This is a genomic window from Pseudomonas sp. AD21 (assembly GCF_002878485.1).
Taxonomy (GTDB): Bacteria; Pseudomonadota; Gammaproteobacteria; order Pseudomonadales; family Pseudomonadaceae; genus Aquipseudomonas.
This window is the reverse complement of record NZ_NQYG01000010.1, coordinates 57,672-115,342: the sequence shown is the minus strand read 5'-3', so window position 1 is coordinate 115,342 and position 57,671 is coordinate 57,672. Positions and strand designations below refer to the sequence as shown.

Below are 57,671 nucleotides of genomic sequence, written 5' to 3'. Positions count from 1 at the left end.
GTCGGTGTGGCGTACCTCGCCCACCGGCGCATCGCCCCGCTGCCCGCGTTGGGTATCGTCGCCATTTACCTGCTGGCGATGGGCATTTTCAGCCGCGCCCCGGGCTGGCTGTTGCTGGTGTTCTGGGTCGTGCTTGCGCTGGTTGCCGCGCCGTTGCTACTGCCTGACTTGCGCCGCAAACACTTCACCGCGCCGCTGTTCAACTGGTTCCAGAAAACCCTGCCGCCGATGTCGCAGACCGAACGCGACGCGATCGATGCCGGCACCGTGTGGTGGGACGGCGAGCTGTTCAGCGGCCGTCCGGACTGGGACAAACTGCTGTCCTATCCCAAGGCGCAACTGAGCGAGGAAGAACAGGCGTTCATCGACGGTCCGACCGAAGAGCTCTGCGCGATGGTCACTGACTGGCAGATCGGCCAGTCGATGGACCTGCCGCCCGAAGCCTGGAGCCACATCAAGGAACACGGCTTCTTCGCCCTGATCATTCCCAAGGAGTTCGGCGGCAAGGGCTTTTCCGCCTATGCCCACTCGCAAGTGGCGATGAAGCTCGCCACCCGCAGCGGCGACCTCGCCTCGACGGTGATGGTGCCCAACTCCCTCGGCCCGGCCGAACTGCTGCTGCATTACGGCACCGATGAACAACGCAATCACTACCTGCCGCGACTGGCCCGTGGCGACGACATTCCGTGCTTCGCCCTCACCGGCCCGCTGGCCGGCTCCGACGCCGGCGCCATGCCCGACACCGGGATCATCTGCAAAGGCGAATGGGAAGGTCAGGAAGTCATCGGCCTGCGCCTGAACTGGGAAAAACGCTATATCACCCTCGGTCCGGTAGCGACCCTGCTCGGCCTCGCCTTCAAGGCCTACGACCCGGACCACTTGCTGGGCGACAAGGACGACCTCGGGATCAGCCTGGCGCTGATCCCCACCGATACCCCGGGCGTGGAAATCGGCCGTCGTCACCTGCCGCTGGGCGCAGCGTTCATGAACGGCCCGAATTCGGGCAAAGACGTGTTCATCCCGCTGGACTTCCTCATCGGTGGCCAGGAAATGCTCGGCAAGGGCTGGATGATGCTGATGAACTGCCTGTCGGTCGGGCGCTCGATTTCGCTGCCGGCCGTCGGCACTGGCGCGGCCAAGTTCACCAGTCTGGTGACCGGTCAGTACGCGCAGATTCGTGAACAGTTCAACGTGCCGCTCTCGGCCTTCGAAGGCATTCAGGAAGCGATGGCGCGCATCGGCGGCAACGCCTGGATGATGGACGCGGCGCGCATGCTCACCGCCAACGCGGTGGATCTGGGCGAAAAACCGTCAGTGCTGTCGGCGATCCTCAAGTACCACCTGACCGAACGCGGCCGCGAGTGCATCAGCCACGCCATGGACGTACACGGCGGCAAGGCCATCATCATGGGCCCGAACAACTACCTCGGGCGCAGCTGGAATGGCGCGCCGATCTTCATCACTGTGGAGGGCGCGAACATCCTTTCGCGAAACCTGATGATCTTCGGTCAGGGCGCCATTCGCTGCCATCCGTTCGTGCTCAAGGAAATGGCCCTTGCCGGCCGCGAGGACAAGGATCAGGCGTTGAAAGAGTTCGACGGCCTGCTGCTCAAGCACATCGGTTTTGCCGTCGGCAACGCGGCCAGTACCCTGGTGCTGAACCTGGGTTTCGGCCACTTCGAGCATGCCCCCGGCGACAAGATCAGTCAGGGCTACTTCCGCGCCCTCAACCGTCAGGCGGCAGCATTCGCGATGCTGGCCGACTTCAGCATGATGCTGCTGGGCGGCGAACTGAAACGCCGCGAACGCCTGTCGGCGCGCCTCGGCGATGTGTTGAGCAACCTGTATCTGGCCTCCGCTGCGCTCAAGCGTTACCACGACCTGGATTCGCCGGCGCATATGGAACCGCTGTTCCGCTGGGCCATGGAAGAAAGCCTCGGCCAGTCGGAACGGGCACTGGATGAGATGTTGAGCAACTTCCCGAACAAAGTGTTCGGCTGCCTGTTGCGGGTCATCGTGTTCCCGTTCGGCCGTCGCCACAAAGGTCCTTCCGACAAACTTGGCGCCGAAGTGGCCGCAGTGATCGGCCGTGCCAAAGGCGATCCGACCCTCGAAGAGCTGCTCGCCGGCTGCTATCGCCCGCAGTCCGCCGACGATGCCGTCGGTGCCCTGCAACACGCCAGCGATCTGCTGAATGCCGCCCAACCGCTGCATAAAAAGCTGCACATGTCGCTGAAGAGCGGTCAGGTCAAACCGGTCGCTGGCGAACACGCGATCGATGCGGCGCTGGAGGCCGGAGTGTTGCAGCCGCAGGAAGCACAGACCCTGCGCGATGCAGAAGCAGCACGACGCAAGGTGATCGACGTCGATGACTTCGACAAGGAAGAGCTGAAACAGGCAGAGGGAAAAGTCCGCTGATCCCGACAACCATGTCCAAGCGAGCGCAGGAGCTTTATACTCCCGCGCCCGTTTTGCTCTTGAGGACTTATCTCGTGTCCAACGTCGTTGCCGATCATCTTGTGTTACTCGACCACCTGCGCAGTATTCTGGTCGCCGTAGGTGAGGCCGAACAGGTTCCCGAAGAGAGCCATGCCTTGTTCCTGGAGCGCTTCGACGAACTGCTGGCATCCCTGCCGATCGATCCGATCGAAAGCCAGTATCTGGGCCAGGACATCCTGACCCAAGTGATCACCCGCTATCCGCAAATCGCCCATCTGATCCCACGGGATCTGCTGTGGTTCTTCGCGGGTGACTGCCTGCACTACCTGTCCGATGAAGAAATCGACCTGTATCAGGCGCTGGAAGAACGTCGCTACGACGCCGAACAGAATGATGAACCGTTCGACTGGAATCAGGAAAAACAGCTGTTGGCGATGTCTGCACAAGACAGCAAGCACTGATTTTCTCCTGGTAATGAAAAGGCCCGCATGGTGATCCATGCGGGCCTTTTTATTGTGCTGCTATTACAGCAATCCTTCGCTTTCAGGCAGCTCGTACGCCATCGCCAGGTTGTTTGGCGCCCCCGCCCTGCCCGGCTTGCTCAACGTCGGCTCCTTCTCCAGGCACTCCACCAGATAATCGATGAACACCCGCAACTTCGGTGGCAGATAGCGCGTTGGTGAGTGCAGCAACCACAGTCCACCGTGGTACGAAGCCAGGAACGTCCACTCCGGCAACACTTGCACAATCAGCTTCTGCTCAAGCGCATAACGCGCGGTGAAATACGGCAGGCTGCCGATGCCGATGTGCTGCAATACCGCCCCCAACCGCACGCCGGTATGGTTGGCGGCATAGCGGCCACGCACGCCGACGGTCACTGCTTTACTGCCCTTCTTGAATTTCCAGCGCGCATCGCTTGGGGTTTCACCCAGATAAATGCAGCTGTGATTGAGCAAGTCATGCGGATGCGTCGGTGTGCCGTGTTCGGCCAGGTATTGCGGCGTAGCGCAGAGCAAATGATCGATGGTCAGCAACTGACGCCCGACCAGTCCGGCTGGCGGACTGTCAGTGATACGAATCGCCAGATCAACATGATCGTCGATCAGATCAACCTGCCGGTCTTCCAACAGCAACTCGACATCGACCTTGGGATAACGCCGCAGAAACTCGGGCATGTGTGGATGAATCACAAAACGCCCGACCGCTTTCGGCACGCTGACCCGCACCAGCCCTTCCGCCTCATGGGTGAACTGGCCGCTGATCTCCATCACTGACTTGGCAGCGCTGACCATCTCCTGACAGCGCTTGAACACTTCTTCACCACCGTCACTCAGGCGTAGTTTGCGTGTGGTGCGCTGCAGCAAACGCGTAGCCAGCGCCTTTTCCAGGCGAGAAATGCTACGACTGATCGCTGACGGCGAAGAACCCAGCTGGCGGGCGGCCTCGGAAAAGCTGCCGGTCTCCACGACCTTCACGAAAATCGCCATTTCACCGAGCAGTGGCAGCGGGAGATTGATGCTCACAGCGCACAAGTCCTTTGATGTTTGAACGGATTATCACGTTATTGCACGATTCATATAATAAAAAAAGAAACTTTAATAAGGGCATGGAATATGACGCTTCGCCTCTTTTTCCATAGTGATGACCTCAAGGCTAATGTGGAAGTCCTCGACTGCACGCCCCACGAGAACGAATTTGCCGTGGTGTTGCGCGCCACTCTGTTTCATCCGCAAGGCGGAGGTCAGCCCTGCGACACCGGCTGGATCGGCGAAAGCCAAGTGCTGCGCGTGGTGCAGGAACCAGACCGGATCGTCCATTACGTCGACTGTCCGGTAAAACTCGGCATGACCTGTATTCACGTCGATGAACAGCGTCGCAGCTTCAACACTCGCATGCATTCGGCTGGGCATCTGATCGGGCACTTCGTACAGGCCATGGGCTGGACACCGATCAAGGCACACCACTGGCCTGACGAAGGCCGGGTGCAGTTCAAACCAGGTGATGCCGCGCAGGAAGTCGATGCGCCGACCGTTCAATACGGTATCGGTCAGTGGATCGAACACGATCTGCCGCGCCTGACCTCGCTGCGCGAGGGCGCGCGGGAAATCGGCTTTGGCGAGCTGCCAGCCTATGGCTGTGGTGGCACCCATGTACGCAGCCTGAAGGATTTGGGCACAGTCACGATCGCGTCACTTTCGCAGAAGAAAGGCACGTTATCCGTCCACTACAGCGTGGATTGAGCATTTCGGACGTTGCCCTAGCGCAACGTCCGACGCCGGGGGAACCGCACTCGCAGGTTCCGTTGACTATCGATAGATGGACCTAAAAACAATGATGCTAGACGTCGAGCGTCTCGATGAGACGTGCATAAAAAAACTGGCCAACGAAGATGTCCTCGCCATCCGCGTCAAAGGCTTTTTGCCCGAACCGCTGGCGATCCAGATTGGCGACAAAATTCTTGCTCCGGGATTCGAAGGTTATATCAACGCGCCGAGCATCGGCCGCATCGGTATGGCGTTTTACGAGGCGGAAAACCAGCCGCTGCTGATCGAGGATTATTTCGAGCGTGCCACCAGCAACATCGCCGAACTGCGCAACCGTTGTGCGCCCTACTCCTCACCGATCGACACCCTGCGCTGCATGCTCGACGAATCATGGCCGGCCGGCGCCCATCTGGAAAACCTCTATGGCCGCAAGATGTATGTCGGCCTGTCGCGGGTAGTCAAACCCGGCGTGTGCTTCCTGGCCCATCACGACATTTTTGCCAAGGATGCGCCGGACAGCTTTCAGGCCCGCAGCCTGTAGGCGCAGTTCGCCTGCAACGTGTACCTGAACATGCCGACCGAGGGCGGTGCGCTGCAGGTGTGGGACGACGACATTACCCCGGATCAGTTCGACGAGATGCGCGGCGACAGTTACGGCATCGACCCGGCACTGCTCGGCCCGCCGACCCTTGAAGTGCGGCCGGAGCCAGGCGATTTCATCATGTTCAATTCGCGTTGCATGCACTCGGTGACCCCGGGTGTGGCAGATCCGCGACTGAGCCTTTCCTTCTTTGTCGGCTATCGCGGCAATGCTTCACCCCTGACCTTCTGGAGCTGAGATGTTATCGAACTACCTGGGCGAGTTTCTGGCGCTGGCCACCATCCACTTTCTGGCCGTGGTCGCTCCCGGCCCGGATTTCGCCGTCACCATCCGCCAAAGCGTACGCTTCGGTCGACTGGTAGGCATTTGCACCGCACTGGGCATCGGAGCGGGTATTTCCGTGCATGTGTTGTATACCCTGCTTGGGGTCGGCGCCTTGATGCACACCACGCCATGGTTGCTGACGGTGGCCAAGGTCGTCGGTGGCGCCTACATCTTTTATCTCGGCATCTGCCTGATTCGCAGCAAGCCGAAAACCACGCTTGAGGGCGAGCAGAGCACGGAGGAGCCGCTGGTCGAGCAGTCGCTGTTCAAGGCGTTCAGCACCGGTTTTCTGACCAATGCCACGAACCCCAAGGCCACGCTGTTTTTCCTGGCGATCTTCACCACGATCATCAGCGCCAGCACGCCGCTGAACATTCAGGCGCTGTACGGGGTGTGGATGTGCTTCGTCAATGCGCTGTGGTTCGTGATCGTCGCGCTGTTTTTTTCCAGCAGCCGGGTGCGGAACCTGTTTATGCGCATGGGCCATTGGTTTGAACGCAGCATGGGGGTGATCCTGATTCTGTTCGCCGGACGACTGGTCTTGTCGATGTAAAACTGCCTTATAGAACAAGGCCCGAACGGTCATCCCGCTCGGGCCTTTTTCGTTTGTGCGTCGCTTTTGCATTTCTGTGCGACGCATCCCACTTCCCGGGCTCCCCTTCAACACCCTCACGGTGTTAGTTTGGAAAAGATTTGTTTCATCTTTGAAACACACCTCAATCAACTGCCTGCAAAGGAATGCCCACTGCAATGAATTTTTCTCTCAAGCGCCTGGCGGCGACCAGCCTGATCCTGGCCAGCTTTTCTGCGTTCACCCTGCCCGCACAGGCCAACATCACCCCGCAACAGAGCGCAGCCATTCTCAAGAGCTTCGATGATGCGAGCGTCACCGATTTCCGCCAGTTTCTGGGTGCCGTAGGCAAGAGCGACCTGGGTAAAACCGACAACCTCGGCCCGGCGATCAATGCCTTTCTCGACAACAAGACCCCGAGCGCTGAACAGCAGAACGAGATCTACCGCCTGCTGGGCATCTACACCCGCGTGAAATACGGCAAGGCTGCACTGGAAACCCTGCGCGAACTGGTGGAAATCCCGACCTTCCAGAAAGAAGGTGTGGCCCAGCACGACAATCCCGAGTTCATCAAGATCGCCGAAAAGATCAAGAACCTGGCCGAATCGTTCAACCTGAAGTTCCGCAACGTCGACAACCGCGTCTATGAAATCTCCCTGGACGGCAGCGGCGACGAAGTCGTGGGTATTCACGCGCATGCCGACGTGGTGCCGGTCACCCCGGAAAACTGGGTACTGAAAGACGGCACCAAACTCGATCCGTTCAAAGTCACGCTGATCGGCGACCGCATGTACGGTCGCGGCACCGAAGACGACAAGAACGGCATCGTCGTCGCCATGTACGCGATGAAAGTGATCACGGAAGAGAAGCTGCCACTGGCACGCAATTTCAAACTGCTGGTGGACACCACTGAAGAAACCACCGGCGACGCGATCCCGTACTACTTCGAACACAACCCGACGCCGAACTACAACATGGCGCTGGACGGCGGCTACCCGGTGGTCATCGCCGAAAAAGGCTACGGCACGGTCATGGCCAACTTCCCGCTGCGCAAAGGTGAAGGCAGCGGCGCGGAAATCATCTCGATGACCGGCGGCCTGGCGACCAACCAGATTCCATCGGTTTCGGTTGCCACTCTCGTCACCGACAAGCCTGAGCAACTGGCCGCAAGCCTGCAGAAAGCCGGCAGCGAATATGCCAAAAAACACGGCGGCGACTTCGAAATCGCGGCCAAGGTTGACGACAAAGACGTCAAATTGAGCGTCACCGGTGTGTCCGCGCACTCCTCCGAACCCGAGTCCGGCGTCAACCCGGTCGCACGCATGCTCGACTTCATCAACAGCCTCGACGGCAAGGTGGCGCTCAAGCACAACCAGATCACCGATGCTGCACGTTATGCGTCCACCAACTGGGGCCTGGATTATCTGGGCAAAAAACTCGGTGTCGGCTTCTCTGATTCGTTCATGGGCCCGCTGACCACTTCGCTGACCTACGTGGGCGTCGACGACAAAGCCTTCAAGCTGGCGGTCAACCTGCGCGTGCCGAAGGGCAAGTCCCCGGAAGTCCTGAAGAAGGAAATCGCTGACAAGCTCGCAGCCTGGAGCAAGAAATCCCATGTAGCCGTGGACTTCACCTACTCGATCGCCGAACCGATGTACCGCAATCCGGAAGGCGAATGGGTCAAAGCGCTGCTGGCGGTGGCCAGTGAGAACCTGGGCATGAAGCACGAGTTCGGCACCTCGGCCGGCGCGACCTCGGTGCATGAACTGCCGAACGGCGTGCAATTCGGCCTGGCCCGACCTGAAGTCAAATACACCGGTCACACCGACGGCGAGTTCAAGACGGTTGACCAGTTCCTGCTGGACCTGCAGATCGTCACTGAAATGATGGGACGTGTCGGCCAACTGCCGAAACTCTGATGAATACGTGAAAACAAAAAAGGACCCGAAGGTCCTTTTTTGTTGCGCGACAACTTGCGCACAAACAAAAACGCCGATCATCACTGATCGGCGTTTTTGTAAAATTGGAGCGGGAAACGAGACTCGAACTCGCGACCCCGACCTTGGCAAGGTCGTGCTCTACCAACTGAGCTATTCCCGCTTGGTGTGGCGCATTCTATAGATTTCAGAAGCCCCGTCAACCCTTTGATTCAAAAAAGTTTTATTTCTTTTCAACGTCGGTTTTCAGATGCGGCCAGGCAGCGCGCAGGTATTGAACCATCGACCACAATGTCAGGCCTGCCGAGACCAGCAACAAGGCGTAACCCAGCAAGACCCAAAAGCTGAAGTCGCGCGGGTTGGCCAGCAGGATCACCAGCGCCAGCATCTGGGCGGCGGTTTTCCACTTGCCGAGATTGGACACCGCCACGTGGGCGCGAGCACCGAGTTCGGCCATCCATTCACGCAAGGCCGATACCACGATCTCACGGCCAATAATGACTGCGGCGGGAAGTGTCAGCCACAAGTTGCCGTGTTCCTGCACCAGTAGCACCAACGCCACTGCCACCATCAATTTGTCGGCGACAGGATCAAGGAAGGCGCCAAACGGCGTACTTTGCTCCAGGCGACGAGCCAGATAACCATCCAGCCAGTCAGTGGCCGCCGCAAAGGCGAATACCGAGGCGGAGGCCATGTAACTCCACTGGTAAGGCAGGTAAAACAGCAAAATGAAGATCGGGATGAGCAGGACGCGTAGAACGGTAATCAGATTAGGGATATTCATCGGCACAACTGGCTACGAGGTGAGTTGGCATTCTACTCGCTATGCAGGTTTGCATAAATCGACTCTGCGAGCTTTTTACTGATCCCCGGTGCTTTGGCGATCTCTTCGATGCTTGCACGAGACAGCTCCTGCAATCCACCAAAATGTTTCAACAGGTCCCGACGTCGGGTCGGCCCCACGCCCGCAACGCCTTCCAGCGTTGAGGTGCGGCGGGTTTTACCGCGCCTTGCGCGGTGTCCGGTAATCGCGAAGCGGTGGGCTTCGTCGCGAATCTGCTGGATCAGATGCAGCGCCGGCGAGTCGCCGCGAAGCGTGAACTCGTGCGCAGCATCATTAAGATACAAAGTTTCGAATCCGGCCTTGCGCGTTGCGCCCTTGGCCACACCCAAGAGAATGAGATCAGGCACCGCCAGTTCGTTCAGCACGTCACGCGCCATCGACAGCTGCCCCTTGCCGCCGTCCACTAACAGGATGTCCGGCAACTTGCCCTCCCCGTCCTTCAGTTTACTGAAACGGCGGGTCAATGCCTGGTGCATGGCGGCATAGTCATCGCCTGCAGTGACGCCTTCAATATTGTAGCGACGGTAATCGGACTTGATTGCGCCTTCCGGACCGAACACGACACAGGACGCAACGGTTGCTTCACCACTGGAATGACTGATGTCATAGCATTCCAGGCGCTGTGGTGGTTCATCCAGGTTCAGCACTTCGGCGAGCGCATCGAAGCGCGCAGCCGTGTGTTGGCGGTTGGCCAGACGTGCGCCCAGCGCCTGCTCGGCATTGGTGACCGCCAATTGTTGCCAGCGTGCCCGCGTGCCACGCACGCGATGACTGATGGTCAGTTCTCGACCGCGCAACTCGTGAATGGCTTCGATCAGCGCCGTTGCGTCCTCTGGAACCACGTTGACGATCAACTCGCTCGGCAAGTCGCGCTCCGGACTGCTGATGAAGTACTGACCAAGGAACGCGGCCATGACTTCAGCAACCTCTTCTTCAATACCCACCTGCGGAAAAAAGTTCTTGCTGCCCAGCACCCGCCCGCCACGCACACTGATCAAATGAACGCAGGCGCCGCCCGGGTTGACGAAGGCGGCAATGACGTCGATGTCACCCGTGCCGCCTTCCATGCTTTGCTGATCCTGAACCCGGCGCAGCAAGGCAATCTGGTCACGCAACTCTGCGGCGCGCTCGAATTCGAGATTGATCGCCGCTTCTTCCATCGCCGTAGAGAGCTCATTGGTCAGTGCGTGACTGCGGCCCTCAAGAAACATCACCGAATGGCGAACATCCTCGGCGTAGATTTCAGGTTCGACCAGACCGACACAGGGCGCCTTGCAACGTTTGATCTGATATTGCAGGCACGGGCGCGTGCGGTTCTTGTAGTAACTGTCTTCGCACTGACGGACAAAAAAGGTTTTTTGCAACAGGCTGAGGCTTTCGCGGATGGCCCCGGCGCTCGGGTACGGGCCGAAATACTTGCCCTTGGCCTTCTTTGCGCCGCGATGGATGCTCAGCCGCGGAAATTGGCCGTCGGAGAGAAACACATAGGGATAGGACTTATCGTCGCGCAACAGAATGTTGTACGGCGGGCGCCACTCCTTGATCAGGGTCTGTTCAAGCAGCAACGCTTCGGTTTCGTTGGCCGTGATCGTCGTTTCGACCTGCGCGATACGCCCGACCAACGCTGCAGTTTTCGGCGCCAGCCCGGTCTTGCGGAAATAGCTGGCAAGGCGCTTCTTGAGGTTCTTGGCCTTGCCGACGTAAAGCAGACGCGCCTCGCTGTCGAACATGCGATAGACGCCGGGACGCCCACTGACAGTCGCCAGAAAGGCGCCGGAATCGAATGTTTCAGTCATGATCAGGCGCTGGCATCAACCATGCCGTGGCGCACAGCCAACAACGTCAGTTCGACATCGCTGCTGATCGACAGCTTTTCGAAGATCCGGTAGCGGTAAGTGTTCACCGTTTTCGGCGACAGGCAGAGCTTGTCGGAGATAATCTGCACCTTCTGGCAGCCGACAATCATCAATGCGATCTGGATTTCCCGTTCGGACAAGGCATCGAAAGGCGAATCATTGGTGGGCTGGAACGACTTGATTGCCAGTTGCTGGGCAATCTGCGGACTGATGTAACGCTGCCCGGCAAATACCAGCCGAATGGCCTGGACCATTTCCGGTAAACCCGCGCCCTTGGTCAGGTAGCCGGCAGCACCGGCCTGCAACAGACGTGTCGGGAACGGATCTTCCTCGCACACTGTGACGGCGACGACCTTGATGTCCGGATGACTGCGCAACAGCTTGCGCGTGGCCTCAAGACCACCGATACCGGGCATCTTGACGTCCATCAGGACCACATCCGGTTTCAACTCACGGGCCTTGATCAGGGATTCTTCCCCGGATTCGGCCTGGCCAACCACCTGCAAGCCATCGATATCGGCCAGCATACGTGTAATGCCTGTACGAACGAGATCATGGTCATCGACCACTAGCACCCTAATCAAGCAGACACCTCGCGAATTGGTCTTATTGGGATGCCCGACACCTTAGCAAAAAGTGCCGGACAGACCTAGCGGCAAGCAGCATTTAAAAAGTTTCAATTCATCATCGAGGGCTTGCCAGCCGTGGGTTTCAGAGCACAGATGTACCGAAATCGAGCTGCATCCTCAGGAAACACTCGTCCTCGCCGCACACCTTCAAGCCTTTTCTCTTATACAGACTTTGCGCCGGATTATTTTTGAATACGGTCAGACGCAACGCCGGGAGTCCTTCAGTACAGGCCATAGCGATAACCTGATCAAGCGCCCACGATCCTGCACCCTGCCCGCGAAAGGCTTCAGTCACTTGCAGCTCGCGTATGTACAGTGCCCGGCGATCCCGACTGAGGCTGAAGAATCCCACGGCGACTTCAGCACGAATGATCAACCAGTTGTCACGCCCGGACCAGGCGACATCGAATGCTTCGTCCTGCCAAAGCAGGTCGTGATCAATGTAATAACGCAGCATGTTCCGACACGCCAGGTCACGGGCAAATGCCAAGTCATTCGGTTGTGCGCGACGCAAACTGTAGCTCATTGCGCCACCATCACTGGAACCACCCACCCCTGCCAGCCATCGGCATCACGCCGGGCGACCACCAACAACTCACCAGGCCCGGGTGCGGCAACGATCAACGTCCCGCTTTCAGACCAGAACGCGCTGCGCCCTGCCGACTGCCAGCCACCCGTGAGCCCGGCATGATTGGTCATCAGCACCGCCATCGCGTGGTGTCCGGCGTAACCCTGTAGCATCGCGCTATCCACGCCATAGCCACTGTCCCCAATCAGCACACCTGCCGCGTACAGGTCAGCACCAAGACCGGCAGCCGTTGCCGCGTGGCTGGCGTGAGAAAAATCCGCGCAGACAGCCAATGCCACGGTATCGCTGCCTATCCGCAAGGTCGAGCCACCAGACCCGGGGGCAAAGAAACGCTCTTCGCCAGCGTGCAGATGCTGTTTGCTGTAAATCTCAAGAGAGCCGTCCTTGCTTAACGTCAAAGCACCGATCAACACCTGCGAACTGCCCTTCAGACGAATCGGCATGCCGACGACAGTACTGATGCCCAGTTCTCGGGCGCAATCACGCAAGGGTTGCAGCACCGAGTCCTGCGGATCGATCGCCATGTCTGCGGCCATCTGGTTTTCGTAGCCAGTCAGGGACAGTTCCGGGAACACCAGAAGCTCTACGCCCTGCTCCGCCGCTGCAGCCATCAAGCGCAAATGACCGGCGATGTTCGCGGCCAGATCACCGGCGACGGAAAATGATTGGGCTGCTGCGACAGTGAGCATCGACATGAATCATCCTTGGGTTTGTGACAAAACATCCAGTGTGTCACAACGCCTGCGGCACTCAAGCGATAGGTAACGCGTTGAATGAGCGATAGCAATTTCTGATTGCTCAGGCGTACGGGCCTCTAGTAAGCTCGGCGCATTCATCGGAGACAAACCATGTTCAACGCCCTCTCACAGCTTCGTTCCGCCAGCGCACTGCGCTCGGTTGCGGCTGCCCGGGTGAACGACGTTTGCGCTCCAGCCAGCTTTTATTTTGGGTATTGGTTTAGCCACTGGCGCGCCTGATACCCACACGGCGCCCATGTAAACGGGTCGCCTACCAGAGAATTCTCAACCCCCGGTCGGCCTCCCGACCGGGGGTTTTGTTTTTTCCGGCCCCAACTTTTTTCAGCAACACACCAGACACTTTGAGGAATCACGACATGAACTACGCCACTTATTACCGTTACGACAGTTTTACCGCCTGGCGATTTAGCAGCCTCCGCTCGGGACAGCCTGCCGCCTCCGATCGGTCACCCACAGGTGGCAAGCACACACACGCAGCCAATACGGCCAATTGTCGAACACCCCAGTAGGGCCGAGTGAGCGGGAAGACCCGCCGCCAGCCCAGGAATCCCGAATATGAACTCGTCTGCTTCTGCTCTGCCACTGTCCGCGGTCAACTCTGCCAACGAAGCGCTGACCCTGCGCCTGCCCAGCTCGTTGCAGCTCAAGCAGCAATTGCCACTGAGCAATGCTCTCGCCCGGCAAGTCGCCGCCCACCGCCAGGCGATCCGCGCAATCCTCAACGGCGAAGACCATCGCCTGCTGGTCGTCGTCGGCCCTTGTTCGATTCACGACCCGCGCTCCGCGCTCGAATACGCCGAAAAACTCTCCCGCCTGGCACAAGATATCAGTGACGAAATGCTGCTGGTCATGCGTGCCTATGTCGAAAAACCACGCACCACGGTTGGCTGGAAAGGCCTGGCCTATGACCCACACCTGGACGGCAGCGATGACATGGCCGCCGGCCTGATCCTGTCGCGCGAACTGATGCTCGAGATGGTCCGTCTGGGACTGCCCATCGCCACCGAACTGCTGCAGCCAATGGCTGCCGGCTACTTCGATGACCTGCTTGGCTGGGTTGCCATCGGCGCACGCACGACCGAATCGCAGATCCATCGCGAAATGGCCAGCGGCCTGAGCATGCCCGTTGGTTTCAAGAACGGCACTGACGGTGGTGTGACCGTAGCCGTCGACGCCATGCGTTCGGCAGCACACCCGCATCGGCATTTCGGCGTCGACAGCCAAGGGCACCCGGCGATCATCCAGACCCCGGGCAACCCCGACACTCACATAGTGCTGCGCGGCGGTCATCACGGTCCGAACTACGATCGCGGCAGCGTGGCACGGGTACATGCCGACTTGAGCCGCCTGAAGATTCCGAGCCGGATCATGGTCGACTGCAGCCACGCCAACAGCGGCAAGGATCCACTGCGCCAGCCCGAAATATTCAACGACGTGCTCGAGCAACGCTTGCAAGGTGATCGCTCCTTGGTTGGCATGATGATCGAGTCCCATCTGTTCGAGGGCTGCCAGACTTTGAGCGCTGCTCTGCGCTATGGCGTATCGGTCACCGACGGTTGCCTGGGATTCAGCGCAACGGAACAGTTGCTGTCGAGCGCAGCCGAACGTCTTCGGGCCCGTCCTCAGGCCTGAACCTCAGAACAACCTTTGCGGGCGAAGCAGAATCCCGCAAAGGTTGAACCATTGTTCAGAACACCAACACAGGGTTACGCCCGCACCCGGATGCGGGTTACACCAGACGCCTGGCTGACATTATCCAGGCGCTCCACCGAATACGACACCTGCACCACGGTTTCCCGGTGCTCTCGCCAGAAGCGGTAAGGCACGATAAATACCAGTGGCTGGCCGGCGATCTCCCGAGTGATATCGCGGTCATCACGATGACTGAAATACTCACCATTGCACTTGAGATACACCAACTCCCCTTCCTCTGCCTGCGCATTACCGATCACCACGGTAACGCCGTCCACAGCATCTGCTGCGTCCAGCTCACCGTCTTGCGCTTCCAGAACTTGCGGCGCCGCAAGATCGCCTCGAATCAGCGGCGCGATCAAAATTCGGGAGTTTACGGAGCGCCTCACCTGCGCGTCTCCTGATTCGACCCGGTAGCTGACACTTGCTTCCAGTGTGGAGTGAGGCGCGAAGCGATCTGCGCTTATCCAGAAAGACAGCGCTGCGCCAACGGCAAAATGCTCCACCGTTAACGCATCGTCGAACGCTGGCCCCTCGGCAGAGCCTTGCCAGGACAGAATGACCCGATCACCAGCAGCCATCCGCGCATAAGGTCGCACAGTGACGCTGGTGCCCTGTGGAACACGGGCCGGATCAAGCGTGCCACCCACCGAATCTTCGATGATCGGTGCAAGCAGCTCCGGTTCCGGATCGCCCACATCCAGTTGCAAACGAGCAGATGACACCGGCTCGGGCAGCGCGACGCTGTACAGCGTCCAGTAAACCTGCAGCGAACCGCACTCCAGCGTTGCGACGTGTACGCCCTTTATGACAAACACGATTTCCTGCCCCACCAATTCTTCGCTTACTGAGCGAAAAACTTCATGTCGGTAGATCACCCCTTCGGCATCGAGACCTTCCCAGCGCAGCACCAGCTTGTCGCCGCACAGCATGTTCGGATAAGGCGCAACCCTGACAACAGCCTCGCTCAGGGATGGATCGAGCATCCCACCCTCCAGCACCTCAAGCATCGGCGCGGCCAGACACCGGACTGAAGATGGTATGGGGGCGCACGCTGGTCGATAGCTGAATTCGAGGTTCTCACCGTCCACCCTCAAACTCAGTTGGGGCCCTGCGTCAGAGCCAATCGACATCGAAGAAGTATTTGCCGCGAGTATTGAAGAACAGTCGGTAGTGGCTTCGTACATAAACATTCGTGGCTCCATTCCTTGGATAAAACGCCGCCATCACGGCAGCGTCGAACGAAAGCCATTGAATACCTTCCAGTGAATGAATGAAGTCAGCCCAAAGCATTACAAGCCTGAGGTAAACACACCACGGGGCGTAGGCATCCGGCAGCGTTTGCGTGGAAACAGGACAAAAGATTGCCAAATGTTCCGACTCCCCCCTCAAGCAGAATCGAAAGTTCGTACAGTTTTTAGTCCAGATTCCTGGCAATTCCGAGGACTTTTCAGACATCGCCGCCCCGCAGGCCTGTTTTACAGTGGCACGCATCAACCACTGACAAGCATCTGCAAAAGAGGCAGGAACATGCAACGGAATGCGACAACACGCTACCCCATCCTTTTGGTCCATGGCCTGTTCGGATTTGACCGTATCGGTCGCTTCGAGCTTTTTCATGATGTCAAACAAGCACTGCGGGAGGCCGGCGGCCAAGTATTTGTGCCACAGCTGTCTGCGACCCATGACAACGAAGTACGCGGCCAGCAATTAATGCTGCAGATCGAGCGGGTGCTGCAAGGCACCGGCGCCGGCGCCGGCAAGGTCAACCTGATCGGGCATAGTCAGGGTGCGCTGGCCTGCCGTTACGCCGCTGCACTGATGCCAAAGAACGTGGCCTCTGTGACGTCCGTCAGTGGCCCCAATCACGGTTCGGAACTGGCTGACGCATTGCGTATGGCTTTGATACCGGGGCGCCTGCCGGAGCAGGTGGCAGAGCAAATCGCGACCCGGATCGCCGACTTCCTCTCGCTGCTCAGCGGTCAGCCGGCGCTACCGCGCAATGCCGTCGCGGCACTCAACGCCCTGACGACTGCGGGTGTCGGCGAATTCAACAGCAAGTACCCGCAAGGCTTGCCCGCGATCTGGGGTGGTCACGGCGCGGAACGGGTCAATGACGTCCGCTACTACTCCTGGAGCGGCACGCTGCAAGACGATTGGCTGCAGACACTCGACCCGGTGCATGCCATCTGCCGGGCAATGTCGGAACATTTTGTCGTGGATGCCGGGCAGAACGATGGTTTCGTCGGTCGCTACAGCTCGCATCTGGGGACGGTCATCCGCTCCGACTACCCCTTCGACCACCTCGCCAGCCTGCGCCGCCCCGACGGGCCGCGAAAACCGGGCCTTGATCCCGTCGAACTCTATGTAGAGCACGCCATACGCCTGAAGGCTGCGCAGCTGTAAGCACGAACCAATGTACCAAGTGGAACTTTGCCGAGAAATCGCTTACTGAATCCGGTAGGCTCCACATTTTACTGAAATAGATTGGAGAGTTTCCCCATGGCTAAAGCCACTGCCCGCCACATCCTGGTTTCCAGCGAAGACAAGTGCAACGAACTCAAGGCCCAGATCGAAGGCGGCGCTGATTTCGCCGAAGTCGCCAAGGCCAACTCCACCTGCCCGTCCAGCCGTCAGGGCGGCGACCTGGGTTCGTTCGGTCCTGGCCAGATGGTCAAGGAATTCGACACCGTGGTATTCAGCGCGCCAATCAACGTCGTGCAAGGCCCGGTGAAGACCCAGTTCGGTTATCACCTGCTCGAAGTCACCAGCCGCCAGGACTGATCCGTCGCCTGATTGCTGCCCCAACGGCCCGCCTTCTGGTGGGCCGTTGTGTTTCGGTTACAGGATACGGCTGGCGGCTGACGCGCCGCTCGCGTACAAATTGCGCTTATCGATCACCCGGCTTTAAGGCTGACAATGCGACTGGCTTTCCCTTCTCTGCTGTTCACTGCCGTGGCCCTGCTGTTGGGCGCCGCTGGTGTGGACGCCACCCCGCAACACGCGTTGACCGTCTATGGCGAACCTGCCAAATACCCGGCCGGCTTCAGCCACTTCGACTACACCAATCCGCAGGCGCCCAAGGGCGGCACAATGCGCCGTTCGGCGATAGAAATCGGTCATTTCGATCACATCCTGCCTTATATAGACAAAGGCATCGGCGTCACCCAGATTGACGGCATGCTCTATTCACCGCTGGCCCAGCGTTCAATGGACGAGCCTTACACCGTCTACGGACTGGTGGCGCAAAAGATGGAGCGCTCGGAGGATGGCCTGTCCCTGCGCTTCTTCATCAATCCCAAGGCGCGCTTCGCCGATGGCACACCGATCACCGCCGAAGACGTGCGCTACACCTATGACTTGTTGATGACACAGGGCAGCCTGCGCTATCGCACGCAGTTCGCCGACGTCAAAGGCGTTGAAGTGGAAGCGCCGCTGACCGTGCGTTTCGACTTCAAAAGCAACGAGAACCGCACGTTGCCGCTGGACATCGCCACCCTGCCGGTGTTTCCCGAGCGCTGGTGGAAAACCCGCGACTTTGCCGGTGGCGGTGGCTATGAACCGCCACTGGGCAGTGGTCCCTATCGGGTCGGCAAGGTCGATTCCGGCCGCAGCATCACCTTTGAACGCAACCCCGACTGGTGGGGCAAGGACCTGCCGGTCAGTCGCGGCCTGTACAACTTCGATCACTTCAGCATCGAGTATTTCGGCGACACCGATGTCGCACGCCAGGTGCTGCGCGGCGGCGCCTATGACTACAACCGCGAGTTCTCCGCGACTGGCTACTCGATCGGCTACGACAGCCCCGCGCTGAGCGACGGCCGTTTGCAGAAGGCCCACCTCGCCACCGAAGCCCCGCAATCGGCCCAGGGTTTCGTGTTCAATCTGCAAAAGCCGATGTTCCAGGATCGCCGGGTGCGCCAGGCGCTGGCGATGCTCTGGGATTTCGAGTGGAGCAACCGGCAGATGATGCGCAATATGTACATCCGCCAGCAGAGCTACTTCTCCAATTCCGCGCTGGCTGCCCGCGAGTTGCCGGATGCGGCGGAACTGAAGATCCTCGAACCGCTGCGCGGGCAGATTCCCGATGAAGTCTTCAGCCAGGTCTTCGAAGCGCCGAAAACCGATGGCAGCGGCTTGATCCGCGACAAACAGTTGCAAGCGCTGCAGTTGCTGGAACAGGCCGGCTGGAAACCTGATGGCGACCAACTGGTCAACGCCGAAGGCGAGCCATTGAGTTTCACCTTTCTGGTCAGCCAGAACGGCATGGACCGTTTGCTCCTGCCTTATAAGCGCACGCTGAAGCAGATCGGCATCGACCTCAACATCCGTCGCATCGACTCCTCGCAATACGTCAATCGCCTGATGAGCCGCGACTACGACATGATCGTCACTGGCTATCCGGTCACCACCTCTCCGGGTGGCGAGTTGCTCAATTACTTCGGTTCGATTTCAGCCAACGACCCCGGCGCCAACAACTACATGGTGCTGAAGAACCCGGCGGTCGACAGCTTGATCAACGGCTTGATCCGCGCCTCGACGCAGAGCGACATGTTGCACTACGCCCATGCGCTGGACCGGGTGCTGCAATGGAACTATTACTGGATCCCCAACTATTACCCGCCGGGCACCTCCACCGTCTGGTGGAACCGCTTCGGCATGCCGGCTATACAGGCCAGCAATGACGAAGCCATCGAGAGCTGGTGGGAGATCAGCAGCACGCCGCTGACCAACCAGCAGATGACCGCCGAGAAGATCGGCCGTGGCAGACCCGGAGGACCGCACTGATGTGGGCATACATTCTGCGGCGCCTGCTGCTGATCATTCCGACGCTGGTGATCATTCTGCTGGTCAATTTCGTGATCATTCAGGCGGCGCCCGGCGGCCCGGTCGAACAGGCCATCGCCCATTTGCAGGGAATTGGCGGCGCCAGTGTCGGTGGCGGTGCCAGCGAGACCATGAGCAGCACCTCACGCGCCAGCCGAGGCCTCGATCCGCAACTGATCAAGGACATCGAAAAGCAGTACGGTTTCGACAAACCGGCGCATGAACGCCTGTGGCTGATGCTCAAGAACTATGCGCGGCTGGACTTCGGCAAAAGCTTTTTCCGCGGTGCCACGGTCACCGACCTGATCCTCGAAAAAATGCCGGTGACCATCTCCCTGGGACTGTGGGCGACGCTGATTACCTACCTGGTGTCGATCCCGCTGGGCATTCGCAAGGCGGTACATCACGGCAGCCATTTCGACATCTGGAGCAGCACCGCGATCATCATCGGCTACGCAATGCCGGCGTTTCTGTTTGCGATGTTTCTGATCGTGGTGTTTGCCGGTGGCACCTCACTGAACTGGTTCCCGGTGCGCGGGCTGGTCTCCGACAACTTCGAATCGCTGTCGACCCTGGGCAAGATCGCCGATTACTTCTGGCACCTGGTGCTGCCGGTGACCGCGCTGGTGATCGGCGGTTTCGCCACGCTGACGATCCTCACCAAGAACTCGTTCCTCAATGAAATCACCCGCCAGTATGTGGTCACCGCCCGCGCCAAAGGCCTGAGCGAACGCCGCGTGCTCTACGGCCACGTGTTCCGCAACGCGATGCTGCTGGTGGTCTCGGGGATTCCGCAGGCGTTCATCAGCGTGTTCTTTGCCGGCTCGCTGCTGATCGAAGTGATCTTCTCCCTCGACGGTCTCGGCCGCATGAGTTACGAGGCGGCGGTGTCCCGTGACTACCCGGTGGTGTTCGGCTCACTGTTCATCTTCACCCTGTTCGGCCTCTTGATAAAACTGATCGGCGACCTGTGCTACACCCTGGTCGATCCGCGTATCGACTTCGCCGCGAGGAACGCCTGATGTTCAAGCTCTCGCCTCTGGGCCGTCGCCGTTTCGCGCGATTCAAGAAAAACCGCCGTGGCTGGTGGTCGCTATGGCTGTTCATCGGACTGTTCATCGTGACGCTGGGCGGCGAACTGATCGCCAACGACAAACCGCTGGTCGTCAGCTATCAGGGCCAGTTCTACTTCCCGGTATTCAAGCGTTACACCGAGCAGGAGTTTGGCGGGCAACTGCCGTTCCAGGCCGATTACCGTAGCGACTATGTGCAGAACCTGATCCGCAAGGACGGTGGCTGGCTGGTATTTCCGCCGATTCCGTTCAGCGATGACACGCCTAACTACGACCTCAATCAGCCCGCGCCGAGCCCACCTTCGAAGGTCAACTGGCTGGGCACTGACGATCAGGCACGCGACGTGTTGGCGCGGGTGATTTTCGGTGCTCGGGTGTCGATCCTGTTTGCCCTGATGCTGACCGCCATCAGCGCGCTGATCGGCATTGCTGCCGGCGCCCTGCAAGGCTACTACGGCGGCTGGGTCGACCTGCTCGGGCAACGTCTGCTGGAGGTCTGGACCGGGTTGCCGGTGCTGTACCTGCTGATCATCCTGTCCGGTTTCGTCGAACCGAACTTCTGGTGGCTGCTGGGCATCATGGCGCTGTTTTCGTGGCTGGCGCTGGTGGATGTGGTGCGCGCCGAGTTCCTGCGCGGGCGCAACCTGGAATACGTAAAAGCCGCTCGCGCCCTCGGCCTGAGCGACAGCAAGGTGATTTTCCGGCACATCCTGCCCAATGCGATGAACGCGACGCTGAGTTACCTGCCGTTCATTCTGACCGGGGCGATTTCCACCCTCACTGCCCTCGACTTCCTCGGTTTTGGCATGCCGGCCGGCAGCGCCTCGCTGGGCGAGCTGATCGGTCAGGGCAAGCAGAACCTGCAAGCTCCGTGGCTCGGGCTGACGGCGTTTTTCACCCTGGCGCTGATTCTGTCCTTGCTGGTGTTCATTGGCGAAGCGTTACGCGACGCGTTCGATCCACGATCCTGAAGTGCAACCATGACTGATAATCTGATCGAAATCCGTGACCTGAATGTCGCCTTCCATGGCCAGCCAGCGGTGCGCAACCTGTGCCTGGACATCCGTCCCGGTGAATGCCTGGCGCTGGTCGGCGAGTCGGGTTCGGGCAAGTCGGTAACCGCGCATTCGATCCTGCAATTGCTCCCCGAAGGCGATGCGCAAACCATTGGCAGCATTCGCTATCGTGGCCAGGAACTGGTCGGTGCCGATCCGAAGGTGCTGCGCGAACTGCGCGGCAACCGTATCGCGATGATCTTCCAGGAGCCGATGACCTCGCTCAATCCCCTGCACACCATTGAAAAGCAGATCGGCGAAACCCTGCTGGTGCATCGGGGCCTGGGCGGTAAAGCGGCGCAACAGCGGATTCTCGAACTGCTGGAACTGGTGGGCATTCAGAAACCCAAGGAGCGCCTCAAGGCCTATCCGCATCAACTGTCCGGCGGTCAGCGGCAACGGGTGATGATTGCCATGGCCCTGGCCTGCGAGCCGGAACTGCTGATTGCCGACGAGCCGACCACCGCGCTCGATGTGACGGTGCAGCGCAAGATCCTGCTGCTGCTCAAATCCTTGCAACAACGCCTGGGTATGTCGCTGCTGCTGATCAGCCACGACCTCAATCTGGTGCGCAGCATTGCGCAACGGGTGTGCGTGATGAAGTCTGGCGAGATCGTCGAGCAGGCGCCGTGCGAAACCCTGTTTACCGAACCGAAGCACCCGTACAGCTGCGTGCTGCTCAACGCCGAACCGGAGGGCGAAGCATTGCCCCGGGACGAGCGCGAGAACGTACTGGAAGTCGATGATCTGCGGGTCGAGTTCGTCGTCGGTGGCGGGCTGTTCCAGCGCAAGCAATACCTGCGCGCGGTGGACGGCATCAGCCTGAATATCCAGCGTGGTAAAACCCTGGGCATTGTCGGCGAATCCGGTTCGGGCAAGTCAACCCTGGGCCAGGCCATTCTGCGGCTGCTTGATTCCGCGGGCAGCATCCGTTTCCAGGGCGCAGCCCTCGACGGTCTCGATCAGAAACAGTTGCGACCGTGGCGCCGGCAGATGCAGGTGGTGTTTCAGGACCCGTTCGGCAGCCTCAGCCCACGTATGTCAGTGGCGCAAATCATCAGCGAAGGACTGGAGGTGCATTGTCAGTCCAGCGCCGAGGAATGCGACGCACAGGTAATCCGCGTGCTCAAGGAAGTCGGCCTCGACCCACAAAGCCGCCATCGCTACCCGCACGAGTTTTCCGGCGGCCAGCGCCAGCGCATCGCCATCGCCCGCGCACTGGTGCTGAAACCGGCGTTGATTCTGCTCGACGAGCCGACTTCGGCCCTCGACCGGACCGTGCAGAAACAGGTGGTCGCCCTGCTCCGCGACCTTCAGGAAAAACACGGCTTGACCTATTTGTTCATCAGCCACGACCTGGCGGTGGTGCGGGCGCTGGCGCATGACATGATCGTGATCAAGGATGGCAAAGTGGTCGAGCGCGGTGCCAGCCATGATGTGTTCGATTCGCCGCAGCATCCGTACACCAAGGAGCTGTTGGCGGCGGCGCATCCGGGGTAGGCATAATCGGCGCTTGCCTTGATACCGAGTCGCGGCCTTCGCGAGCAAGCCCGCTCCCACATGGGAATGCATTTCAAATGTGGGGGCGGGCTTGCTCGCGAAGAGGCCCTTACCAACCACCCAAGTTCCGGATCAACCCGCCCATGAACACCACCGAAAGCCTCAAGGACTACCAACGCGTTCGCACGCTGGCGATCCGCTCGCTGTTCGAGATCATCGAGCAGTCCAGCGAAGGCACGGTGATTGTCGATCGTGATGCCAACATCGTCTGGATGAACGAGCGCTATGCCCGGCGCTTTGGTCTTGAGTCGGCGAAAAAAGCCATCGGCCAACCCTGCGAAAGCGTGATCCCCGGCAGTTTGCTGCGCGAAGTGGTGCGCACCGGCCGGCCGATCCTGCTGGACATGCAGGACACACCCAAAGAGCCGCTGGTGGTGATGCCCCTGCCGATCCACGACGATGCCGGCGCGGTGATCGGGGCAATCGGTTTTGCCCTGTTCGATGAGTTGCGCACGCTGTCGCCGATGCTCAAGCGCTACCTGAGCATGCAGGAGGAGCTGGCTTCGACCCGTTCCCTGCTGCGGGCCCGGCAGACCAAATACAACTTCGCCCATTTCATTGGCACCAGCACCGCCAGTCTCGAAGTCAAACGCCGCGCCCGACGCAGCGCCAGCGCCGAGTCAGCGGTGTTGCTGCTCGGCGAAACCGGCACTGGCAAGGAGTTGCTGGCCCAGGCGATTCACAGTGCCTCGCCACGCGCGCACAAAGCCTTCGTCAGCATCAACAGCGCGGCGATTCCCGAAGCGTTGCTGGAAGCCGAGTTTTTCGGCACCGCGCCCGGCGCGTTTACCGGCGCCGACCGCAAGGGTCGTACCGGCAAGTTGCAGATCGCCCAGGGCGGTACGCTGTTTCTCGATGAGATCGGCGACATGCCGCTGCCGTTGCAAAGCAAACTGCTGCGGGTGCTGCAGGAAAAGGAATTCGAACCGGTCGGCTCCAACGACGTGATCCAGAGCGATGTGCGGGTGATCGCAGCAACTTCGACCGACCTGCAAGCCGCGATCAAGCGCGGCGAGTTCCGCGCCGACTTGTATTACCGCCTCAACGTGCTGCCGATCCATGTTCCGCCGCTGCGCGAGCGTCTTGACGATCTGCCGGCGCTGAGCGAAGCGATCCTTGAAGAGTTGCGCAGTCAGCATGAACTGAGCCGCGCGGCGCTGGACCTGCTCGGCCAGCATGCGTGGCCGGGGAACATCCGTGAGTTGCGTAATGTGCTGGAGCGCGCGGCGCTGCTCAGTGATGACCTGAGCCTGAGCGCAGAGGATATTCGCGCCGCCATCGGCACCTTTACCCCGGTTGAACGCCCGTCGGTGCCGGCGCCTCAGCCTTTGGCAGACGAGACATTCGCCCAGGCGCGCCTGCGTTTTGATCGCCAATTGATCGAGTCCGCCCTCGCGCAATGTGCAGGCAAGGTGCCAGAGGCGGCTGCTCGCCTGGGGCTGGGGCGGTCGACGCTGTACAAGAAGATGCTGGCCTTGGGCATTACCGAGTCTCAATAAAGAGATATTAGTCTCCATAAAAGGATAACAGCCAAAGCTTCGCGAGCAAGCCCGCTCCCACAGAGAAATGCATTCCGAGTGTGGGAGCGGGCTTGCTCGCGAAGACGTCAGTACATTCAAAAATATCTCAGAAAAGAGACAAAACTTCTAAACCGCGCTCACAAGAAAAATAAAACCTTTAAATTTCAATAACTTGAATATCTGGCACAGATCTCGCTAAAGCCCTCCCCACACCCGCTTCACCCACAACAATAACAATCCCTGGAGACACACCATGAGTGTGATCATTGCCTTGGCCGCCCTCGCGCTGCTGATGCTCGCCGCCTACCGTGGCTACAGCGTTATCCTCTTCGCCCCGATCGCCGCCCTCGGCGCTGTCCTGCTCACCGATCCGTCCGCCGTCGCCCCTGCCTTCACCGGTGTGTTCATGGAGAAAATGGTCGGTTTCATCAAACTGTATTTCCCGGTATTCCTGCTCGGCGCGGTGTTCGGCAAACTGATCGAGTTGTCGGGGTTCTCCCGTTCGATCGTTGCCGCCGCCATTCGCCTGCTCGGCACCCAGCAGGCGATGCTGGTGATTGTGCTGGTCTGCGCCCTCCTCACCTATGGCGGCGTGTCGCTGTTCGTCGTGGTGTTTGCGGTTTATCCGTTCGCGGCGGAGATGTTCCGCCAGAGCAATATCCCCAAACGCCTGATCCCGGCGACCATCGCCCTCGGCGCGTTCTCGTTCACCATGGACGCCCTGCCCGGCACTCCACAGATCCAGAACATCATCCCCAGCACCTTCTTCAACACCACCGCTTGGGCCGCGCCGTGGCTGGGCGTGATCGGCACGATTTTCGTATTCTGCGCCGGCATGCTGTTCCTCCAGCGCCAACGCAACAAGGCGCAGCGCGCCGGCGAAGGCTATGGCACCGAGTTGCGTAACGAACCGGAAACGGCCGAAGACCTGAAGTTGCCGAACCCGTGGATCGCCCTGTCGCCGCTGCTGGCGGTGGGCATCATGAACCTGCTGTTCACCCAGTGGATTCCGCAGTGGTACGGCAAGACTCACAGCCTCGCGCTGCCGGGCATGGCCACGCCGGTGACCACGGAAATCGCCAAACTCACCGCGATCTGGGCGGTGCAAGCGGCGTTGCTGATCGGCATCCTGCTGGTGCTGGCGTTCGGCTTCAAGGCGATCCGCAGCAAACTCGGGGAGGGCAGCAAGAGTGCGGTCAGCGGCGCGCTACTGGCGGCGATGAACACCGCTTCGGAATACGGTTTCGGCGCGGTGATTGCCTCGTTGCCGGGCTTCCTGGTGCTGGCCGACTGGCTCAAGCAAATCCCCAATCCGCTGGTCAACGAAGCGATCACCGTGACCCTGCTGGCGGGCATCACCGGCTCGGCGTCGGGCGGCATGAGCATTGCGCTGGCGGCGATGTCCGAGCAGTTCATCGCCGCGGCGCATGCGGCGAACATACCGCTGGAAGTGCTGCACCGCGTTGCCGCCATGGCCAGCGGCGGCATGGACACTCTGCCGCACAACGGCGCGGTGATCACCTTGCTGGCGGTCACCGGTCTGACCCACCGCGAAGCCTATAAAGACATTTTCTGTATTACGCTGATCAAGACCCTGGCGGTCTTTGTAGTGATCGGCACTTTCTACGCCACTGGCATTGTGTGAGGTATTCATGACCACTCTTTCGGGCAAGACCGCACTGGTTACCGGCTCCACCAGCGGCATCGGTCTGGGCATCGCCCTGAGCCTGGCCAAGGCCGGCGCCAACCTGATTCTCAACGGTTTCGGCGATGCATCGAGCGTCATCGCCGAAGTCGGCCAGTTCGGCGGCAAGGTCGGGCATCACCCGGCCGACGTCAGCGATCCGGTGCAGATTGCCGAGATGATCGCTTACGCCGAACGCGAATTCGGCGGCGTCGACATTCTGGTCAACAACGCCGGGATCCAGCATGTGGCGGCCGTGGAGGAATTTCCGGTGGAGCGCTGGGATTCGATTATCGCGATCAACCTGTCGTCGGTGTTCCACAGCACCCGTCTGAGCCTGCCGGGGATGCGCGCCAAAGGCTGGGGGCGGATCGTCAACATTGCTTCGGTGCACGGCCAGGTCGGTTCGACCGGCAAGGCTGCGTATGTCGCGGCCAAACACGGGGTGATCGGTCTGACCAAAGTGGTTGGCCTGGAGACGGCGACCAGCAACGTCACTTGCAACGCGATCTGCCCGGGCTGGGTGCTGACGCCGCTGGTGCAAAAACAGATCGACGACCGTGCGGCCAAGGGTGTCGACCCGCAGCAGGCGCAGCATGATCTGCTGGCCGAGAAACAGCCGTCACTGGAATTCGTCACGCCACAGCATCTGGGGGAACTAGTGCTGTTCTTGTGCAGCGAGGCTGGCAGCCAGGTGCGGGGCGCCGCGTGGAATATTGATGGGGGTTGGTTGGCGCAGTAATGCTGCGCCCTTGTAGGAGCGAGCCTGCTCGCGATAGCGGACTGACATTCAACATTGATGTTGGCTGATACACCGTCATCGCGAGCAGGCTCACTCCTACAAAAGATGGATGTACCACGCGGGCTTGTATGTATGAATCAGATAACAAGAGGCAAACCAATGTCCGACATCCTCTGGCAACCCGATGCCGAGCGTATCGCCCAATCGCGCATGGATCAGTTGCGGCGCGACATCAATCAGCGTCATGGCCTGGCCCTGAGCAGCTACAACGACCTGCACCGCTGGAGCGTCGAACAACGCGAAGCGTTCTGGCAGGCGATCGTCGACTTTTTCGACATCCGCTTTCACACCCAGCCCGACGCCGTCCTGCGTGAGGGCGCGCAGATGCCCAGCGCCGAGTGGTTTCCCGGCGCGACCCTGAACTTTGCCGAACACTTGCTGCGCCGCCGTGACGATGCCGTGGCGGTGATTGCCGTGGCGGAAAACGGTCAGCGCGAACAGCTGACATGGGCCGAGCTGGCCGAGCACGTCGCCGGTTTTCAAGCCAGTCTGCAAGCCGCAGGTATAGGCCTCGGCGACCGCGTGGCGGCGTGTATGCCCAATACCTGGCAGACCCTTGTGGCAATGCTCGCGACCACCAGCCTCGGCGCGATCTGGTCGTGCTCGTCGCCGGACTTCGGCACCCACGGGGTGATCGACCGTTTCGGCCAGATCGAGCCCAAGGTGCTGGTCACCTGCGCCGGTTACCGTTACGCCGGCAAAGACATCGACCAGACCACCAAGGTCAATCAAATCCTCGCGCAGCTACCGTCGCTGCAACAACTGATCATCGTGCCCTACGCCCGCGAACAGGCCCGCGCCGGGGATTACCGCACTCACGCCAACGTGACGTTGTGGGACGACTTCTACCAGCCCGGCGGCGAACCGCGTTTCGTCCCGGTGCCGTTCAAGCACCCGCTCTACGTGCTGTATTCCAGCGGCACCACCGGCGTGCCCAAATGCATCGTGCACAGCACCGGTGGCGTGCTGTTGCAGCATGCCAAGGAGCACGGCCTGCACGTCGATCTCGGCCCCGGTGACCGACTGTTCTACTACACCACTTGCGGCTGGATGATGTGGAACTGGCTGGTCTCGGCCCTCGCGGTCGGCAGCGCGGTGGTGCTGTATGACGGCTCACCGTTTCATCCGGATAACCAACGCCTGCTCGACCTGATCGACGATGAGCGCATCAGCGTGTTCGGCACCAGCCCCAAGTTTCTGGCGACGCTGGAGAGCAGCGGCGTCAAGCCTGCGCAAAGCCATGACCTGCGCAGTCTGAAGACCTTGCTCTGCACCGGTTCGGCGCTGTCACCGCAGAGCTACGACTTCGTCTACCGCGACTTCAAGCGCGACGTGTGCCTGGCGTCGATGTCGGGCGGCACCGATGTGGTGTCGTGTTTCGTCAACGGTAACCCGATGTCGGCCGTGCGCCGTGGCGAAATCATGGGCAAAAGCCTGGGCATGGCGGTTGAAGTGTGGAACGACGCGGGCGTCGCCGTCATTGGCGAGAAAGGTGAACTGGTCTGCACCCGGCATTTCCCGGCGATGCCCGTCGGGCTTTGGCACGATGACGATGGCGAAAAGCTGCGCAAATCCTATTTCAGCCTGTTCCCCGGCGTCTGGGCCCAGGGCGATTACGCCGAGCAATTGCCCCACGGCGGGATGCTGATTCACGGCCGCTCCGACGCCGTACTCAACCCCGGTGGCGTGCGCATCGGCACGGCGGAAATCTATCGTCAGGTCGAGAAAGTCCCGCAGGTGCTGGACAGCGTAGCCATCGGGCAGCAATGGCAGGACGATGTGCGCGTGGTGCTGTTTGTGCGCCTGCAGGATGGCGTGGCGCTGGATGACAACCTGCAACAACAGATCCGCCAGGTGATCCGCGCCAACACCACACCGCGCCATGTGCCGGCGAAGATCGTGACCGTCACCGACATCCCGCGCACCATCAGCGGCAAAGTGGTCGAACTCGCCGTGCGCAATGTGGTGCACGGTGAGCCGGTGAAAAACACCGATGCGCTGGCCAATCCCGAGGCATTGGAGCAGTTTCGCAATCGCCCGGAGCTATCGGATTAGCACGCCATCCCCTTGTGGGGGCGGGCTTGCTCGCGAAGGCGGAGTGTCAGTCGACATCATCGTTTACTGATACACCGCTTTCGCGAGCAAGCCCGCTCCCACAAGGGTGAGGTGTCAATCCATCAAGCCCCATTCGCCCGATGCCGGTGGTGCCGGCGTCGGCGCCGCCTCGGCATGCAGCTTCAGGCGCAGGCGCAGATTGTTTTGTGAGTCGGCATGCTTGAGCGCCTCGTCTTCGCTGATTACACCCTCCACCACCAGCGCGTACAGCGCCGCATCGAAGGTCTGCATCCCGACTTCGGCCGATTTGTCCATGATGCCCTTGAGTTCGCCCAACTCGTTGCGGCGGATCAGGTCGGCGATGGTCGGCGTGCCCAACATCACCTCGACCGCCGCCCGCCGCTGCCCGTCGAGGGTGCGCACCAGCCGTTGCGAGACAAACGCCTTGAGATTGTTGCCCAGCGCATGCAGCAACTGCGGGCGGCGTTCTTCGGGGAACAGATTGACGATACGGTCCAGCGCCTGATTGGCGTTGTGCGCGTGCAGTGTCGACAGCACCAGATGCCCGGTGTCGGCAAACGTCAGGGCATGTTCCATGGTTTCGCGGTCACGGATTTCGCCGATCAGCACCACATCCGGAGCTTGGCGCAGGGTGTTTTTCAGCGCGGCCTGGAAACTGCGGGTATCGACCCCGACTTCGCGCTGGTTGATGATCGAGCGCTTGTGCCGATGGATATACTCCACCGGGTCTTCGATGGTGATGATGTGCCCGCTGCTGTGCCGGTTGCGGTGATCGATCAGCGCGGCCAACGAGGTGGATTTGCCGGAGTCGGTGGCACCGACGAACAGGATCAACCCCTGCTTGAGCATCACCGTTTCCAGCAGCACCGGAGGTAACTTGAGGTCTTCGAAGCGCGGGATATCAAGCTTGACGTTGCGGATCACGATTGACACGTCGTTGCGTTGTTTGAAGATGTTCAGGCGAAAACGCCCGACACCGGTGCGCGAAATCGCCAGGTTCATTTCCAGTTCCCGATCGAACTCGCGCCGCTGCTCGGCGTCCATCAGGGAGTTGGCGATGGCCTGGACCTCACCCGGTTTGAACGGCCGCTCGCTGAACGGCGTCAGCACCCCGTCGATGCGCGCACTGGGCGGCGCGCCAGTGGAGAGGAACAGGTCGGAGCCGTGCTGGCTCGACAGGCGGATCAACAGTGCATCGATTTCCATGGCAAAAAGCACCCGCGCAGCATTCAATGAACAGAAATGACCCAGTGTCGTGACGTAATGGGTCATACAGCGTCTACCGCAAGTGCAAGAATAGTAGACGCCGACGCACTGACCGACGCTCAGGATAGACGTGATGAACCCAGCTCCCTCCCCCGACGACGCCCAAGCCTTGATCGCCCGCACCGACTGGACTCGTACGCCGTTGGGCGCTGCCGGCACCTGGCCACAAAGCCTGCGCACCGCGGTGGACATCGTGATTCACTCGCCGATGCCGATGCTGCTGTTGTGGGGCACGCAGCTCACGCAGATCTACAACAACGGCTTTGCGATGCTGGCTGGCAGCAAGCATCCACACGCTTTCGGACAGCCGGCGCATCTTATATGGCCGGAACTTCAAGACTTTACCGACCCGATTTATCGAGCCGTCCTACAAGGCCAGGTGCGCACCTACAGCGAACGGCGATTTACCCTGCAACGCGAAGGGAAGGAATCCGACTTCTGGCTGGACCTGACCTACAGCCCGATCCGTGACGAGAATGCGCAAGTCGCCGGCATTCTGGTGACCGCCATTGAAACCAACGAACGCCGACGCATCGCCCTCGAACTGCAACGCCGTTCCGAAGAAAGCCTCAAGGCCCAGCGCGACACCGAAGAACGCCTGCAACTGGCGCTGGCCGCCACCGATGCGGTCGGCACCTGGGACTGGAATATCGGCGAAGATCGCTTCATTGCCGACGCCCATTTCGCGCAACTGCACGGCATCGACCCGGCGCTGGCCAGCCAGTTGCCGATCAGTGATTACCTGCAAGGCGTGCATCCCGAAGACCGCGCCCTGATCGCCCGCAGCATCAAGCACTGCATCACCCATGGCACCGAATACGCCGAGGAATATCGCCTGCTGCGCGCCGACGGCGAACTGCGCTGGGTGTTTGCCCGGGGTCGTTGTTACAAGGATCACCACGGTCGCCCGGTACGGTTCCTCGGCGCCGCGCTGGACCTGACCGAGCGTAAACACACCGAGCAGGCACTGCGCCAGAGCCAGACCGAGTTGCAACTGATCATCAACGCGATGCCGATCCTCATCAGTTATGTCGACCATGAGGAGCGTTTCCGCCTGAACAATGCCGCTTATCTGGACTGGTACGGCCTCACCCCGCAGGAGTTGTACGGCCGCACCATTCGCGACGTGATCGGCGAAGAAGCCTACTTTCTGCGCGCGCCGTACATCGCCGAAGCGCTGGCCGGGCGGTCCTGCTCGTTCAGCCTGTATACCCCGCACCGCGACGGTAGCAACCGCCATGCATTGATGAATTACCTGCCGCGCCACGGTGCCGATGGCGCGGTCAATGGTTTCTATATTTTCGTGATCGACGAGACCGAACGTAAAAAGACCGAAGAAGCCCTGCGCAATCTGAATGAAACCCTGGAGGAGCGGGTCAGCGCCCGCACCGAACAACTGGCCCAGGCCAATCAGCGTCTGCAGAACGAAATGTTCGAACGCGAACGCGCCGAAGATGCGTTGCGCCATGCGCAAAAAATGGAAGCGGTCGGCCAGCTCACTGGCGGTATCGCCCACGACTTCAACAACATGCTCACCGGAATCATCGGCAGCCTCGACCTGATGCAACGCTACATCGCCGATGGTCGCTCACATGAAATCGGACGATTTACCGAAGCGGCCGTGTCGTCAGCCAACCGGGCGGCGGCACTGACCCATCGCCTGCTGGCATTCTCGCGTCGGCAGTCGCTGGATCGCAAGACCCTCGACGTCAACGAGCTGATTCATTCGCTGGAAGACTTGATCCGCCGCACCAAGGGCGATCCGATCGACCTTACGCTGCGCCTCGCCGAGGATGTCTGGGCGATCAGCACCGACGTCAGCCAGCTGGAAAATGCCCTGCTCAACCTGGTGATCAACGCTCGCGACGCCATGCCCAATGGCGGCGAACTGCTGATCGAAACCGCCAACGTCTACCTCGACGGCAGCGACATCACCACCCTCGAACCGGTCAAGGCCGGCGACTATCTGATGTTGGCGGTCAGCGACAACGGCACCGGCATGACCCCGTCGGTGCGCGCCAAGGCCTTCGATCCGTTCTTCACCACCAAGCCGATCGGCCAGGGCACCGGGCTGGGGCTGTCGATGATTTATGGTTTCGCCCAACAGTCGGGCGGCCATGTCAGCCTCGACAGCCTGCCCGATCAGGGCACGTGCGTGCGCCTGTACCTGCCGCGCCTGAATCTGCTGGAACCCGAGCAGCCAATCGTGGAAACCCTCAGCACCGCGCCGGCTGCCAGGTCCGGGGAAACCGTAGTGGTGGTCGAAGATGACCCGGCGGTGCGCATGCTGGTCCTCGACCTGCTCAAGGAACTCGGTTACCTCGCCCACGAAGCCGCCGACGCCAGTGCCGCTCTGCCATTGCTGGAATCGGATCTGCGCGTGGACCTGCTGGTGACCGACGTCGGCCTGCCGGGGATGAACGGCCGCCAATTGGCGGAAATCGCCCGTCAGCATCGCCCGGGCCTGAAAGTGCTGTTCATGACCGGTTATGCGCAGAAAGCCACCGAGCGCCAGGGGTTTCTGGAGGATGGCATGGACATGGTCGCCAAACCGTTTTCGCTTGACGTGCTGGCGAACAAGATCCGCACGATGATCCACCAAACGCCGTCACTTGAGGCATAATCCCGCGCCCCGCCGTCACCCCGTTACAGGTATCGCACGATGAAAGCCCAAGCCCGCCACATTCTGGTGAAAACCGCCGAAGAGGCCGAACAACTCAAACAACGCATCGCCAAGGGCGAAGCGTTCGATGTGCTGGCGAAGAAATATTCGACCTGCCCGTCCGGCAAGCGCGGCGGCGATCTGGGTGAAGTGCGGCCGGGGCAGATGGTCGGCGCGATTGATGCGGTGATCTTCAAGAAACCGTTGCGCACGGTGCATGGGCCGATCAAGAGCAAGTTCGGCTATCACCTGGTGCAGGTGTTTTTCCGCGATTGAGTGTTTGGCCTTAGGGCCTCTTCGCGAGCAGGCTCGCTCCCACAGTTTGGGATGCGTCATTGTGGGAGCGGGCTTGCTCGCGAACCGATTGCGCAGCAAACGGCCATTCGCCGCTTACTTGGGGATCAACGCCCCAGGCACCTGAATCACCCGACTCGCCAGCCAATGCCCCGCCTCGGCCGCCTCGACCGGACTGCCCCCCAGCAAGCGGCTCGCCAGGTACGCCGCACTGAACGAATCCCCCGCCGCCGTGGTGTCCACAACCTTGTCGACCTTCTGCGCCGGCACCTCGAACGCCTCGCCATCGCAGCGAATCAGACACGCCTCGGCGCCGCGCTTGAGCACCACCTCCGGCGTACCGATCTCTGCGTAGGCCTCAAACACCGCCGCACAGTCGGCAAAATGGAACAGCGCCTGCTCGTCGTCCACCGTCAGCAAGGCCAGATCGACATGCGGCAACACGCTGCGATACGCCGCTCGCGCGTCTTCCTGTGACGCCCACAAACGCGGTCGATAGTTGTTGTCAAAGACGATCCGCGCATCGCGCTGCCGGGCTTCGATCAGGGTCTGGATCAAGCGCTCGCGGCCCTTGGCGCCCAGCACCGCGAGGGTGATACCGCTGAAATACAACACGTCGTAATCCGCCAGCGCTGCCAGAATCGGCTCCGCCGCCGGGGTGGTGAAGCAATCGCGCACGGCGGCTTCATTGCGCCAGTAGAGGAAACGGCGCTCGCCGTTGGCGTCGGTCTGGATGCAGTACAGGCCGGGCAAACGACCGGACAGACGCTGCACGAGTTCCAGGCCAATGCCTTCCTCGACCCAACTCTGGCACATGGCGTCGCTGAAACTGTCATCGCCCAGCGCAGTGACGTAGTCGACCTGCGCCTTATCGCCGAGCGCGCGGGACAGGTACACCGCCGTGTTCAAGGTGTCGCCGCCGAAGCTTTGCTGCAGGCTGCCGTCGGCACGGTGCTGGAGTTCGATCATGCACTCGCCGATCAGGGCGATGCGCGGGATGTTCGGACCCAGGGGGCTGAGGGTGGTCATCGGGTGGGTCTCTGCTGATTCGATAGTGTTTGATGCGGCCCCATCGCGAGCAGGCTCACTCCTACAGGGGAGCGCATTCCAACTGTAGGAATGAGCCTGCTCGCGATTGGCCGCACCTCGGTGTCGGACCTTAGAAGCAAGTTTCCATGCTCTCGACCACCGCCAATTGCTCATCCACCAGCAACCCTACCCGCCACTTGTCGAACGTCAGGCACGGATGCGAAGTGCCGAAGGAAATAATGTCGCCCACCCGCAGCTCAACCCCCGGCGCCACGGTCATGAACGCGTGCTGGTCCATCACCGCCGTGACCTTGCACGCGCCAACGTCATCGCCCACCGCTGGCACCACACCGGCCTTGTAGCGCAGCAACGGCACCGGCAGTCCGGCGTCGAATGCCACATCGCGTTTGCCGAGGGCGATCACCGCAAAGCCCGGCTCTGGCATCGATTGCACATGGGCCCAGACTTCCAGCGCCGGGCGCAGGCCTTCATGCAGATCGCTGCGACGATCGAGCACGCAGCACTGCGCTTCCTTGTAGATGCCATGGTCGTGGGCCACATAACTGCCCGGACGCAGCACGCTGAGGAAACGTCCGCCCGCATTCTGCGCTTCGAACGACTCGGCGATCAGGTCGTACCACGCCGAACCCGAGGCGGTGATGATCGGCTTGGCAATGGCAAACGCGCCGCTGTCCTGCAGTTGCACCGCCAGGCGCACCAGCGACCCGGCAAATTCGCGAATGCCGCTGACCGCGTGATCGCCGTGGATCACCCCTTCGTAACCTTCGATGCCGGTCAGGGCCAGTGCCGGTTGCGCATTGATCGCCCTGGCCAGTTCGATAACTTCCTGCTCGCTGCGGCAACCGCAGCGGCCGCCGACCACGCCGTACTCGATCATCACGTTCAGCTTGACCCCGCGCGAGGCGAAGTAGGTGCCGAGATCGGCGACGTTGTCCGGGTGATCGACCATGCAGTGGAAGTCGAATGCAGGGTCTGCCAGCAGATCGGCAATCAGCGCCATGTTCGGCGTGCCGACCAGTTGGTTGGCCATCAGCACCCGCCGTACGCCGTGGGCATAGGCTGCGCGGGTCTGCGTCGCGCTGGCCAGAGTGATGCCCCACGCACCGGCGTCGAGCTGACGCTGGAACAGGGCTGGGGTCATGCTGGTCTTGCCGTGGGGCGCAAGTTCTGCCCCGCTGTCACTGACGAACTTCTGCATCCAGCGAATGTTGTGCTCCAGCGCCTCACGGTGCAGCACCAGCGCCGGAAGGCTGACGTCACGCGCCAGATGCGCACCGATGGCGGCATCGCCCTTTTCCACAGCAGAATTGATCGCAGTCGTCATGGTCGAACTCCTCACTGTCGCGGCCGGCAGGCAGCCGCGGTTATTCGTTGATACGCCGGGCGAGGCTGTTGGCGCTCTCGATCAGAACCCGGCGATAGTCGTTGTAATTGTTCTTCGCATCGGCCCGTGGGGCGACGATGCACAGGGTGCAAATGGCGATGCCGCTGGGGTCTTTGACCGGGGCGGCGAAGCAATGGGTGAAGGTGTCGGCAACGCTGTCGAAGGAGAAGAAACCGTCGATGCCAGCCTGACGGATCTCCGCCAGAAAGCGTTCCAGCGGCAGGCGTTCGCCGTCGGGCAGGATGTAGTCGTCTTCGTCGATCAGGTCGATGATCTGCTGATCACTCAGGTGCGCCAGCAGCAAGCGCCCGGACGCGGTCCACGGGATCGGCGCGTTCTCGCCAATATCGGAAGAAATACGAAAATGCCGCTCGCCTTCCTTCATCAACGCCACCGTGTACTTGCGCCCGTTGAGCAGGCACATCTGCGCGGTCTCCCGGGTCTGGCTGACGATTTCCTGCAAGGCGTGATCGGCCTCGCGACTGAGGTCGAAATGGCGCAGATGCGCCTGCCCGAGGAAATACAACTGGCGACCGAGATAGACGTGACCGTCCTTGCCCACCGGCTCCAGAATCCGCCGTTCGAGCAACGATGCAACCAGCTCGTAGACCGTGGATTTCGGTCCGCCGATGCCATTGGCAATGTCGTTCGGACGCAGCGGCTGGCCGATTTCCTTGAGGAAATCGAGGATATCGAACGCCCGGTCCAGACCACGGGCCCGGCGCTTGATGGTGTCTTCGGTCATTTCAGTGGTTCCCATTCAAAGTCGCCGGGAGTTTACCGCTAATGATCGTTCCCATGCTCCGCGTGGGAATGCAGCCCGGGACGCTCTGCGTCCCTTGGAACGCGGAGCGTTCCGAGAGGCATTCCCACGCAGAGCGTGGGAACGATCGAGTGCAGTTCAAGCCTTTTTCTTGTACGCGATACAGTCGATCTCGACCTTGCAGTCGACCATCATGCTCGCCTGCACACAGGCCCGTGCCGGGGCGTGCTCAGGTTTGAAGTATTCGCCGAAAACCTTGTTGAAACTGCTGAAATCCCGCGGATCGTCCAGCCATACACCGGCACGCACCACATCCTCCAGGCCATAACCGGCTTCTTCGAGAATCGCGATCAGGTTCTTCATGGTCTGGTGGGTCTGTTCGACGATGCCACCAACGATAATCTCGCCATCCACTGCCGGCACCTGGCCGGACACGTGCAGCCAGCCATCCGCTTCAACGGCGCGGGCGAATGGACGTGGCTGGCCGCCGGCGGCGGTGCTGCCAGTGCCGTAACGCGTAATGCTCATGGGTACTTCTCCTGATGACAAAAGCAAAGATTAAAACCGCGTGCTCTTGAGAAACTCAGCCAGGCGCGGTGATTGCGGGCGTTCGAACAGCTCCTTGGGAGGCCCCTGCTCTTCGATCCGCCCCTGATTCATGAAAACAATCTTGTCCGAGACCTCGAAGGCGAATCGCATCTCGTGGGTCACCAACAGCATGGTCATGCCGTCTTCGGCCAGCCCCTTGATCACGTTGAGCACTTCGCCGACCAGCTCCGGGTCCAGCGCCGAGGTGACCTCATCGAAGAGCATCAGGCTCGGGTTCATCGCAATCGCCCGGGCAATCGCCACGCGCTGTTGCTGACCACCGGACAACTGACCGGGAAAGTGATTGCGCCGTTCCAGCAGGCCGACCCGCTCCAGCCATTTTTCGGCCAGCACCACGGCTTCGTCCTTATGCATCTTCTTCACCTTGAGCAGGCCCAGGGTGACGTTCTGCAACGCCGTCAGGTGCGGAAACAGATTGAATTGCTGGAAGGCCATGCCGGTCATGGCGCGATGGCGGGCGATGACTTTTTCCGCGTGGCGCACGCGTTTGCCGCCGACCTCGTCATAACCGATGGGCTCGCCGTCGAGCAGGATCTGCCCGCCCTGGAACTCTTCGAGCATGTTCACGCAGCGCAGCAGCGTGGTCTTGCCCGAACCACTGGAACCGATCAACGTGACGACGTTGCCGCGCTGCATGCTCAGGTCGACGCCCTTGAGCACTTCGACCGCGCCGTACTGTTTGTGCAGGCCACGGATGTCCAGCAGTGGCTGGCCGTTTGCAACGTTGGAAACTTGAGCTTGAGTCATGGCAGGGCCACCCGCTTTTCAATGTGCCGGCCGAGTAATTCGATGCCGTAGTTGATGACAAAAAACAGAAAACCGGCGAACAGGTAGAACTCCAGGGTCATGAAGGTCCGGGCGATGATCTGCTGCGTGCTGAGCAGCAGTTCGGCCACGCCGATCACCGAGAGCAAGGTCGAGGCCTTGACGATTTCGGTGGACGAGTTGACCCAGGTCGGCAGGATCTGCCGCAACGCCTGGGGCAGCAGCACGTAACCGAGGGACTGATAGAACGTCAGGCCGATCGCCTTGCTCGCCTCCATCTGCCCGCGCGGCAGTGCCTGCAAGGCGCCGCGCACAATCTCGGCAACGTGCGAGCCGCAGAACAGCGTCAGGCCCAACGCACCGGCCTGAAACGCGCTGATCTGCCAGCCCAGCGCCGGCGCCATATAGAAGCAGGCCAGCACCAGCACAAACACTGGCGTGCCGCGAATCAGATCGACGTAAAAGCGGAACGGCGCGCGCATCCAGAACTTGCCGTAAGTCAGCACCAGACCGGTGACGACACCCAGCAGCGTGCCAAACAGAATCGCCAGCGCCGACACCTGCACACTGGTCAGAAACCCTTGCAGCAACGTCTCGCGTGCCACCCACAACTCATGCAACCAACTGGGGGATTGGTACATCGCAGCCTCCTATCGGCGGATCGCCAGACGCTGCTCGAGGTACCGCAGCAGCATGGCAATGAGGTAACAGGCCGCGACATACAACGCCGTGGTCACCAGCCAGGTTTCAATCACCCGGTAGCTCTCGACGTTGATCTTGCGCGCGTAATAGGTCAGCTCCGGCACCGCGATCGCAGCGGCCAACGAGGTGTCCTTGAACAGCGAAATGAAGTTGTTCGACAACGCCGGCAACACGTTGCGCAACATCACCGGCACCGTGACGTAGGCCTTGACCTGCCATTCACCGAGGCCGATCGCCAGCCCGGCTTCACGCTGGCCCTTGGGGATGCTCAGCAAGCCACCACGGAACACTTCGGTCAGATAGGCCCCGGCATACAGCGACAGCGTGATGATGAACGACGGGATCTTGTCCAGGCGGATGCCCAGGCTTGGCAAGGCAAAGTAGATCAACAGAATCAACACCAGAATCGGCGTGTTACGCACCACCGTGACGTACACCGAGGCCAGCACCCGCAAGGCGCGATGCTTCGACAGCAAGGCAAACGCCATCAGCAGGCCGATCACGCAGCCGATGGCGATCGACACCAGCGCCAGTTCGAGGCCCAGACCGAGCCCCGCCAGCAAGGTGTCGAAATCGCGCCATACGGCGGCAAAGTTCAACTGATAGTTCATGGTCAGCAGTACCTTGAGCGGGGCGATTCGAGTCGCCCCACTCTCACGGGATCATTTGAATTCGACAGGGAAACCGATCGCCGGCGACGGCAGATCGACACCGAACCATTGCTTGAACGATGCGGCGTAGGTCGGGAACTCGACGCCGGTCATCGCCTCATGCAGGGTGGTATTGACGAAGTTCAGCCAGTCCTGATCGCCGCGTTTGACTGCGCAGGCATAGGTCTGCGGGCTCCAGGCGTAGGTCGGGCTGCGATAGCGGCCAGGGTTCTGCACCATCAGGTACTTGACCGACGACTGATCAGTGGCAGCGGTATCGGCGCGGCCGGAGTTCACCGCCTGATACATCAGGTCGACGCTGTCGTACTGATCGACCTTGGCCTTGGGCAGCGCCTGATGCACCAGTTCTTCGGCGTAGACATTCTGCAGCACGGCCACGGTGACGCTGTCGCCAGCAGCCTGCAGGTCTTCGATTTCCTTGTACTTGCTGTTGGCCGGCAGCAGCAGGCCGACACCTTCGCGGTAGTACGGCAAGGTGAACGCCACTTGCTGCGCACGGCTGGCGGTGACGGTGATGAACTGGCAGCTCATGTCGACCTTGTCGGTCAGCAGATTGGGAATCCGCGCATCGGACGACTGCACCACGAACTCGACTTTGTTCGGGTCATTGAACAATCCCTTGGCCACCATCCTGGCGATGTCGATATCAAAGCCCTGCAACTTGCCGTCCGCGCCCTGAAAGTGCCACGGCGCATTGGTGCTGCCGGTGCCCACAATCAGCTTGCCACGGGCCAGAACACTGTCGAGCTTGCTGTCGGCTGCCTGGGCCATGCCCATGGCAGCGGACGAAGCCGCAAGAACAAAAACACACGCTTTGAACAACGAGGGACGGCGATGCATGGCAAGCACTCCAGGATGATGTTTATTCCGCTATACCGGAACACGGTTTGTTACTACGGAATAGACAGCAGAAAGTGTGCCACAGCTCGGGGACGAAATCGCCCGTATGTGGAACTTCAAGTTATTCAGCTGGTTAGCTAACGAGACATCTGGCACGCAGAGGCGCCGCTTTTGGACAATTCAGCGATCGTGTGAGTAGTAACGTCACATTCAAGTGCAGCGATGTGCGTATTCGATGCACGGAGAGCTTTCGCAAGGTCTCTTTTTTCGTATTGCCGTTTGTCGGATTTCAACCTCTACCTGTCAGAGTTGACAGTTGTTTCCAACGGATCCCGGAGGCCTACTGAAGTCTCTGCTCAGCAGAAACATCAATAACCGAACAAGGATGAGTGAAATGGCCAATTTGATTAAAAACGGTGACTTTTCCCAGCAAGGTGCTCATTGGAGCGCGTCCGAGGCGGACAAAGTTCATTATGAAAACGGCGATTGCGTTATTGCTTCTCCTGCATTTATCAGTCAGGAGGTGCCCACGCCAAACGGTGATGGTGGGACATTCATGTTATCCGCGCGGATGAAGACCAACCCGGGGGCAGCGGGTCGTATCACGGTGCAGGCTCACCCGACGGGTGAGCCAGTTTCCCTTGATGTCGGGGGCGGGCAAAGCTGGGAAGTTCTTTCCAAGAAGTTTAAGGCCAATAACGCGACTATCAAGTTCGTAGTCAAACTGGAAGCCAACGATGGAGAAAACGGCAAGCCTGGCTCGTATTTCGGTGATGTAACGCTTTCCAAATTGAGCTGACACAACGTTTCAAGTTGATGAGAGGGTCATCGCCAATGATGACTCGCTTTTTCAATCTCTTGATCGCGTCGTCGATGAAGCGAGAAAAGGAGCTAATCGTGAGCCTGAATGTACCCCTCTCCGCTTTGTCGCCTGTCTACCGCAAAGCCCTGAAAACCTGGCGTCCGGTGATCCTGTACTTCGCCAATGAACACTGTCCTGCCTGCGAATGGGCCGGGCCGGTGTTTCGTGGGGTGGCCGAGCCGTACCGTCATCGCGCCAACATCTACATGCTTAACACCAGCGAGTCGCCGCGCCATCCGCTGGTTACCGGAACGCCTACCGTGCTGTTCTACAAGAACGGCAAGTTGCTGAAGAAGCTCAAGGGCATCAGCACAGAGGAAACACTGGCGGCGGACTTTGCCCGGCATATTGGCAGGACCAAGGCACCGGTGGTGCAGCAAAAACCACGACATGACCTGCCGTGGTTGCGCCGCACATTGAGCAGGCTCTGCACAATCACGCGTGCGCATCGGCGGGGGATTTGAGGCAGTGCATTTCCCGTAATCGTTACGGCGTCTGACGCATCGCTTTCGCGGGCAAGCCCGCTCCCACAGGGGGTCAACGTTGTTCACACATTTCGTGTACGACGCGTGCACTGTGGGAGCGGGCTTGCCCGCGAAGGGGTCGGCACCGTCAGCGCAAGGCTGCTGCCTTACGCAGAATCGCGCACCAGCAACACCCGCGTCACCCGTCGTTCCTCAACGGCTTTGACGGTCATTTGCCAGCCTTCGTACTGCAGCCGGTCGCCCTTCATCGGCAAGCGATCCAGCAGGCTCATCACCAGTCCGGCCAAGGTCTGATAGTCCTCGGTCGGTTCGGCGCCGAACCCGGTGCGCTGGCGAACACGAGTCAGGTTCAACGCACCGTTGACGATGAACCCGCCCTGCTCTTCGATCACATCCGGACCTTCGATTTCGCTGGCATCGGGCAATTCGCCGGCAATCGATTCGAGGATATCGGTCATGGTCAACACGCCAACGAAGTCACCGAACTCGTTGACCACGAAGGCGATGTGGGTCGACGCCGCACGCATCTGCTCCAGCGCATTGAGGATCGAATAGCTGTCGAGCAGGTTGATGGTCTTGCGCGCCAAGTGCTCCAGGTTCGGCTCGGCACCGGCCAGGTATTCCTTGAGCAGTTCCTTTTTGTGCACGAAGCCCAAGGGCTCATCCACCGCGCCGTTGCGAATCAGCGGCAGACGTGAATACGACGAATGCATCAATTTCGTGCGAATCGTCTCGGCGTCGTCGGCCAGATCGATGGTGTCGACGTCGGCGCGCACGGTCATCAAGTTCCGAATCGGACGCTCGGCCAGTTGCAGCACGCCACTGATCATCACCCGCTCGCGGCGGTCGAACAGCTCCGCACTCGGTGCTTCGCCGTCATCCAGCAGGTCGGAGATTTCCTCGCCGACCTCCTCCACTTCCAGCTTGCGCCCGCCCAGCAGACGCATCACCGCATGGGCCGTACGCTCACGTATGGGGCGCAGGCCTTGCATCGAACGTTTGCGCCGGGCCCGGGCAATCTGGTTGAACACCTCGATCAGGATCGAGAAACCAATCGCCGCGTACAGATAGCCTTTCGGGATGTGGAAGCCCAGGCCTTCGGCCGTCAGGGCAAAACCGATCATCATCAGGAAGCCCAGACACAGCATGATCACCGTCGGGTGCGCGTTGACGAAGCGGGTCAACGGCTTGCTGGCCACGATCATCAGGCCGATGGAAATGATCACCGCGATCATCATCACCGCCAGTTCATCCACCATGCCGACGGCGGTGATTACCGCGTCCAGCGAGAACACCGCGTCGAGCACCACGATCTGCGCCACGATTGGCCAGAACAGCGCGTAAGCGGCGTTGCTCGAGCGCTGGCCGACGTGGCCTTCGAGTCGTTCGTGCAGCTCCATCGTCGCCTTGAACAGCAGGAACACACCACCGAACAGCATGATCAGGTCACGGCCGGAGAAGCTCTTGTCGAATACCTCGAACAACGGCTGCGTGAGGGTGACCAGCCAGGAAATACTCGCCAACAGGCCCAGACGCATGATCAGCGCCAGCGACAGGCCGATGATCCGCGCGCGATCGCGCTGATGCGGCGGCAGTTTGTCCGCCAGGATTGCGATGAACACCAGGTTGTCGATACCCAGCACCAGTTCCAGCACGATCAGAGTCAACAAGCCTAACCAGGCCGTGGGATCCGCTAACCATTCCATAAAATGTCTTGATCTCTCTTCAGTGAATTCAGGCTGCCGGGCACGGCAAAGTGCAACGCGAAGGCTCTGATGCCGCGTTGTCAACGATAGTCGGGAGTCGGAAAACCGGATGCTGCGAGTGCGTCAAGACCGCGCCATGGCGCGAGGAGAAAGTACGACTGGGAGGCTCCGAGAGGGTGTTCATGCAAATCCTGAATGAAAAATGGCCTTGGAGCGTACAGGCTCAAGGCACATTTTCTACAGCGGCAAATCATTTCAAAATCTGTAAGAACACAAAAAATGTGCGTTTCCTGATGGCTCTTTCGCGAGCAAGCCCGCCCCACAGGGATTATTCGTCGGACACGGGTTCTAGGTTCGCTGAAGATCCAATGTGGGGCGGGTTTGCTCGCGAAGAGGCCATCAAACGCACAACATCAACGCCCGGCAAAACGCAACCGCGACAACTGCCGCAAATCCCCCTCGACGTAGTAGTCGTTGGTCCAGCTGTCATCCACCGCCAGCGGACTCACCTGCTTCAGCTCCAGTTTTTTCGCGAAATAGCGAAAGCGGTAATGCTCGTAGAACCGCAGCAATTCCAGACCATAGCGGTCGGCCAGATCAGTGTCGCCACGAATGATCAGGAAGTTCTCGTCATTGCCATTGCTGGCCGAGGTGCTGAGGTTGTGGCTGCCGCTGATGATGGTCGGCGCGTCTGTGGTGAAGTCGGTAATCACGGCTTTGGTGTGCACCAGCAGGTTGCCCTTCTGGCCTTTCATGTTTTCCTTCAACCAGCCTTCCAGCCCGGTGTTGAGCAAAGCCGTGGCGGCGAATTCGGCCGTACGGTCGGCGTGAAAACCCGTGATGCTGCTGGCGGTGTTTTGCAGGCCGTAGCGCAGGATATCGTCATGGGGCTTGCCGAGCAGCGCGTTGAGAATCGCGTCCGGCAAGCTGAACGCCGTGACGAACAGCACATCCTTTTTGGCCGCCTCGATGATCTCGACGAACTCGCGCAGATCGGCCCCGCCGCTGCGTGGCGAGAACCCGGCGAACAGCGGTTGCGTGGGGTCCATCGGATTGTGTTCAGTAATCCAGGTGCGCGTGGCGCCGACGTCCGCGGGGTTCGCCCAGACCTCTTCGAACGTTTGCAGATAACGCGTGGCAATCGTCACGTCGTCGAGGGTATGCACCACGTTGGCCTGACGATACACGCCATTGGCGGTGAAATTGGTGCTGCCGCACAGCACCGCTTGCGGCTGACGCTGCCCGGCGCCATCGACACGGCTGAGGACAATGAACTTGTCATGGAAGATCTCGTGGGTGACCCGGCCGCGCTTGTTCGCCGCTGGCAATTTCGCCAGGTTGGTTTCGTTCAGGGTCGTATCGGGGTCTCCCGGTTGGGCGTGATACAGCACGCGCACTTGCACTCCTCGGGCGAACGCGGCGTTCACCGCATCGATGATCGCCTGCAACTGATACTCGTAGATCGCGATATCCAGCGCCCACTGAGCGTCCACCGCACGCTCGATGTACCCCAGCAAACGCTCCAGCAGGCCGTTCTCCAGCCACAGGCGCGCCGCGTCGGGCCAGGCTTCGATGGGCAGGTTCTTGTTGGCGCTGATCTGTGCGTCGAGGTCGGGAAACTTGCGCTGAAAGGCCTGGCTGGCGGCCACGGCGCGGTTGAAGATCACGCTCTGGTTGGCCGGGTGGCCGTCATCGGAAGTGATGCTCAGCTCCAGCGTTTCGCCCAGCTGCGGCGCGTCCGCCGTGCCATAGGCCAGGTGCACGCGATAGTGCATCGTCGTGCCCGGATTGACCGCGTAATCGGCCCAGCGGAATTTCTGCAGCGGTGCCTTATCGCTGGGCGTGGCGTGATATTGGGGGAAGGTGTGAGTCTTGCCGGGAAATGTCAGGCTGTTGAACAGAAAGAGCCAGGGCTTGTCGCCCTGCTGCTTCTCGATGGCGAAACCGAGCAGGCCTTTGCGTCGGGGTTCGGCCAGATCCATGGCGAGCAACACGCCGTTGGTGCCGGCGTAGGCTTTGACGCGAAAATCGTCCTGAGGGTTGGCAACCAGTACCCGCATGATTCACTCCTTGTGATTGGGCTGGAGTGGAGCATAGAGCAGCGCTGCGAATTGTGGTCGGCAGATCTGCAACCGAGTGAACCTTTTCGCGAGCAGGCTCGCTCCCACAGGGGAAGCGCTGTTCACCAACCTTGTGGGAGCGAGCCTGCTCGCGAAGAGGCCCTTTCAGGCATCACAGATCATCGATATGCCGATACTGCGCATTCAGCGCCGCCGCAATTTGCTGCGCTCGAGCCAGGCGGATCGGCCCACGCTCGATGTCGATCAACAACCCCGGACACCCCAACGGCGGCAACGCTGGCAAGGCTTTCAAGCGCCCGTCCGTGACCACCAGCAATCGCTGCTGCTCGACGGGAAAGCGCTTTTGTCGCTGCACCAGCCACTGCTGCGCCTGCGCCAACGCCGCCAGCAACGGCGTGCCGCCGCTCGCCCCCAGCGCCTCCAGCCAAGAGCGCAACCCGCTCGACGCCTTCAAGCCCTGCACCTGCCATTTCGGCGCGCTGCCGCTGGCAGTCAGTAATGCCAGACGGGCGCGCTGTCGATAGGCGTCATCGAACAATTGCGCGAGCAAGCCTTTGGCATCGCTCAGCGCCTGATGACGACGAGTCGAGGCCGACGCGTCGACAATTACCAGCCACAGCTCATGGGCGGAGCGCGTGCGCAGTTGGAACTGCAAATCTTCCCGTGTTCGAGGTCGACCGTTGAGCAGCGTACCCGGCCAGTTCACTGAGCCGCTGCGCGCGGCGTGGCGCTGGCCCTGGCGTCCGTGGTCGAGTCGTCCGGCGCGGGGTCTGGCATTCGCCCCCGCGTCGGATCGGGGACGAATGCCAGTTACTTTTTTGGCCAGCTCGGCACTTCGCGGCGTGCGCCAGTAGCCAGCGCCGGAGCGGGCATATCACCCCACTGCCCCTGCCCTTCGCTCGGTTCGGCCTGGGTATTGGCCGAGTTCTGCGCGGGTGGCCGAGGGCTGGACGAAGACGATTCACGACGGCGATGACGCAGGGCGAATTCCGCCACGGCGTCGATGTCTTGCTCGGCAATCGCTTCGGCGCCGCGCCACGCCGCATGGGCCCGGGCAGCGCGCAGCCAGACCAGATCGGCACGCAAGCCATCGACGTCGGCGGCAAAGCAACGCTCCGTGATCAGTGCCAAGGTCTCGTCGTCCAGTGGAATGCTCGGCAAGGCATTACGCGCCCGCTCGCAACGCTCACGCAGGGCTTGCTGCTGTGTTTCCCACAGCGCGCAGAACGCCTGCGGTTCGCTGTCAAAATCCAGTCGGCGGCGGATGATCTGCCCGCGTTCAGCCGGCGCGGTGTGACCGCTGAGGGCGACGTTCAGGCCGAAACGGTCAAGCAGTTGCGGACGCAGTTCGCCCTCTTCCGGGTTCATCGTGCCGATCAACACGAATCGCGCCGAATGCCGATGAGAAATACCGTCGCGCTCAATCAGGTTGGTGCCGCTGGCCGCCACATCGAGCAGCAGATCCACCAGATGATCGGGCAGCAGGTTCACTTCGTCGACGTACAGCACACCGCCGTCGGCCTTGGCCAGCACGCCGGGGGAAAACTGCGCACGCCCTTCACTCAGCGCGGCGTCGAGATCGAGGGTGCCGATCAGACGCTCTTCAGTGGCGCCCAGCGGCAGCGTGACAAACTGACCGCTTGCCAGCAGGTCGGCGAGGCCACGGGCCAGGGTCGACTTGGCCATGCCACGCGGGCCTTCAATCAGCACGCCACCGATTTTCGGGTCGATGGCGGTGAGGCACAGAGCGAGTTTCAGGTCATCGGCACCGACCACGGCGGAGAGCGGGAAATGCGGGGTGTCGGTCATCTTCAATACTCAGTCATGGTCGGTGATCTATCGAAAAACGTTGGGAGCTAACCTGATCCCCTGTGGGAGCGGGCTTGCTCGCGAAGGCGTCGTGTCAGTCGATATACCTTTCACTGATACACCGCTTTCGCGAGCAAGCCCGCTCCCACAGGGGAACCGCGTTAAGTGTCTTCTTCTATGTCCAGCAGCAGGTTTTCGAGGGCCTCTTTATACACGCCGGGCTCCTGCCACATTCCGCGCTGTTGCGCTTCCAGCATGCGCTCGGTCATGTCGCGCAGGGCATGCGGATTGTGCTCGCGGACAAAGTCGCGGGTCGCCGGGTCGAGCAAATAAGCGTCGGCCAGCAACGCATACTGATGATCGTCGATCAGTTGCGTGGTGGCATCGAAGGCGAACAGGTTGTCGACCGTCGCCGCCAGTTCGAACGCGCCTTTATAGCCGTGACGTTTGACCCCGTCGATCCATTTCGGATTGGCCGCGCGCGAGCGGATCACCCGGTTCAGTTCCTCTTTCAGGGTGCGGATTTTCGGCAAATCCGGCTGGCTGTGATCGCCGTGATAACTGGCCGCCGCCTCTCCGCGCAGGGTTTCCACCGCCGCGAGCATGCCGCCCTGGAACTGGTAGTAGTCGTTGGAGTCGAGCAAGTCATGCTCGCGGTTGTCCTGATTCTGCAACACCGCTTGCACCTGGCTCAGGCGCTGAACGAACTGTTCGCGGGCAGCGGTGCCCTCGTCCGCACCGCCGTAAGCGTAGGCGCCCCAGTTCAGATAGACCTCGGCCAGATCCTCGCGACTCTGCCACAGGCGCCCGTCGATGGCGCCCTGCACGCCCGCGCCGTACGCTCCGGGTTTGGCCCCGAAGATCCGCCAACCGGCCTGCCGCCGCGCCCCGTCTTCATCCAATCCCGATTGCAGCAGAGCCTCGCGCTCGGCGCGCACTTTCGCCGCCAGCGGATTGAGATCGTCCGGTTCGTCCAGCGCCGCCACCGCTTGCACGGCGGCGTCGAACAGGCGGATCAGGTTGGCAAAGGCATCGCGGAAGAACCCGGAGACCCGCAGCGTGACATCGACCCGTGGCCGGTCCAGCAGGCTCAGCGGCAGGATCTCGAAGTCATCGACCCGCTGACTGCCGGTGGCCCACACCGGACGCACGCCCATCAAGGCCATGGCCTGGGCGATGTCGTCACCGCCGGTGCGCATGGTCGCCGTGCCCCACACCGACAGGCCGAGCTGACGCAGGTGATCGCCGTGATCTTGCAGATGCCGCTCGAGAATCAGCGTGGCGGACTGGAAACCAATGCGCCACGCGGTGGTGGTCGGCAGGTTGCGCACGTCCACCGAGTAGAAGTTGCGCCCGGTGGGCAGCACGTCGAGACGACCACGGCTGGGGGCGCCGCTTGGGCCGGCGGGCACGAAGCGGCCGTTCAGGGCATCGAGCAGGCCGCGCATTTCGGCAGGGCCGCAGGCGTCGAGGCGCGGGGCGACGACTTCGCGCAGGTGCTCAATGATCGCACTGACTTCCACCCAACGCGGTCCCTGTAGGAGTGAGCCTGCTCGCGATAGCAGTGTGTCATTCAACACTGAATGGCCTGACTTGACGCCATCGCGAGCAGGCTCACTCCTACAGGGGTCGTGGAGTGTCAGGGCGATCAGTTGAGTGGCGAACAGCTCGAGGCGTTCGCGGGTATCGCCGGCGGTGCGCCAGATTTCGTCGCTGACGGCTTGTAGCTCCTGCGGACGCGGGCCGAGCCACGGATCAGACAACGCGCAATCCAGCGGATCAAACCCCAGCTCAAAGGCTTTGGCCAACGCCCGCAACAAACTCGACTGCGCGCCCTTGCCATCGCCACGCGGAATGCGCAGCAACGCCAGCAGCGTGTCGATGCGCAAACGCCCGGTCGGCGATTCGCCGAAAATGTGCAGGCCGTCGCGAATCTGCGATTCCTTCAGATCACACAGATAGGTGTCCAGACGCGGCAGCCAGATCGCTGCGTCGGTGTCGCTGTCCAGGCCGGCGTCGAGCTGCAGTTCGCGGTCGATCTGCGTCTCGCGCACCAGTTGCAGGATGTCGCGCTGCAGCTCGCGGGCGCGGCGTGGGTCGAGCAACTGGGCTTCGTAATATTCGTCGGCCAGCAGTTCCAGATTGCGCAGCGGGCCGTAGGTTTCGGCGCGGGTCAGCGGCGGCATCAGGTGGTCGATGATCACCGCTTGCGTGCGCCGTTTGGCCTGGGCGCCCTCGCCCGGGTCATTGACGATAAACGGATAGATGTTCGGCAGCGGCCCGAGCAGCGCGTCCGGCCAGCAGTGTTCCGAGAGGCCGACGCCCTTGCCCGGCAGCCATTCGAGGTTGCCGTGCTTGCCGACGTGAACCACCGCGTGCGCTCCGTAGGTGTTGCGCAGCCAGAAATAGAACGCCAGATAGCCGTGGGGCGGCACCAGATCCGGGTCGTGATACACCGCACTCGGATCAACCTGATAACCGCGTGCCGGTTGAATACCGACGAAGGTCAGGCCAAAGCGCAGACCGGCGATCATCATCCGCCCGTCGCGGCACATCGGGTCGTTCTGCGGCGCGCCCCAGCGCTCCGCCACGGCGGTCCGATTGGCTTCGGGCAGCGCATTGAACATCGCCAGATAAGCGTCCATCCCCAAGCTTTGCTGGCACGGACGCAGGTCGATGCTGTCGAGATCATTGCTGACGCCGCCGAGCAATTGCTGGATCAACGCGGTGCCGCTGTCCGGCAGCGGTGCCGTCAGCGGAAAACCTTCAGCCTGCAACGCCCGCAAGATATTCAACGCCGCCGCCGGCGTGTCGAGGCCGACACCATTGCCGATGCGACCGTCGCGGGTCGGGTAATTGGCGAGAATCAGCGCGATGCGTTTTTGCGCATTCGGCAGCCGCGCCAGATCACTCCAGCGCCGGGCCAGTTCGGCGACGAAATCCATGCGCTCGGGTTGCGCCCGGTAGCAGACCACGTCGGACTGACTGCGCTCGCTGCGCCAGGCCAGATCCTTGAAGCTGATCGGCCGGCTGATGATGCGTCCATCGAGTTCCGGCAAGGCGATGTGCATCGCCAGATCGCGCGGGCCGAGACCTTGCTCGCTGTCGCGCCAACCCGGCTCGTTGTCCTGGGCGCAGATCGCCTGGATCACCGGAATATTGCGCCGGAACGGCCGCAGATGCGGGGTTTCCGGACTGGATTGAGCGAACCCGGTGGTGTTGAGAATCACCGCCGCTTCGACCGCGTCCAGCCAATTCTCGACCACGCTCAGGCAACCCGGCTCTTTCAGGCTGGCGACCGCGATAGGTAGCGGATTGAGCCCCGTTGCCTGCAAGCGCTGGCAGAACACATCGATGAACGCGGTGTTGGCTGCCTGCAAATGCGAGCGGTAGAACAACACCGCCGCGACCGGTCGATCGGGCAGCCATTCGGCTTGCCAGTCGCTCAGTGCGGCGGTGTTTTTCTGTGGGTGGTAAATCGCCGTGCGCGGCAGCGCTTGCGGCTCGCCCCAGGCGTAGTCCCGTGCCAGCCAGCGGTTGGCCAGACAATGGAAGAAGTCCAGCGCATTGCCCATGCCGCCCTGACGCAGGAACTGCCAGAGGCGGTCGCGATCTTCGGCGGGCACGGTGCTCAAGTCGCTGAGTTCCGGGTCGGGACGATCATCGCCCGGCACCAGAATCACCTGCACACCGCGCTCGGACAACTCCACCAAACGCTCGACGCCATAACGCCAATAGGCGATGCCGCCGTGCAACGAAATCAGGATCACCTTGGCGTGACGCAGCACTTCGTCGACGTACAGATCGACTGAGGCGTGATTCTGCACCTGCATGGGATTGGCCAGGCGCAGGCTCGGGTAATCCTCGGGCAGCTGCTGCGCGGCTTCGGCGAGCAGCGCCAGGCTGGAGTCGCCGCTGCACAGGATCACCAGCTCGGCGGGGGTTTGTCCAAGGTCGGCAATGTTGTCATCCGACACGAAACCGCCGGGCTGGGTCCTGAGCAGGTGCATGGCTTAAACGCTGAGCGCGGCGCGCAGTTGCGCTTCGAGTTGCACGGCGTCGAGCTCCTGACCGATCAGCACCAGACGGGTGACACGCGCTTCATCGGCGCCCCACTGACGGTCGAAGTGTTTGTCGAAACGCGTGCCCACGCCCTGGATCAACAGACGCATCGGCTTGTTCGGAATCGCCGCGAAGCCCTTCACGCGCAGGATGCCGTGCTGGACCACCAGTTGCGTCAGCGCGTCGAGCAACAGACTTTCGTCGGCTTGCGGCAGTTCGATGGAGATCGAATCGAAGGCGTCGTGATCGTGGTCATCGTGGTCGTCATCACCGTCGTGGTGGTGATCGTGATGACTGTGACGGCTGTCGATGTGTTCTTCAGAGCCGGCACCGAGGCCGATCAGCACGTCCAGCGGCAGACGGCCGTTGCTGGCTTCGATGATTTTTACTGCTGGCGGCAGTTCTTCGGCGACTTCAGCGCGTACACGAGCCAGATCTTCCGGGCTGGTCTGGTCGGCCTTGTTGAGGATCACCAGATCGGCGCTGGCCAGTTGGTCAGCGAACAGTTCGTGCAGCGGCGACTCGTGATCCAGGTTCGGGTCGAGTTTGCGCTGGGCGTCGACCTGATCCGGGAACGCAGCGAAGGTGCCGGCGGCTACGGCCGGGCTGTCGACCACGGTGATCACCGCGTCGACGGTGCAGGCGCTACGGATTTCCGGCCACTGGAAAGCCTGAACCAGCGGTTTTGGCAGGGCCAGACCGGAAGTCTCGATCAGGATGTGATCGAGATCACCGCGACGGGCGACCAGTTCGCGCATCACCGGGAAGAATTCTTCCTGAACGGTGCAGCACAGGCAGCCGTTGGCCAGCTCGTAAACGCGGCCGGTGGCCTCTTCTTCGGTGCAGCCGATGGTGCATTGCTTGAGGATTTCACCGTCGATGCCCAGCTCGCCAAACTCGTTGACGATCACCGCGATACGGCGGCCCTGTGCGTTGTCGAGCATGTGCCGCAGCAAGGTGGTTTTGCCCGAGCCGAGGAAACCGGTGACGATGGTGACGGGGAGTTTGGCCAGTGTTTTCATCGGATGCCCTTTGGCAAGGTGGCGGGCATACGGGACGAGATCCGCTGCGAGCGTGTGCGCGGAAGAATTCGCCACCGGATCACCCCGCCCGGTTGTAGTGAGAAATCTGTCACGAGGCAGGTCTCCTGGCTGACGGTGTTCAGGCGCTGGGCCTGGCGTTTGCTGCGCCTTCCCGCTGGCACCTTGGCAGGGCTGGCAGTGGCGTGGCAGCGAACATCACCGTTCACAGTTGCGGGGGCAGCCGCGGCTTTGACCGCGTTCCCTTCTTAGCTTCGGCGTGGGCCGAAGAACCTCGAAAGCGCAAGGCTACGCATCGGGTGGTGACCGGTCAATGTTTGGATTGGGGGCATATCCGTTGTTGCGGTAACGGCCTCTAATGGTTCCGCCCCTACGGCGGGTCACTTTTGACAAACGCCCGGAATGCCGGCCCAGTCAAAAGTAACCAAAAAGTCTTGCCCCGGCGTACGGCACTTCGCTGAGGCTCAGTGTTCCCTCGCTACGGTATCCATCAGGGGGCATCGCCTACGGTTTGCTTCGCTGCACCTCCTCTCGATGTATGCGGCTACGCCGCATGGCGCTGCGCGCCTACCCCCAGATGGACACCTTCGCTCGGCCTGCCGATGGGGCTTTGAGATCAAAGGCAACATCAAAAGCCAGATCCAGATCCAGATCAAAAGACCACAGCCTTCGGCAGTTTCTACAGGGGATTGGATGTGTTCAGTTGGAGTTAATTGGCTGGCAGACCGCTTTCGCGAGCAAGTCGAATCGTCGCACCGCCGCTCCCACAGTGGGATCGGGTGTGCTCAGTTAAAGATTGGTCGGCTGTCAGGCCGCCATCGCTGGCAGGCCAGCTCCCACAATTTTAATTCGTGCACACCCATGCGGCGAAGCCGCCCCACTCAACACGATGAGCGTTAGCTCGAGTAAAGCTTTTGATCTCAAGGCCCGTCGGCAGGCTGAGTGGAGGGATTGATCCGGGGGTGGGAGCGCAGCGACCGTTTGGCGTAGCCAAACACATCGAGAGGAGGTGCAGCGAAGCAAACCGGAGGCGATGCCCCACGGATCAATCCCGGAGCGAAGGAACCCGAGCCACAGCGAGGGCCGAACGTCAGGGTAAAGCCTTTTTGGTTACTTTTTCGGCGTCTGGAAAAAGTGACCCGCCGTAAGGGCGGAACCCTAAGCGGCCGTTACCGCAGCACCGGATCCACCCACAAAATTGACTAAATTCCCCAACCCATGGTCTCCTACACAACTTGTTACGGGTGCCCTTCACAGGGTGAAACGGGAAACCGGTGAATCATGTGCTTTACTCAAAGCCATGTCAGTCCGGTGCTGCCCCCGCAACGGTAAGCGAGCGAAGCGTCAGATCCACTGTGCCAGTGCGGCATGGGAAGGTGATGCTTGCAGGTCGGCCTGACGCCAACCCCTCGTGAGCCCGGAGACCGGCCCGCAACATACAGTGCGCATTGTGCGTCGCTGAACATAACAAACCCGCGGTGGGCGGGCGCTGTTCGAACCTCTGCGTGCCCGACTCGCAGGGGTCTTCATGCGCTCTATTCACCTGCTGACACTCCAGAGGGAAGCGCCATGTCGATCATCAGCAGCACCGGCAGCAACACCGACAAAATCTCCAGCACCGCCACGTTGAGCCAACGCCTGACCGCGGCGATCTTCGCCTCGATCCTGGGGGCCAGCCTCGTCTACTTCGCCGGTTTCTCGCACATCGAAGCGGTGCACAACGCCGCGCACGATACCCGCCACAGCGCCGCGTTCCCGTGCCACTGAGACCTGCCGACATGATCAAGCGTATTGCGCAAACCGCAGGTTTTACCGGCCTGCTGGCCGCCATGCTCCTCACCCTGCTGCAAAGCTTCTGGGTCTCGCCGCTGATTCTGCAAGCGGAAACCTTCGAGAAAGCCGAACCCGTCGCCGCTCATGAACATGCCGAAGGTGCCATGGCCGGCCACACCCACGACGCACAAGCCTGGGAGCCGGAAGACGGCTGGCAGCGTGTGGTCTCGACCACCGGCGGTAATCTGGTGGTGGCGGTCGGTTTCGCCCTGATGCTCGCGGGCCTGTACACCCTGCGTGCACCGACCAAAACCTCGCAGGGCCTGCTCTGGGGGCTGGCCGGTTATGCGACCTTCGTCCTCGCCCCAACCCTGGGCCTGCCGCCGGAACTGCCGGGCACCGCTGCGGCCGATCTGGCTTCACGGCAGATGTGGTGGATCGGCACAGCCGCCTCTACCGCTGTCGGCCTGGCCCTGATCGTGTTCAGCCGTCACTGGCTGATGAAGCTGCTGGGCGTGGCGATCCTGGCCGTGCCACACGTGATCGGCGCTCCGCAACCGGAGGTGCATTCGATGCTCGCCCCGCAAGCGTTGGAAGCGCAGTTCAAAATCGCTTCGCAGTTGACCAACGTGGCATTCTGGCTGGCCCTGGGCCTGATCAGTGCCTGGTTGTTCCGCCGCAAAAGCGATGGTCTTTACCACGCATGACCAATGACAGCGCAGCGCCGACCTTCGTGGTCGGTCTGGGCTGCCAGCGCGGCTGCCCGGCCAGCACGCTGCGCGCGTTGCTCGACCAGGCCTTGCAGGCGCATCGCATTGAGCTGGAAGCGGTCAAGGCCCTGGCCAGTATCGACTTGAAGCGCGATGAACCGGGTTTACAGGAACTCGCGGCCCAACTGGCACTGCCGCTGTTGTATTTCAGCAGTGAAGAACTGGCCAGTTATCAGCAACGCCTGAGTCATCACTCACAGATCGCCTACGAGCGCACCGGTTGTTACGGCGTGGCGGAAAGTGCCGCGTTGGCCCTCGCTGAACAACTGATTCAGGCACCGGCAAAACTGCTGATTTCCCGGCAAAAATACGCCCAGGCCACGTTGGCATTGGCCGGCTCCGCGTAAAATCCCGATAATCCCCCTCTTTGATCATGAGCAATCTTCATCTGAAGCCTTGCCCTGCCCCGTTTTTCACAGGATGTCTTCATGACCGTCTACTTCATCGGCGCCGGCCCCGGCGACCCGGAACTGATCACTGTCAAAGGCCAGCGGCTGATTCGCAGCTGTCCGCTGATCATCTACGCAGGCTCGCTCGTTCCGGCCGCTGTGCTGGAGGGGCATCAGGCCGAAACCGTGGTCAACAGCGCCGAATTGCACCTGGAGCAGATCATCGAATTGATCAAATCCGCCCACGCCAAGGGGCAGGATGTGGCGCGGGTGCATTCGGGTGATCCGAGCCTGTATGGCGCGATTGGCGAGCAGATTCGCTATCTGCGTGAGCTGAACATTCCGCTCGAGATCATCCCCGGCGTCACCGCTACGGCCGCCTGCGCGGCATTGCTCGGTGCAGAACTGACCCTGCCCGACGTGTCGCAAAGCGTGATCCTGACCCGCTACGCCGACAAGACCGCGATGCCCGCAGGCGAAGAACTCGGCAATCTGGCGCAGCACGGCGCGACCATGGCGATTCATCTGGGAGTCAATCACCTGGAGAAAATCATCGCCGAACTGCTGCCGCATTACGGCGCCGATTGCCCGATTGCGGTGATTCACCGGGCGACGTGGCCGGATCAGGACTGGGTGGTGGGAACACTGGAGGATATAGCCGTGAAGGTGGAGGCCAAGGGGTTTCGGCGCACGGCGTTGATTCTGGTTGGACGGGTGTTGGGCAGTGAGGTGTTCAGCGAATCATCGCTGTATCGCGCGGGGCATGCGCATCTCTACAGGCCCTGAGTCAGATGACGTTTGTGACTGGGTACAAAACCTGTGGCGAGGGGATTTATCCCCGATGGGGTGCGAAGCAGCCCAAAAAATGGAACTGCTACGCAGTTCATCGGGGATAAATCCCCTCACTACAAAGTACGGCGGCATAAAAAAACGGCGCTCACGGGGCGCCGTTTTTCATGTCCGCAGCGAACGCCTTAGTAGTAGGCGTTTTCTTTCTGCGTGTGGTCGGTCACGTCACGTACACCCTTGAGTTCCGGAATTCGCTCAAGCAAGGTGCGCTCGATACCTTCCTTCAGGGTCACGTCGGCCTGGCCGCAGCCCTGGCAACCGCCACCGAACTGCAGCACGGCAATGCCGTCCTCGACCACATCGATCAGACTGACCTGACCGCCGTGGCTGGCCAGCCCCGGGTTGATCTCGGTTTGCAGGTAATAGTTGATGCGCTCGTTGACCGGGCTGTCGGCGTTGACCATCGGCACTTTGGCGTTTGGCGCCTTGATGGTCAGTTGACCACCCATGCGGTCGGTGGCGTAGTCGACGACGGCATCGTCAAGGAACGCTTCGCTGAACGAGTCGATATAGGCGGTGAAGCTTTTCAGCCCCAGCGCGGTATCTTCAGGTTTTTCTTCGCCCGGCTTGCAGTAGGCAATGCAGGTTTCGGCGTACTGGGTGCCAGGCTGGGTAATGAAGACGCGGATGCCGATGCCCGGGGTGTTCTGCTTGGAGAGCAGATCGGCCAGGTAATCGTGGGCGGCGTCGGTAATGGTAATAGCGGTCATGGAAACTCCTCGCAGGCTTGGGCGCAGTTTACGCCAATCATCGCGCCGCACAAAGTCCTAGTATTTTTGTCGGGAAAGCTCAGCAATCGATTGATCAACAGGTTCGCCATCAATCCGCGCTTTAAGCCACTGATAGCAGCGTTTTTCCACCCATTCGTAGCTCATCCATGAGCCCACACCGATGGCCAGGGCGCAGACGATGAACATCAGATACGGGCTGATTCCATAATGTCGCGCGACAAAACCACCGGCCGACAGCACCAGCACGTGCATCAGGTACACCGAATACGAACAATCGCCCAGCAGCTTGAGCACCCGGCTGCGCTCGACATAACGCTCCAGCGCCATGCAGGCCATCACCAACACCGCACTCGGCACACCCCAGCTCAACAGCCTTGGCGCCGGCGTCAGGTGATAGATCGCCGTCAATGCGGCGCCAATTCCCAGCAGCGGCAGCCATAGGCCGGGGCCGATCCAGCCCCGGCGGTAGAGGATGCCGATGCCGATCCCCAGCAAGAACTCGTAAACGATGTCCGAACGATAGAACTCGCTGACCCAGCCAAACGCCTGGCACGTGGCAAACAGCAGCGCCGCGACCACCAGCAGGCGTACCTGCCAACGGAACACCAGCGCACAGGCGAACAGCACGTAGAACAGTATTTCGTAGTTGAGGGTCCAGCCGACGTTCAGCGTTGGGTAGATCCCGTAACCGCCAGGGTTCTGCGCCGGGATGAACAAAAGCGACAGCAGCAGATGCCCGACGTCCAGTGTCTGATCCGGCAACAGCGGCCGGGCAACCCACACCAGCAGCGCCATCAGCAGCGTGTACAGCCAGTACGCCGGCACGATCCGCGACAGCCGATACAGCAGAAATTGTCCCGGCCGCAGGACCTTGTCCTCGGTGGACAAGAAGATCACCAGGCCGCTGATGACAAAAAAGATGTCGACCCCGACTGCGCCTTTGTCGATGAACAACTGGCCAATCGGGCCGCGCGCCTTGAAGTCGAAGAAAATCTGCATGAAGTGGT

Annotated in this window: 49 protein-coding genes, 1 tRNA gene, 1 pseudogene and 2 riboswitches (2 of these 53 cut by a window edge); of the genes and pseudogenes, 25 read left to right on the top strand and 26 right to left on the bottom strand. The window is 60.8% G+C overall.

Annotation, left to right across the window (positions count from 1 at the left end):
• Together PseAD21_RS09020 and PseAD21_RS09015 are read left to right on the top strand one after the other, a co-directional pair.
• Positions 1–2,418, top strand: the 3' portion of a protein-coding gene (locus PseAD21_RS09020) for an acyl-CoA dehydrogenase (RefSeq protein WP_102355383.1). It extends 30 nt beyond the left edge of the window; the window shows 2,418 of its 2,448 coding nt (coding positions 31–2,448); its start codon lies off the left edge, out of view; the stop codon is at positions 2,416–2,418.
• 74 nt (positions 2,419–2,492) lie between these two features.
• The gene (locus tag PseAD21_RS09015; RefSeq protein ID WP_042610681.1) at positions 2,493–2,900 is read left to right on the top strand and encodes a PA2817 family protein; all 408 of its coding nucleotides are present in this window, start codon (positions 2,493–2,495) and stop codon (positions 2,898–2,900) included.
• A gap of 63 nt (positions 2,901–2,963) precedes the next feature.
• Here the strand turns inward: PseAD21_RS09015 and PseAD21_RS09010 are convergent, their stop codons facing one another.
• Entirely contained in the window at positions 2,964–3,962 is a 999-nt protein-coding gene (locus tag PseAD21_RS09010; RefSeq protein ID WP_102355382.1) for a LysR family transcriptional regulator, read from the bottom strand.
• Between the two features lie 90 nt (positions 3,963–4,052).
• Here PseAD21_RS09010 and PseAD21_RS09005 point away from each other — a divergent pair, with 90 nt between their 5' ends.
• From PseAD21_RS09005 to PseAD21_RS08990, 4 genes and pseudogenes are all read left to right on the top strand, one after another.
• Positions 4,053–4,679, top strand: a complete 627-nt coding sequence (locus PseAD21_RS09005; protein ID WP_102355381.1) for a hypothetical protein — start codon at positions 4,053–4,055, stop codon at positions 4,677–4,679.
• Between the two features lie 91 nt (positions 4,680–4,770).
• Positions 4,771–5,541: pseudogene (locus tag PseAD21_RS09000) on the top strand (2OG-Fe(II) oxygenase).
• A 1-nt stretch (position 5,542) separates the two neighbouring features.
• Positions 5,543–6,181, top strand: coding sequence for a LysE family translocator (locus tag PseAD21_RS08995; protein ID WP_102355380.1), 639 nt, complete (start codon positions 5,543–5,545; stop codon positions 6,179–6,181).
• A 197-nt stretch (positions 6,182–6,378) separates the two neighbouring features.
• Positions 6,379–8,118, top strand: coding sequence for a dipeptidase (locus PseAD21_RS08990; protein WP_102355379.1), 1,740 nt, complete (start codon positions 6,379–6,381; stop codon positions 8,116–8,118).
• A 105-nt stretch (positions 8,119–8,223) separates the two neighbouring features.
• Here the strand turns inward: PseAD21_RS08990 and PseAD21_RS08985 are convergent.
• From PseAD21_RS08985 to PseAD21_RS08960, 6 genes are all read right to left on the bottom strand, one after another.
• Positions 8,224–8,299 (bottom strand) — tRNA-Gly (locus PseAD21_RS08985).
• Positions 8,300–8,359: 60 nt separating this feature from the next.
• Complete coding sequence (pgsA, locus tag PseAD21_RS08980; protein ID WP_102355378.1) at positions 8,360–8,920, bottom strand: CDP-diacylglycerol--glycerol-3-phosphate 3-phosphatidyltransferase; 561 nt, start codon at positions 8,918–8,920, stop codon at positions 8,360–8,362.
• Positions 8,921–8,952: 32 nt separating this feature from the next.
• A complete protein-coding gene (gene uvrC / locus PseAD21_RS08975; RefSeq protein ID WP_102355377.1) occupies positions 8,953–10,776 on the bottom strand; it encodes an excinuclease ABC subunit UvrC in 1,824 nt (607 codons plus the stop codon).
• Between the two features lie 2 nt (positions 10,777–10,778).
• Positions 10,779–11,420, bottom strand: a complete 642-nt coding sequence (gene uvrY, locus PseAD21_RS08970; protein WP_024012761.1) for a UvrY/SirA/GacA family response regulator transcription factor — start codon at positions 11,418–11,420, stop codon at positions 10,779–10,781.
• Positions 11,421–11,547: 127 nt separating this feature from the next.
• Positions 11,548–11,991: a GNAT family N-acetyltransferase gene (locus PseAD21_RS08965; RefSeq protein WP_102355376.1), complete on the bottom strand. Its 444-nt coding sequence runs from the start codon at positions 11,989–11,991 to the stop codon at positions 11,548–11,550.
• A complete protein-coding gene (locus PseAD21_RS08960; protein ID WP_102355375.1) occupies positions 11,988–12,749 on the bottom strand; it encodes a carbon-nitrogen hydrolase family protein in 762 nt (253 codons plus the stop codon). Before PseAD21_RS08960 ends, PseAD21_RS08965 begins: the two co-directional genes overlap by 4 nt.
• Positions 12,750–13,367: 618 nt before the next feature.
• Between PseAD21_RS08960 and PseAD21_RS08955 the strand changes: the two genes are divergently transcribed.
• A complete protein-coding gene (locus PseAD21_RS08955; protein WP_102355374.1) occupies positions 13,368–14,444 on the top strand; it encodes a 3-deoxy-7-phosphoheptulonate synthase in 1,077 nt (358 codons plus the stop codon).
• Positions 14,445–14,518: 74 nt separating this feature from the next.
• Here PseAD21_RS08955 and PseAD21_RS08950 read toward each other — a convergent pair whose 3' ends face one another.
• Positions 14,519–15,490 (bottom strand): hypothetical protein, encoded by a 972-nt coding sequence (locus PseAD21_RS08950; RefSeq protein ID WP_256588112.1) that lies wholly within the window; start codon positions 15,488–15,490, stop codon positions 14,519–14,521.
• 130 nt (positions 15,491–15,620) lie between these two features.
• Positions 15,621–16,124, bottom strand: a complete 504-nt coding sequence (locus PseAD21_RS29750) for a hypothetical protein (protein WP_178082107.1) — start codon at positions 16,122–16,124, stop codon at positions 15,621–15,623.
• Between PseAD21_RS29750 and PseAD21_RS08945 the strand changes: the two genes are divergently transcribed.
• From PseAD21_RS08945 to PseAD21_RS08900, 10 genes are all read left to right on the top strand, one after another.
• Positions 16,035–16,910 carry a triacylglycerol lipase gene (locus tag PseAD21_RS08945; RefSeq protein ID WP_102355372.1) on the top strand — a complete coding sequence of 292 codons (876 nt, stop codon included), beginning with the start codon at positions 16,035–16,037 and terminating at the stop codon, positions 16,908–16,910. The genes PseAD21_RS29750 and PseAD21_RS08945 overlap by 90 nt on opposite strands.
• Before the next feature lie 96 nt (positions 16,911–17,006).
• Positions 17,007–17,288, top strand: coding sequence for a peptidylprolyl isomerase (locus tag PseAD21_RS08940; protein WP_007912303.1), 282 nt, complete (start codon positions 17,007–17,009; stop codon positions 17,286–17,288).
• 135 nt (positions 17,289–17,423) lie between these two features.
• Entirely contained in the window at positions 17,424–19,292 is a 1,869-nt protein-coding gene (locus PseAD21_RS08935) for an extracellular solute-binding protein (protein ID WP_102355371.1), read from the top strand.
• Positions 19,292–20,353, top strand: a complete 1,062-nt coding sequence (locus PseAD21_RS08930; RefSeq protein WP_102355370.1) for a microcin C ABC transporter permease YejB — start codon at positions 19,292–19,294, stop codon at positions 20,351–20,353. The genes PseAD21_RS08935 and PseAD21_RS08930 overlap by 1 nt, the downstream gene beginning before the upstream one ends.
• A complete protein-coding gene (locus PseAD21_RS08925; protein ID WP_102355369.1) occupies positions 20,353–21,375 on the top strand; it encodes an ABC transporter permease in 1,023 nt (340 codons plus the stop codon). Before PseAD21_RS08930 ends, PseAD21_RS08925 begins: the two co-directional genes overlap by 1 nt.
• Positions 21,376–21,384: 9 nt before the next feature.
• Positions 21,385–22,959 (top strand): ABC transporter ATP-binding protein, encoded by a 1,575-nt coding sequence (locus tag PseAD21_RS08920; protein ID WP_102355368.1) that lies wholly within the window; start codon positions 21,385–21,387, stop codon positions 22,957–22,959.
• 143 nt (positions 22,960–23,102) lie between these two features.
• Positions 23,103–24,518 (top strand): sigma-54-dependent Fis family transcriptional regulator, encoded by a 1,416-nt coding sequence (locus PseAD21_RS08915; protein ID WP_102355367.1) that lies wholly within the window; start codon positions 23,103–23,105, stop codon positions 24,516–24,518.
• A 274-nt stretch (positions 24,519–24,792) separates the two neighbouring features.
• The gene (locus tag PseAD21_RS08910; RefSeq protein ID WP_102355366.1) at positions 24,793–26,184 is read left to right on the top strand and encodes a GntP family permease; all 1,392 of its coding nucleotides are present in this window, start codon (positions 24,793–24,795) and stop codon (positions 26,182–26,184) included.
• A gap of 7 nt (positions 26,185–26,191) precedes the next feature.
• Positions 26,192–26,965, top strand: coding sequence for a 3-hydroxybutyrate dehydrogenase (gene hbdH / locus PseAD21_RS08905; protein ID WP_102355365.1), 774 nt, complete (start codon positions 26,192–26,194; stop codon positions 26,963–26,965).
• Between the two features lie 159 nt (positions 26,966–27,124).
• Positions 27,125–29,080, top strand: a complete 1,956-nt coding sequence (locus PseAD21_RS08900) for an acetoacetate--CoA ligase (RefSeq protein WP_102355364.1) — start codon at positions 27,125–27,127, stop codon at positions 29,078–29,080.
• A 114-nt stretch (positions 29,081–29,194) separates the two neighbouring features.
• On the opposite strand, the gene PseAD21_RS08890 is transcribed toward PseAD21_RS08900, so the two are convergent.
• The gene (locus PseAD21_RS08890; protein ID WP_102355363.1) at positions 29,195–30,307 is read right to left on the bottom strand and encodes a PilT/PilU family type 4a pilus ATPase; all 1,113 of its coding nucleotides are present in this window, start codon (positions 30,305–30,307) and stop codon (positions 29,195–29,197) included.
• A gap of 133 nt (positions 30,308–30,440) precedes the next feature.
• Between PseAD21_RS08890 and PseAD21_RS08885 the strand changes: the two genes are divergently transcribed.
• Together PseAD21_RS08885 and PseAD21_RS08880 are read left to right on the top strand one after the other, a co-directional pair.
• Positions 30,441–32,990: a PAS domain-containing sensor histidine kinase gene (locus PseAD21_RS08885; protein WP_102355362.1), complete on the top strand. Its 2,550-nt coding sequence runs from the start codon at positions 30,441–30,443 to the stop codon at positions 32,988–32,990.
• 39 nt (positions 32,991–33,029) lie between these two features.
• Positions 33,030–33,305, top strand: coding sequence for a peptidylprolyl isomerase (locus PseAD21_RS08880; protein WP_003225447.1), 276 nt, complete (start codon positions 33,030–33,032; stop codon positions 33,303–33,305).
• 114 nt (positions 33,306–33,419) lie between these two features.
• Here PseAD21_RS08880 and PseAD21_RS08875 read toward each other — a convergent pair whose 3' ends face one another.
• The 8 genes from PseAD21_RS08875 to PseAD21_RS08840 form a co-directional block, all read right to left on the bottom strand.
• The gene (locus tag PseAD21_RS08875; protein ID WP_102355361.1) at positions 33,420–34,352 is read right to left on the bottom strand and encodes a sugar kinase; all 933 of its coding nucleotides are present in this window, start codon (positions 34,350–34,352) and stop codon (positions 33,420–33,422) included.
• 130 nt (positions 34,353–34,482) lie between these two features.
• Positions 34,483–35,697 (bottom strand): amino acid deaminase, encoded by a 1,215-nt coding sequence (locus PseAD21_RS08870; protein WP_102355360.1) that lies wholly within the window; start codon positions 35,695–35,697, stop codon positions 34,483–34,485.
• 40 nt (positions 35,698–35,737) lie between these two features.
• Positions 35,738–36,502, bottom strand: coding sequence for an IclR family transcriptional regulator (locus tag PseAD21_RS08865; protein WP_102355359.1), 765 nt, complete (start codon positions 36,500–36,502; stop codon positions 35,738–35,740).
• Positions 36,503–36,658: 156 nt separating this feature from the next.
• Positions 36,659–37,048: a RidA family protein gene (locus PseAD21_RS08860; protein ID WP_007912330.1), complete on the bottom strand. Its 390-nt coding sequence runs from the start codon at positions 37,046–37,048 to the stop codon at positions 36,659–36,661.
• Between the two features lie 30 nt (positions 37,049–37,078).
• Complete coding sequence (locus tag PseAD21_RS08855; RefSeq protein ID WP_102355358.1) at positions 37,079–37,876, bottom strand: amino acid ABC transporter ATP-binding protein; 798 nt, start codon at positions 37,874–37,876, stop codon at positions 37,079–37,081.
• Positions 37,873–38,535: an amino acid ABC transporter permease gene (locus PseAD21_RS08850; RefSeq protein ID WP_025112526.1), complete on the bottom strand. Its 663-nt coding sequence runs from the start codon at positions 38,533–38,535 to the stop codon at positions 37,873–37,875. Before PseAD21_RS08850 ends, PseAD21_RS08855 begins: the two co-directional genes overlap by 4 nt.
• A gap of 9 nt (positions 38,536–38,544) precedes the next feature.
• Entirely contained in the window at positions 38,545–39,207 is a 663-nt protein-coding gene (locus PseAD21_RS08845; RefSeq protein ID WP_003225455.1) for an amino acid ABC transporter permease, read from the bottom strand.
• A gap of 51 nt (positions 39,208–39,258) precedes the next feature.
• The gene (locus PseAD21_RS08840; protein ID WP_102355357.1) at positions 39,259–40,107 is read right to left on the bottom strand and encodes a transporter substrate-binding domain-containing protein; all 849 of its coding nucleotides are present in this window, start codon (positions 40,105–40,107) and stop codon (positions 39,259–39,261) included.
• A 394-nt stretch (positions 40,108–40,501) separates the two neighbouring features.
• On the opposite strand from PseAD21_RS08840, the gene PseAD21_RS08835 reads away from it, so the two are divergent.
• Entirely contained in the window at positions 40,502–40,906 is a 405-nt protein-coding gene (locus tag PseAD21_RS08835) for a hypothetical protein (RefSeq protein WP_102355356.1), read from the top strand.
• Positions 40,907–40,980: 74 nt separating this feature from the next.
• On the top strand, positions 40,981–41,433 hold the full coding sequence (locus PseAD21_RS08830; RefSeq protein ID WP_178082113.1) for a thioredoxin family protein: 453 nt from the start codon (positions 40,981–40,983) through the stop codon (positions 41,431–41,433).
• 167 nt (positions 41,434–41,600) lie between these two features.
• Here PseAD21_RS08830 and PseAD21_RS08825 read toward each other — a convergent pair whose 3' ends face one another.
• From PseAD21_RS08825 to cobW, 6 genes are all read right to left on the bottom strand, one after another.
• Positions 41,601–43,160 (bottom strand): TerC family protein, encoded by a 1,560-nt coding sequence (locus PseAD21_RS08825; protein ID WP_102355354.1) that lies wholly within the window; start codon positions 43,158–43,160, stop codon positions 41,601–41,603.
• A 413-nt stretch (positions 43,161–43,573) separates the two neighbouring features.
• Positions 43,574–45,220 (bottom strand): phospholipase D-like domain-containing protein, encoded by a 1,647-nt coding sequence (locus PseAD21_RS08820; protein WP_102355353.1) that lies wholly within the window; start codon positions 45,218–45,220, stop codon positions 43,574–43,576.
• Positions 45,221–45,392: 172 nt separating this feature from the next.
• Positions 45,393–46,067, bottom strand: a complete 675-nt coding sequence (locus PseAD21_RS08815; RefSeq protein WP_178082112.1) for a VWA domain-containing protein — start codon at positions 46,065–46,067, stop codon at positions 45,393–45,395.
• On the bottom strand, positions 46,052–47,050 hold the full coding sequence (locus PseAD21_RS08810) for an ATP-binding protein (protein WP_102355351.1): 999 nt from the start codon (positions 47,048–47,050) through the stop codon (positions 46,052–46,054). The genes PseAD21_RS08815 and PseAD21_RS08810 overlap by 16 nt, the downstream gene beginning before the upstream one ends.
• A 161-nt stretch (positions 47,051–47,211) precedes the next feature.
• A complete protein-coding gene (cobN, locus tag PseAD21_RS08805) occupies positions 47,212–51,060 on the bottom strand; it encodes a cobaltochelatase subunit CobN (protein ID WP_102355350.1) in 3,849 nt (1,282 codons plus the stop codon).
• A gap of 3 nt (positions 51,061–51,063) precedes the next feature.
• Complete coding sequence (cobW, locus tag PseAD21_RS08800) at positions 51,064–52,134, bottom strand: cobalamin biosynthesis protein CobW (protein ID WP_102355349.1); 1,071 nt, start codon at positions 52,132–52,134, stop codon at positions 51,064–51,066.
• 97 nt (positions 52,135–52,231) lie between these two features.
• Positions 52,232–52,444, bottom strand: a riboswitch (cobalamin riboswitch).
• Positions 52,445–53,377: 933 nt separating this feature from the next.
• Positions 53,378–53,600, top strand: a riboswitch (cobalamin riboswitch).
• 121 nt (positions 53,601–53,721) lie between these two features.
• Here cobW and PseAD21_RS08795 point away from each other — a divergent pair.
• From PseAD21_RS08795 to cobM, 4 genes are all read left to right on the top strand, one after another.
• The gene (locus PseAD21_RS08795) at positions 53,722–53,919 is read left to right on the top strand and encodes a CbtB domain-containing protein (protein ID WP_003225486.1); all 198 of its coding nucleotides are present in this window, start codon (positions 53,722–53,724) and stop codon (positions 53,917–53,919) included.
• An 11-nt stretch (positions 53,920–53,930) separates the two neighbouring features.
• Positions 53,931–54,632, top strand: coding sequence for a CbtA family protein (locus tag PseAD21_RS08790; RefSeq protein WP_102355348.1), 702 nt, complete (start codon positions 53,931–53,933; stop codon positions 54,630–54,632).
• Positions 54,629–55,042 (top strand): cobalamin biosynthesis protein, encoded by a 414-nt coding sequence (locus tag PseAD21_RS08785; RefSeq protein ID WP_102355347.1) that lies wholly within the window; start codon positions 54,629–54,631, stop codon positions 55,040–55,042. Before PseAD21_RS08790 ends, PseAD21_RS08785 begins: the two co-directional genes overlap by 4 nt.
• Positions 55,043–55,123: 81 nt before the next feature.
• A complete protein-coding gene (gene cobM, locus PseAD21_RS08780; RefSeq protein ID WP_102355346.1) occupies positions 55,124–55,870 on the top strand; it encodes a precorrin-4 C(11)-methyltransferase in 747 nt (248 codons plus the stop codon).
• Positions 55,871–56,058: 188 nt separating this feature from the next.
• Here the strand turns inward: cobM and nfuA are convergent, their stop codons facing one another.
• Together nfuA and PseAD21_RS08770 are read right to left on the bottom strand one after the other, a co-directional pair.
• On the bottom strand, positions 56,059–56,643 hold the full coding sequence (gene nfuA / locus PseAD21_RS08775) for a Fe-S biogenesis protein NfuA (RefSeq protein ID WP_003225494.1): 585 nt from the start codon (positions 56,641–56,643) through the stop codon (positions 56,059–56,061).
• A gap of 57 nt (positions 56,644–56,700) precedes the next feature.
• A protein-coding gene (locus PseAD21_RS08770; protein ID WP_102355345.1) for an acyltransferase crosses the window boundary here: on the bottom strand, positions 56,701–57,671 show its 3' portion. Its footprint extends 55 nt past the window's final position; only the last 971 of its 1,026 coding nucleotides appear in the window; its start codon lies off the right edge, out of view — the gene reads right to left on this strand; it ends in the stop codon at positions 56,701–56,703.

Bases quoted from the DNA above. Each gene is read 5' to 3' on its own strand.
- PseAD21_RS08840 (WP_102355357.1), bottom strand. From the start codon at position 40,107: ATGCATCGCCGTCCCTCGTTGTTCAAAGCGTGTGTTTTTGTTCTTGCG.
- PseAD21_RS09005 (WP_102355381.1), top strand. From the start codon at position 4,053: ATGACGCTTCGCCTCTTTTTCCATAGTGATGACCTCAAGGCTAATGTG.
- PseAD21_RS08890 (WP_102355363.1), bottom strand. From the start codon at position 30,307: ATGGAAATCGATGCACTGTTGATCCGCCTGTCGAGCCAGCACGGCTCC.
- PseAD21_RS08930 (WP_102355370.1), top strand. From the start codon at position 19,292: ATGTGGGCATACATTCTGCGGCGCCTGCTGCTGATCATTCCGACGCTG.
- PseAD21_RS08925 (WP_102355369.1), top strand. From the start codon at position 20,353: ATGTTCAAGCTCTCGCCTCTGGGCCGTCGCCGTTTCGCGCGATTCAAG.
- PseAD21_RS08955 (WP_102355374.1), top strand. From the start codon at position 13,368: ATGAACTCGTCTGCTTCTGCTCTGCCACTGTCCGCGGTCAACTCTGCC.
- PseAD21_RS08945 (WP_102355372.1), top strand. From the start codon at position 16,035: ATGCAACGGAATGCGACAACACGCTACCCCATCCTTTTGGTCCATGGC.
- cobW (WP_102355349.1), bottom strand. From the start codon at position 52,134: ATGAAAACACTGGCCAAACTCCCCGTCACCATCGTCACCGGTTTCCTC.
- PseAD21_RS08915 (WP_102355367.1), top strand. From the start codon at position 23,103: ATGAACACCACCGAAAGCCTCAAGGACTACCAACGCGTTCGCACGCTG.
- PseAD21_RS08900 (WP_102355364.1), top strand. From the start codon at position 27,125: ATGTCCGACATCCTCTGGCAACCCGATGCCGAGCGTATCGCCCAATCG.
- pgsA (WP_102355378.1), bottom strand. From the start codon at position 8,920: ATGAATATCCCTAATCTGATTACCGTTCTACGCGTCCTGCTCATCCCG.
- uvrC (WP_102355377.1), bottom strand. From the start codon at position 10,776: ATGACTGAAACATTCGATTCCGGCGCCTTTCTGGCGACTGTCAGTGGG.
- PseAD21_RS08885 (WP_102355362.1), top strand. From the start codon at position 30,441: ATGAACCCAGCTCCCTCCCCCGACGACGCCCAAGCCTTGATCGCCCGC.
- PseAD21_RS08855 (WP_102355358.1), bottom strand. From the start codon at position 37,876: ATGACTCAAGCTCAAGTTTCCAACGTTGCAAACGGCCAGCCACTGCTG.
- hbdH (WP_102355365.1), top strand. From the start codon at position 26,192: ATGACCACTCTTTCGGGCAAGACCGCACTGGTTACCGGCTCCACCAGC.
- PseAD21_RS08910 (WP_102355366.1), top strand. From the start codon at position 24,793: ATGAGTGTGATCATTGCCTTGGCCGCCCTCGCGCTGCTGATGCTCGCC.
- PseAD21_RS08965 (WP_102355376.1), bottom strand. From the start codon at position 11,991: ATGAGCTACAGTTTGCGTCGCGCACAACCGAATGACTTGGCATTTGCC.
- PseAD21_RS08790 (WP_102355348.1), top strand. From the start codon at position 53,931: ATGATCAAGCGTATTGCGCAAACCGCAGGTTTTACCGGCCTGCTGGCC.
- PseAD21_RS08785 (WP_102355347.1), top strand. From the start codon at position 54,629: ATGACCAATGACAGCGCAGCGCCGACCTTCGTGGTCGGTCTGGGCTGC.
- cobN (WP_102355350.1), bottom strand. From the start codon at position 51,060: ATGCACCTGCTCAGGACCCAGCCCGGCGGTTTCGTGTCGGATGACAAC.
- PseAD21_RS08820 (WP_102355353.1), bottom strand. From the start codon at position 45,220: ATGCGGGTACTGGTTGCCAACCCTCAGGACGATTTTCGCGTCAAAGCC.
- PseAD21_RS08875 (WP_102355361.1), bottom strand. From the start codon at position 34,352: ATGACCACCCTCAGCCCCCTGGGTCCGAACATCCCGCGCATCGCCCTG.
- PseAD21_RS08960 (WP_102355375.1), bottom strand. From the start codon at position 12,749: ATGTCGATGCTCACTGTCGCAGCAGCCCAATCATTTTCCGTCGCCGGT.
- PseAD21_RS08880 (WP_003225447.1), top strand. From the start codon at position 33,030: ATGAAAGCCCAAGCCCGCCACATTCTGGTGAAAACCGCCGAAGAGGCC.
- PseAD21_RS08990 (WP_102355379.1), top strand. From the start codon at position 6,379: ATGAATTTTTCTCTCAAGCGCCTGGCGGCGACCAGCCTGATCCTGGCC.
- PseAD21_RS08835 (WP_102355356.1), top strand. From the start codon at position 40,502: ATGGCCAATTTGATTAAAAACGGTGACTTTTCCCAGCAAGGTGCTCAT.
- PseAD21_RS08950 (WP_256588112.1), bottom strand. From the start codon at position 15,490: ATGCTCGATCCATCCCTGAGCGAGGCTGTTGTCAGGGTTGCGCCTTAT.
- cobM (WP_102355346.1), top strand. From the start codon at position 55,124: ATGACCGTCTACTTCATCGGCGCCGGCCCCGGCGACCCGGAACTGATC.
- PseAD21_RS08920 (WP_102355368.1), top strand. From the start codon at position 21,385: ATGACTGATAATCTGATCGAAATCCGTGACCTGAATGTCGCCTTCCAT.
- PseAD21_RS08940 (WP_007912303.1), top strand. From the start codon at position 17,007: ATGGCTAAAGCCACTGCCCGCCACATCCTGGTTTCCAGCGAAGACAAG.
- PseAD21_RS08825 (WP_102355354.1), bottom strand. From the start codon at position 43,160: ATGGAATGGTTAGCGGATCCCACGGCCTGGTTAGGCTTGTTGACTCTG.
- PseAD21_RS08795 (WP_003225486.1), top strand. From the start codon at position 53,722: ATGTCGATCATCAGCAGCACCGGCAGCAACACCGACAAAATCTCCAGC.
- nfuA (WP_003225494.1), bottom strand. From the start codon at position 56,643: ATGACCGCTATTACCATTACCGACGCCGCCCACGATTACCTGGCCGAT.
- PseAD21_RS08860 (WP_007912330.1), bottom strand. From the start codon at position 37,048: ATGAGCATTACGCGTTACGGCACTGGCAGCACCGCCGCCGGCGGCCAG.
- PseAD21_RS08995 (WP_102355380.1), top strand. From the start codon at position 5,543: ATGTTATCGAACTACCTGGGCGAGTTTCTGGCGCTGGCCACCATCCAC.
- PseAD21_RS08870 (WP_102355360.1), bottom strand. From the start codon at position 35,697: ATGACGACTGCGATCAATTCTGCTGTGGAAAAGGGCGATGCCGCCATC.
- PseAD21_RS08810 (WP_102355351.1), bottom strand. From the start codon at position 47,050: ATGACCGACACCCCGCATTTCCCGCTCTCCGCCGTGGTCGGTGCCGAT.
- PseAD21_RS08850 (WP_025112526.1), bottom strand. From the start codon at position 38,535: ATGTACCAATCCCCCAGTTGGTTGCATGAGTTGTGGGTGGCACGCGAG.
- PseAD21_RS08830 (WP_178082113.1), top strand. From the start codon at position 40,981: ATGAAGCGAGAAAAGGAGCTAATCGTGAGCCTGAATGTACCCCTCTCC.
- PseAD21_RS08845 (WP_003225455.1), bottom strand. From the start codon at position 39,207: ATGAACTATCAGTTGAACTTTGCCGCCGTATGGCGCGATTTCGACACC.
- PseAD21_RS08865 (WP_102355359.1), bottom strand. From the start codon at position 36,502: ATGACCGAAGACACCATCAAGCGCCGGGCCCGTGGTCTGGACCGGGCG.
- PseAD21_RS29750 (WP_178082107.1), bottom strand. From the start codon at position 16,124: ATGAAAAAGCTCGAAGCGACCGATACGGTCAAATCCGAACAGGCCATG.
- PseAD21_RS08935 (WP_102355371.1), top strand. From the start codon at position 17,424: ATGCGACTGGCTTTCCCTTCTCTGCTGTTCACTGCCGTGGCCCTGCTG.